This window comes from Intrasporangium flavum, assembly GCF_001956915.1.
Classification (GTDB): Bacteria; Actinomycetota; Actinomycetes; order Actinomycetales; family Dermatophilaceae; genus Monashia; species Monashia flava.
In genome coordinates this window covers 1-55,528 of the sequence record NZ_MLJO01000010.1, presented here as the reverse complement: position 1 = coordinate 55,528, position 55,528 = coordinate 1, and the positions used below count along the sequence as shown (strand labels likewise).

General features: G+C 73.3%; 54 protein-coding genes (1 of these 54 cut by a window edge). 17 read left to right on the top strand and 37 right to left on the bottom strand.

The genetic code is table 11. The features are described 5' to 3' along the window. Both BIV28_RS07755 and BIV28_RS07750 read right to left on the bottom strand, forming a co-directional pair. Positions 1-215, bottom strand: the beginning of a protein-coding gene (locus BIV28_RS07755) for an alpha/beta fold hydrolase (RefSeq protein ID WP_207555841.1). It extends 724 nt beyond the left edge of the window; the window shows 215 of its 939 coding nt (coding positions 1-215); its start codon is at positions 213-215; the stop codon falls past the left edge of the window. A gap of 156 nt (positions 216-371) precedes the next feature. After that, positions 372-1,025: an O-methyltransferase gene (locus BIV28_RS07750; protein WP_076260745.1), complete on the bottom strand. Its 654-nt coding sequence runs from the start codon at positions 1,023-1,025 to the stop codon at positions 372-374. 160 nt (positions 1,026-1,185) lie between these two features. Here BIV28_RS07750 and BIV28_RS07745 point away from each other — a divergent pair, with 160 nt between their 5' ends. Beyond that, entirely contained in the window at positions 1,186-2,010 is an 825-nt protein-coding gene (locus tag BIV28_RS07745) for a bestrophin-like domain (protein WP_076260743.1), read from the top strand. On the opposite strand, the gene BIV28_RS07740 is transcribed toward BIV28_RS07745, so the two are convergent. From BIV28_RS07740 to BIV28_RS07715, 5 genes are all read right to left on the bottom strand, one after another. After that, positions 2,003-2,668: a hypothetical protein gene (locus tag BIV28_RS07740; protein ID WP_076260742.1), complete on the bottom strand. Its 666-nt coding sequence runs from the start codon at positions 2,666-2,668 to the stop codon at positions 2,003-2,005. The genes BIV28_RS07745 and BIV28_RS07740 overlap by 8 nt on opposite strands. 101 nt (positions 2,669-2,769) lie before the next feature. After that, positions 2,770-3,024, bottom strand: a complete 255-nt coding sequence (locus BIV28_RS07735) for a hypothetical protein (protein ID WP_076260740.1) — start codon at positions 3,022-3,024, stop codon at positions 2,770-2,772. 273 nt (positions 3,025-3,297) lie between these two features. Next, a complete protein-coding gene (locus tag BIV28_RS07725) occupies positions 3,298-4,755 on the bottom strand; it encodes a DUF2252 domain-containing protein (protein WP_242652832.1) in 1,458 nt (485 codons plus the stop codon). A gap of 52 nt (positions 4,756-4,807) precedes the next feature. Next, positions 4,808-5,188, bottom strand: coding sequence for an SHOCT domain-containing protein (locus tag BIV28_RS07720; protein WP_076260738.1), 381 nt, complete (start codon positions 5,186-5,188; stop codon positions 4,808-4,810). A 205-nt stretch (positions 5,189-5,393) separates the two neighbouring features. After that, positions 5,394-6,359, bottom strand: a complete 966-nt coding sequence (locus tag BIV28_RS07715) for a universal stress protein (RefSeq protein WP_076260736.1) — start codon at positions 6,357-6,359, stop codon at positions 5,394-5,396. Positions 6,360-6,503: 144 nt separating this feature from the next. Between BIV28_RS07715 and BIV28_RS07710 the strand changes: the two genes are divergently transcribed. Continuing rightward, positions 6,504-7,175, top strand: a complete 672-nt coding sequence (locus tag BIV28_RS07710; protein ID WP_076260735.1) for a BON domain-containing protein — start codon at positions 6,504-6,506, stop codon at positions 7,173-7,175. On the opposite strand, the gene BIV28_RS07705 is transcribed toward BIV28_RS07710, so the two are convergent. From BIV28_RS07705 to BIV28_RS07685, 5 genes are all read right to left on the bottom strand, one after another. Further along, on the bottom strand, positions 7,138-9,906 hold the full coding sequence (locus BIV28_RS07705; protein WP_242652830.1) for a cation-translocating P-type ATPase: 2,769 nt from the start codon (positions 9,904-9,906) through the stop codon (positions 7,138-7,140). The two genes, BIV28_RS07710 and BIV28_RS07705, sit on opposite strands and share 38 nt — an antisense overlap. 40 nt (positions 9,907-9,946) lie before the next feature. Then, positions 9,947-10,507 (bottom strand): dsRBD fold-containing protein, encoded by a 561-nt coding sequence (locus tag BIV28_RS07700; RefSeq protein WP_076260733.1) that lies wholly within the window; start codon positions 10,505-10,507, stop codon positions 9,947-9,949. Between the two features lie 141 nt (positions 10,508-10,648). Then, a complete protein-coding gene (locus BIV28_RS07695) occupies positions 10,649-11,527 on the bottom strand; it encodes a universal stress protein (protein WP_076260731.1) in 879 nt (292 codons plus the stop codon). Beyond that, positions 11,524-11,997: a DUF6069 family protein gene (locus BIV28_RS07690; RefSeq protein WP_076260730.1), complete on the bottom strand. Its 474-nt coding sequence runs from the start codon at positions 11,995-11,997 to the stop codon at positions 11,524-11,526. The genes BIV28_RS07695 and BIV28_RS07690 overlap by 4 nt, the downstream gene beginning before the upstream one ends. 137 nt (positions 11,998-12,134) lie before the next feature. After that, positions 12,135-12,968, bottom strand: a complete 834-nt coding sequence (locus BIV28_RS07685; RefSeq protein WP_076260729.1) for an IclR family transcriptional regulator — start codon at positions 12,966-12,968, stop codon at positions 12,135-12,137. A 186-nt stretch (positions 12,969-13,154) separates the two neighbouring features. Here BIV28_RS07685 and aceB point away from each other — a divergent pair, with 186 nt between their 5' ends. Beyond that, positions 13,155-14,777: a malate synthase A gene (gene aceB / locus BIV28_RS07680; RefSeq protein ID WP_076260728.1), complete on the top strand. Its 1,623-nt coding sequence runs from the start codon at positions 13,155-13,157 to the stop codon at positions 14,775-14,777. A gap of 65 nt (positions 14,778-14,842) precedes the next feature. Here the strand turns inward: aceB and guaD are convergent, their stop codons facing one another. The 20 genes from guaD to BIV28_RS07580 all read right to left on the bottom strand — a co-directional run bounded on the left by guaD (position 14,843) and on the right by BIV28_RS07580 (position 39,548). Further along, positions 14,843-16,132, bottom strand: coding sequence for a guanine deaminase (gene guaD, locus BIV28_RS07675; protein ID WP_076260727.1), 1,290 nt, complete (start codon positions 16,130-16,132; stop codon positions 14,843-14,845). After that, complete coding sequence (xdhC, locus tag BIV28_RS07670) at positions 16,129-16,995, bottom strand: xanthine dehydrogenase accessory protein XdhC (RefSeq protein WP_076260725.1); 867 nt, start codon at positions 16,993-16,995, stop codon at positions 16,129-16,131. The genes guaD and xdhC overlap by 4 nt, the downstream gene beginning before the upstream one ends. Further along, positions 16,992-19,478: a xanthine dehydrogenase molybdopterin binding subunit gene (xdhB, locus tag BIV28_RS07665; RefSeq protein WP_076260724.1), complete on the bottom strand. Its 2,487-nt coding sequence runs from the start codon at positions 19,476-19,478 to the stop codon at positions 16,992-16,994. Before xdhB ends, xdhC begins: the two co-directional genes overlap by 4 nt. Beyond that, positions 19,475-21,034, bottom strand: a complete 1,560-nt coding sequence (locus BIV28_RS07660) for a xanthine dehydrogenase small subunit (protein ID WP_083707137.1) — start codon at positions 21,032-21,034, stop codon at positions 19,475-19,477. The genes xdhB and BIV28_RS07660 overlap by 4 nt, the downstream gene beginning before the upstream one ends. Before the next feature lie 194 nt (positions 21,035-21,228). After that, positions 21,229-22,068: a bifunctional allantoicase/(S)-ureidoglycine aminohydrolase gene (locus BIV28_RS07655; protein ID WP_076260722.1), complete on the bottom strand. Its 840-nt coding sequence runs from the start codon at positions 22,066-22,068 to the stop codon at positions 21,229-21,231. Then, a complete protein-coding gene (gene allB, locus BIV28_RS07650; protein ID WP_076260720.1) occupies positions 22,065-23,435 on the bottom strand; it encodes an allantoinase AllB in 1,371 nt (456 codons plus the stop codon). The genes BIV28_RS07655 and allB overlap by 4 nt, the downstream gene beginning before the upstream one ends. After that, positions 23,417-24,346, bottom strand: a complete 930-nt coding sequence (locus BIV28_RS07645; RefSeq protein ID WP_076260718.1) for a fumarylacetoacetate hydrolase family protein — start codon at positions 24,344-24,346, stop codon at positions 23,417-23,419. Before BIV28_RS07645 ends, allB begins: the two co-directional genes overlap by 19 nt. After that, positions 24,343-25,527 carry a glycerate kinase gene (locus BIV28_RS07640; protein WP_076260717.1) on the bottom strand — a complete coding sequence of 395 codons (1,185 nt, stop codon included), beginning with the start codon at positions 25,525-25,527 and terminating at the stop codon, positions 24,343-24,345. The genes BIV28_RS07645 and BIV28_RS07640 overlap by 4 nt, the downstream gene beginning before the upstream one ends. Positions 25,528-25,538: 11 nt before the next feature. Continuing rightward, positions 25,539-27,308 carry a glyoxylate carboligase gene (gene gcl, locus BIV28_RS07635; protein WP_479723840.1) on the bottom strand — a complete coding sequence of 590 codons (1,770 nt, stop codon included), beginning with the start codon at positions 27,306-27,308 and terminating at the stop codon, positions 25,539-25,541. 59 nt (positions 27,309-27,367) lie between these two features. Next, complete coding sequence (locus BIV28_RS07630) at positions 27,368-28,321, bottom strand: 2-hydroxy-3-oxopropionate reductase (RefSeq protein ID WP_341350211.1); 954 nt, start codon at positions 28,319-28,321, stop codon at positions 27,368-27,370. Further along, on the bottom strand, positions 28,318-29,157 hold the full coding sequence (locus tag BIV28_RS07625) for a hydroxypyruvate isomerase family protein (RefSeq protein ID WP_076260712.1): 840 nt from the start codon (positions 29,155-29,157) through the stop codon (positions 28,318-28,320). The genes BIV28_RS07630 and BIV28_RS07625 overlap by 4 nt, the downstream gene beginning before the upstream one ends. A 205-nt stretch (positions 29,158-29,362) precedes the next feature. Further along, positions 29,363-30,745, bottom strand: coding sequence for an 8-oxoguanine deaminase (locus tag BIV28_RS07620; RefSeq protein ID WP_207555840.1), 1,383 nt, complete (start codon positions 30,743-30,745; stop codon positions 29,363-29,365). A 2-nt stretch (positions 30,746-30,747) separates the two neighbouring features. Then, on the bottom strand, positions 30,748-31,074 hold the full coding sequence (uraH, locus tag BIV28_RS07615; RefSeq protein WP_076260710.1) for a hydroxyisourate hydrolase: 327 nt from the start codon (positions 31,072-31,074) through the stop codon (positions 30,748-30,750). After that, on the bottom strand, positions 31,074-31,604 hold the full coding sequence (gene uraD, locus BIV28_RS07610) for a 2-oxo-4-hydroxy-4-carboxy-5-ureidoimidazoline decarboxylase (RefSeq protein WP_076260708.1): 531 nt from the start codon (positions 31,602-31,604) through the stop codon (positions 31,074-31,076). Before uraD (BIV28_RS07610) ends, uraH begins: the two co-directional genes overlap by 1 nt. Further along, positions 31,601-33,538 carry a 2-oxo-4-hydroxy-4-carboxy-5-ureidoimidazoline decarboxylase gene (gene uraD, locus BIV28_RS07605; RefSeq protein WP_076260706.1) on the bottom strand — a complete coding sequence of 646 codons (1,938 nt, stop codon included), beginning with the start codon at positions 33,536-33,538 and terminating at the stop codon, positions 31,601-31,603. The genes uraD (BIV28_RS07610) and uraD (BIV28_RS07605) overlap by 4 nt, the downstream gene beginning before the upstream one ends. A 9-nt stretch (positions 33,539-33,547) precedes the next feature. Continuing rightward, positions 33,548-34,462 (bottom strand): factor-independent urate hydroxylase, encoded by a 915-nt coding sequence (gene pucL / locus BIV28_RS07600; protein WP_076260704.1) that lies wholly within the window; start codon positions 34,460-34,462, stop codon positions 33,548-33,550. Positions 34,463-34,697: 235 nt separating this feature from the next. Continuing rightward, a complete protein-coding gene (locus BIV28_RS07595) occupies positions 34,698-35,963 on the bottom strand; it encodes a DUF6986 family protein (protein WP_207555839.1) in 1,266 nt (421 codons plus the stop codon). Positions 35,964-36,277: 314 nt separating this feature from the next. Further along, positions 36,278-37,399 (bottom strand): alkaline phosphatase family protein, encoded by a 1,122-nt coding sequence (locus tag BIV28_RS07590; RefSeq protein WP_076260702.1) that lies wholly within the window; start codon positions 37,397-37,399, stop codon positions 36,278-36,280. Beyond that, a complete protein-coding gene (locus BIV28_RS07585) occupies positions 37,396-38,673 on the bottom strand; it encodes an alkaline phosphatase family protein (RefSeq protein WP_076260700.1) in 1,278 nt (425 codons plus the stop codon). The genes BIV28_RS07590 and BIV28_RS07585 overlap by 4 nt, the downstream gene beginning before the upstream one ends. An 89-nt stretch (positions 38,674-38,762) precedes the next feature. Further along, complete coding sequence (locus BIV28_RS07580) at positions 38,763-39,548, bottom strand: phosphotransferase family protein (protein ID WP_076260698.1); 786 nt, start codon at positions 39,546-39,548, stop codon at positions 38,763-38,765. Between the two features lie 474 nt (positions 39,549-40,022). Between BIV28_RS07580 and BIV28_RS07575 the strand changes: the two genes are divergently transcribed. From BIV28_RS07575 to BIV28_RS07565, 3 genes are read left to right on the top strand one after another with little or no spacing between them, the layout of a single operon-like run. Continuing rightward, the gene (locus BIV28_RS07575; RefSeq protein WP_076260696.1) at positions 40,023-40,280 is read left to right on the top strand and encodes a hypothetical protein; all 258 of its coding nucleotides are present in this window, start codon (positions 40,023-40,025) and stop codon (positions 40,278-40,280) included. Positions 40,281-40,286: 6 nt separating this feature from the next. Further along, a complete protein-coding gene (locus BIV28_RS07570; RefSeq protein WP_076260695.1) occupies positions 40,287-41,669 on the top strand; it encodes a DUF4331 domain-containing protein in 1,383 nt (460 codons plus the stop codon). Position 41,670: 1 nt separating this feature from the next. Further along, on the top strand, positions 41,671-42,051 hold the full coding sequence (locus BIV28_RS07565; protein WP_076260693.1) for a hypothetical protein: 381 nt from the start codon (positions 41,671-41,673) through the stop codon (positions 42,049-42,051). A gap of 41 nt (positions 42,052-42,092) precedes the next feature. Here the strand turns inward: BIV28_RS07565 and BIV28_RS07560 are convergent, their stop codons facing one another. The 3 genes from BIV28_RS07560 to map all read right to left on the bottom strand — a co-directional run bounded on the left by BIV28_RS07560 (position 42,093) and on the right by map (position 45,150). Continuing rightward, the gene (locus tag BIV28_RS07560; protein ID WP_076260691.1) at positions 42,093-42,674 is read right to left on the bottom strand and encodes a dihydrofolate reductase family protein; all 582 of its coding nucleotides are present in this window, start codon (positions 42,672-42,674) and stop codon (positions 42,093-42,095) included. Positions 42,675-42,709: 35 nt separating this feature from the next. Beyond that, positions 42,710-44,245 carry an FAD-dependent monooxygenase gene (locus BIV28_RS07555; RefSeq protein ID WP_076260690.1) on the bottom strand — a complete coding sequence of 512 codons (1,536 nt, stop codon included), beginning with the start codon at positions 44,243-44,245 and terminating at the stop codon, positions 42,710-42,712. A gap of 125 nt (positions 44,246-44,370) precedes the next feature. Beyond that, on the bottom strand, positions 44,371-45,150 hold the full coding sequence (map, locus tag BIV28_RS07550) for a type I methionyl aminopeptidase (protein ID WP_076260688.1): 780 nt from the start codon (positions 45,148-45,150) through the stop codon (positions 44,371-44,373). Positions 45,151-45,215: 65 nt separating this feature from the next. Here map and BIV28_RS07545 point away from each other — a divergent pair, with 65 nt between their 5' ends. The 6 genes from BIV28_RS07545 to BIV28_RS07525 all read left to right on the top strand — a co-directional run bounded on the left by BIV28_RS07545 (position 45,216) and on the right by BIV28_RS07525 (position 49,131). Beyond that, complete coding sequence (locus BIV28_RS07545; protein ID WP_076260686.1) at positions 45,216-45,506, top strand: helix-turn-helix transcriptional regulator; 291 nt, start codon at positions 45,216-45,218, stop codon at positions 45,504-45,506. A gap of 104 nt (positions 45,507-45,610) precedes the next feature. Further along, the gene (locus tag BIV28_RS07540) at positions 45,611-45,967 is read left to right on the top strand and encodes a cupin domain-containing protein (protein ID WP_076260685.1); all 357 of its coding nucleotides are present in this window, start codon (positions 45,611-45,613) and stop codon (positions 45,965-45,967) included. Between the two features lie 105 nt (positions 45,968-46,072). Continuing rightward, the gene (locus BIV28_RS07535; RefSeq protein ID WP_076260683.1) at positions 46,073-46,876 is read left to right on the top strand and encodes a LuxR C-terminal-related transcriptional regulator; all 804 of its coding nucleotides are present in this window, start codon (positions 46,073-46,075) and stop codon (positions 46,874-46,876) included. 502 nt (positions 46,877-47,378) lie between these two features. Beyond that, a complete protein-coding gene (locus tag BIV28_RS19940; RefSeq protein WP_207555838.1) occupies positions 47,379-47,561 on the top strand; it encodes a hypothetical protein in 183 nt (60 codons plus the stop codon). Between the two features lie 78 nt (positions 47,562-47,639). Continuing rightward, positions 47,640-48,026, top strand: coding sequence for a MerR family transcriptional regulator (locus tag BIV28_RS07530; RefSeq protein ID WP_242652828.1), 387 nt, complete (start codon positions 47,640-47,642; stop codon positions 48,024-48,026). Between the two features lie 61 nt (positions 48,027-48,087). Then, entirely contained in the window at positions 48,088-49,131 is a 1,044-nt protein-coding gene (locus BIV28_RS07525) for an aldo/keto reductase (RefSeq protein ID WP_076260680.1), read from the top strand. A gap of 46 nt (positions 49,132-49,177) precedes the next feature. Here BIV28_RS07525 and BIV28_RS07520 read toward each other — a convergent pair whose 3' ends face one another. Next, positions 49,178-49,957: a DUF5995 family protein gene (locus BIV28_RS07520; RefSeq protein WP_076260678.1), complete on the bottom strand. Its 780-nt coding sequence runs from the start codon at positions 49,955-49,957 to the stop codon at positions 49,178-49,180. Positions 49,958-50,067: 110 nt separating this feature from the next. Here BIV28_RS07520 and BIV28_RS07515 point away from each other — a divergent pair, with 110 nt between their 5' ends. Genes BIV28_RS07515 through BIV28_RS07495 form a run of 5 tightly spaced genes read left to right on the top strand, consistent with a single transcriptional unit; the run spans position 50,068 to position 54,599 of the window. After that, entirely contained in the window at positions 50,068-50,679 is a 612-nt protein-coding gene (locus BIV28_RS07515; RefSeq protein ID WP_076260676.1) for a hypothetical protein, read from the top strand. Then, entirely contained in the window at positions 50,676-51,521 is an 846-nt protein-coding gene (locus tag BIV28_RS07510) for a hypothetical protein (RefSeq protein WP_207555837.1), read from the top strand. The genes BIV28_RS07515 and BIV28_RS07510 overlap by 4 nt, the downstream gene beginning before the upstream one ends. Positions 51,522-51,530: 9 nt before the next feature. After that, positions 51,531-52,184 (top strand): MBL fold metallo-hydrolase, encoded by a 654-nt coding sequence (locus tag BIV28_RS07505; protein WP_076260675.1) that lies wholly within the window; start codon positions 51,531-51,533, stop codon positions 52,182-52,184. A 52-nt stretch (positions 52,185-52,236) separates the two neighbouring features. Beyond that, the gene (locus BIV28_RS07500; protein ID WP_076260673.1) at positions 52,237-53,049 is read left to right on the top strand and encodes an ABC transporter ATP-binding protein; all 813 of its coding nucleotides are present in this window, start codon (positions 52,237-52,239) and stop codon (positions 53,047-53,049) included. Next, on the top strand, positions 53,025-54,599 hold the full coding sequence (locus BIV28_RS07495) for a hypothetical protein (RefSeq protein ID WP_076260672.1): 1,575 nt from the start codon (positions 53,025-53,027) through the stop codon (positions 54,597-54,599). Before BIV28_RS07500 ends, BIV28_RS07495 begins: the two co-directional genes overlap by 25 nt. 75 nt (positions 54,600-54,674) lie before the next feature. Here BIV28_RS07495 and ppgK read toward each other — a convergent pair whose 3' ends face one another. Beyond that, a complete protein-coding gene (gene ppgK, locus BIV28_RS07490) occupies positions 54,675-55,439 on the bottom strand; it encodes a polyphosphate--glucose phosphotransferase (RefSeq protein WP_076260670.1) in 765 nt (254 codons plus the stop codon). Positions 55,440-55,528: the final 89 nt, after the last annotated feature.

Here is a 55,528-nt window from a genome sequence, read left to right as displayed (position 1 = left end):
ACGACGAGATCACGCTCTGGGCCGGGCGTCGAGGTGGCTCCTGGCGTCGTGGCCGTCGCCGTGCCCGCCGCCGAGCCCGAGGCGGCGGACGTCCTCGACGCGACCGGGACGGTGCCGGCGGTGCAGCCGGCGAGGCCGAGCCCGAGGGCCAGGCCGACGGCGGCGCTGATGCAGGGGTTGGGGTGAGGCCTGGGCCGGCCGGTCGTGGTCGTCATCGAGAGCTCCTTGCGGGTGCCGGACCACCTGCGGTGGTCCATCTCGACGATGCCGGCCCGTCACGCGTCCGTCTGTGCTCGCGCCGACACAGAGTGCCGACGCGTCACGCCGCGCGGCACCCGGCAGGACCGTAGGGTCCGGGCGCCGCGTGCGGGTCAGCGCCGGCGCGCGATGGTCAGGCCGTCGAAGGCCGTGAGGACCACGGCCTCCACGCGGTCGTCGGCGGCCACGACGTCGTTGAAGGCGCGCAGGGCGGTGGTGTCGGCGTCGGTGGCGTCCGGGTCGGTGATCCGACCGCTCCACAGCACGTTGTCCGCGAGCAGCAGGCCGCCGGGGCGCACCCGCGGCACCAGCTCCTCCCAGTACCCGGTGTACGAGGGCTTGTCCGCGTCGATGAACACGAGGTCGATGTCGGCGGTGGCCGGCAGGGCGTGCAGGGTGTCGAGCGCCGGAGCGATCCGCAGGTCGATCCGGTCGGCGAGTCCGGCTGCGGCCCAGGCCTGCCGGCCGATGTCGGTCCATTCGGCGCTGACGTCGCAGCACAGCAGCGAGCCGCCCTCGGCGAGCCCGCGGGCGATGCACAGGCTCGAGTAGCCGGTGAACGTTCCCACCTCGACCGCCCGGCGGGCGTCGACCAGCCGGGTGAGCATCGTGAGCAGCTGGCCCTGGTCGTCGCCGATCTGCATGCCTGCCGGGTCCCCGAGACCGGCAGTCTCCGACTGCAGGTCACGAACCACGGCGTCGGGGCGCCACGTCCCGTGCGCGACGGCGTAGGAGCGAACCTGGTCGGTCACCGGAAAGCTGCGCATCCTCGGACGCTACGCCTCGCGCCGGGCGCTGCGGGCCGATCCGGGGAACCCCCGGACATCCACCCCGCCCGGCCCTCAATCGACCGGTTGTGCTGACGGGGACCGGTACCACCCCACAGACTTCAAGCATGGGTCTCACGACCACACCCGAGAGCGACCTGTGAACGTCGTCTGGGGCCTGCTCATCGTCGTCGCCTTCACGGCGGTGACGGTGACCGTCATGCTGCTCGTGCGCCGCACGGCCCCGGTCGGCGGCTACTTCAGCGACGGCGACCGCGCGGCAGGCGTGTTCGGCGTCCTCGCGACCGGCTTCTCGGTGCTCCTCGGCTTCATCATCTTCCTCGCGTTCCAGTCCTACGACGGCTCGCGGGCGGGGGCGGCGACGGAGGCGACGATCGTCGCCGAGATGACCCAGACCGCCCAGTTCATGCCCGCCGACGTCTCCGGGCCGCTGACGGGCCAGCTCGTCTGCTACGCGCGGTCGGTCGCGGGCTCCGAGTGGGACGCGGTGGACGCCGGCACGCTCGGCGAGGCGGTCAACCCCTGGGGCGCTCGCATGTTCCTGACGATCAAGGGCGTCCAGCCGAAGACGGCGACCGAGCAGTCGGCCTACGACCGGTGGATGGACCAGACCACCCAGCGGCAGGAGGCGCGCGACGCCCGCCTGCACTCCGCGTCGGGGATCATCCCCGTACCGCTGTGGATCGGCCTCGGCCTGCTCAGCCTGGCCCTCTTCGGCTTCATGCTCTTCTTCGCCGACAGCGGCGAACGAGCCCTCACGCAGGGCGTGCTCATGGGCACCGTGACGATGGTCATCACGGTGCTCATGCTGCTCGTCGTGTTCTTCAACCACCCGTACGGCTCCGGGATCGGCACCCTGCGACCCACGTCGATGCAGCGCACCCTCACCCTCATGGACACCCAGCTGCACGTCGTCGGCATCACGGTGGACCCACCGTGCGACGCACGCGGCGTCGCTAGCTGACCACGGGGCGCTCGGGCGGGCTGGTCACGAGGATCACGACGCTCACCATGAGCACCCACGCCGGGAAGATGAGCTGCACCCACTTGTGCTCGCCGGCGGCCACCATGAGGCCCAGCGCGACGACGTAGCCGCTGTAGGCCACCCAGCGGGGCAGCGCTGCGGTACGGATGCCGACGGTGCTGACCGACAGGGTGAAGACCGCGGCCATCCGCAGCGCGTAGACCGAGATGAGGCCCTGCGTGGTGACGCGGCCGTAGTCGAACAGCTCGGTGTTCGGGGTCTGCACGGCGACGAGCGACATCACCGTGCTCGTCGTGACCGAGCCGACGAAGAGCATGGCGAGGAAGAGCAGGCCGCTGCCGAGGAAGACGGTCGAGAAGAGGCGGTCCTCGACGTCGCCGAGCTGGTCGCGGACGACGCCGATGAACCAGAGGAACGCGATGCCCGCGAACGGGACGAGGTTGAGGCTCAGCCCGATGAGGGCGCGCCTGGACGGGTCGGACTGCAGCGCGGCGATGGTCGTGTCCGCGAGGGCCAGGCGCACCATCGTGAGCGCCGCCAGCAGCAGGATGCCGAAGACGATCCCGGCCACGGCGGCGGACCGCCGGCCCCGCCAGAACCGCGCCGTCAACCTGCGAGGAGCCGTTGCCCGACTCATGATCCGAGGTTAGTTGACGACGGCCACGCTCCGAGGCCGATGCGCAGACACGCGCGCCCGGGCCGGATGCCGGCGGCGCGCCCGCGGCCCTCGGACGGTTGTCAGTGGCGTCGTGCGGGCAGGCGCAGGGCGGCACGGCGTCGGCGCAGGGCGCCGATGACACGGCGCTGCTGCTGCAGCAGCAGGCGTCGCTCCGGGTTGGCCACGAGGCGGCCGCGGAAGGTCACGAGGTTCGGCACGGATCGCAGGCGCTCCTCGGTGGTGGCCAGTGCGCCGATGAGCTCTCGGATGCTCATCTCGGCCACGCGCGAGGCGTGGTCGTCGACACGGGTGGGGAGGGCCATGGCGTGCGACATGCGGTGCTCCAATGCCGTTCGGTGCCGTGCGACGCATGACGGAGTCGACGTCGCCGGCGCGCGTCAGACCGCGATCTGGCGCCTTCGTGCAGGTCGTGCTCGGGACCGTACGGTCCCCGGACGCGGCGTGGCAGGGACCTTGGTCCCGGGCCACGCGCACCGCCGGGCCCACCGCCGGGCCCACCGCCGGGCCCACCGCCGGGCCCACCGCCGGGCCCACCGCCGGGCCCACCGCCGGGCCCACCGCCGGGCCCGGCGCCGCCGGTGCGGCCGTCAGCGCCCGAGCTCGGCCGCCACCGTTCCCGCGGCGACAGCGCTGGACAGCTCGCCGTGGTCGTGGGCGTTGCGTCGGGCGTAGGCACGGGCGAAACCGACGAGCGCCCGCTCGAACTCGTCGCCGTCGCCGAGGTAGGCGGAGATGGCGACGCGGTCGCCCGACCTGGCGTGGGCCCGGGCCAGCGTCCAGGCGCAGAGGATCCCGAGCATCTCGAGGCTCTTGGCGTCGATGGCCTCGAGGTCGAAGGAGCCCTTCCAGTCCCGGAACTGCCGCAGGTAGTAGTCGTGGGAGTCCCCGTCGACGCCGACGACGCGCTGCCAGCCGAGGAACATGTCGCTGCTGGCCTGCATGAGCCGCTGCCCCTCGACGACGCGCTGGCCCTGGTTGGCCGGCCCGGGCGCGGGGGAGTACGGCTCCAGCACGGAGGCGACCGCCTCCTTGGCCTGGAGCACGAGCGGTTGGGCGTCGCCGTCGAGCAGGAGCAGCACCCAGGCTCGGGTGCCGACGCTGCCGACGCCGACCGCTTTGCGCGCGATGTCGACGAGCCGGTAGCGGCTGACGAGCAGCCGCCGGTCCCGCTGCAGGGTGGACTGGTACTCGGTCAGCAGGTTGCCGGCCCACTGCGCGATGTCCGCCGCATCGACCGGCACGAGGTCGCGCAGCGGCACGAGCAGCGGTGGGTCGCTGATGAACCGCACCGCGTCACCGGCGCTGTCGGTGAGCTTGACGAGGGCCGAGCTGGCGTCGCGCCGCAGCGAGGCGCGCGCGACGCGGTCCGCCGCCCGCCACGCCGGCTTCGACACGTACTCGCGCAGCCGGGGCAGCCCGGGCTGGATCTCCATCCGCGAGTACCAGACGTCGAGCATCGGCAGCGCCGCGAAGGCGGCCATGCTCATCCGGTACGAGCGCACCATCGCAGTGACGAGCCGCTCGCGGCGCGCCCGCTTCCAGCCCCGGTGGCGTCCGGCGATCTCGAGGCTGGCCGCGAGTCGCTTGACGTCCCACTCGAACGGTCCCGGCCACGTCTCGTCGAAGTCGTTGAGGTCGAACAGGTGGCGCCGCTCGGCCGAGCCGAACATGCCGAAGTTCGACACGTGGGCGTCGCCGCACAGCTGCACTAGGAGCCCGCTCGAGGGCGTCGAGCCGAGGTCGGCCGCCATGAGGCCGGCAGCGCCGCGGTAGAAGGTGAACGGGTTGGCGAGCATGCGGCCGTACCGGATCGGCACGAGCTCGGGGATGCGCGTCGTGGCCTGCGCCTCGAGCAGGGCCACGGCGTCGCGGTCGTCGGGGCCCTCCGCCCCGCCCGGCACGTCGGCGTGGGAGGCGAGCGGTGCCCGTTCGCGAGCCTGCTCGGCGCGCGTCAGTGCCTCGTCGCGGTCGATCGGCCCGGTCGCGAGCGGGTCCGGGGCCAGGAGGTCAGGTGCCGGGCCCACCACGGGGCCACTCGCGGTCACGTCGGTGTCCTCACGTCGATGTCCTTTCGTCGGTGTCCTCTCGGGCCCGGGCTCAGGCCAGGGCCTTGGTCTTCAGGGCGTCGAACTCCGCGGCGCTGATGGTGCCGGCGTCGAGCAGCTCCTTGGCGCGGGCGATCTGGTCAGCGGGGGAGGGGCCGCCGGCGGCGACGCTCCGGATGTAGTCGTCCTGCGCGGAACGGACGGCGCGCGCGTCGCGCGATGCCCGCTCCGTCATCGACCGGCCACGCACGATGAGGTAGACGATCGCGGTGATGAAGGTGAAGAAGATGAGGCACGCCACCCAGACCGCCTTCATCCAGCCGGACACCTCGGGGTCGCGGAACAGGTCCACGACGATCGAGAAGAGGACCATGAGATAGGTCGCGAAGGCGAAGAACACGATGATGAACCAGATGATGTCCCAGAACGACATGGCGAGCCTTTCCTTCGGCCGCGCCGACCTTTCCGGGCTGTGCGACCGGTCCGGTCGACGCTGAGGGGTTGCTACCCAGCCCTTCGATCATCGCCCTCCGCGGGGCGCCCCACGCCGTTTCGGCCGATCACCCCGTTCGGTCACCCCGTTCGGTCACCCCGTTCGGTCACCCCGTTCGGTCACCCCGTTCGGTCACCCCGTTCGATCACCCCGTCCGGTCACCCCGTCCGGTCACCCGGCCGGCCGTGTGGGCGGCGCACGACGGGACGACCGTGACGGGGCACGACGCGTGGTCGAGCACCGTGGCGCCGACCGAGCCCGACGCGACGCGCTCGAGCGGCCCGAGCCGCCGCGAGCCGAGGACGAGCAGGCCCGAGCGCCGCGAGTCGTCCTCGAGCGCGGGCGCTGCCGGGGTGCCCGGGGTGAGCAGCTCCACCGCGAGGTCGGGGGCGACGCGCCGGGCCTGCCCCGCAGCCTCCAGCGTCGCCGCCCGGGCCAGGTCCTGCCGGGCGCGCGCGCCCTCGTGGACCGGGCGGACGCCGAGGTGGGACAGCCCCAGGGCTCCCTGGCCGGGCTGGGCCCAGGCCGAGACGATCCGCAGCGGGACCGCCCACCGGGCCGCGAGGTCGGCGGCCAGCCGTACGGCGGCCGGAGACGGTTCGAGGTAGTCGACCCCCACCGTGACGGGGCGCCGGTGGTCCGGGTCGTCCACGGTGCCTCGCACGACGGTCACGGGACAGTGCGCGTGCCGGGCCACCGTCGAGGACACCGAGCCGAGCAGCGCCGTGCCGAGCGCCCCGTGGCCGCGGTTGCCCACGACGACCATCTGCGCCCGCTCCGAGGCGCGGACGAACGCCGGCGCCGCCTCGCCGACCACCGAGGTGACCTCGACGGCGTCGTCGGCGAGGACCTTCGCGGCCATCAGTCTCGCCTCCTCGAGGACCGACTCGGGCACCGGGTGCCGTCGGCCCGGGACGACCGACGACGACAGGCCGATCGGCGCCGCCATGCCCTCGGGCACGGGCGGGAGCGCGGTCAGAACCTCCAGCCGGCACGAGCGGCTCGCCGCCGCCCGGGCCGCCCACTCGAGCGCGGTCCCGGCCGAGGTGGACCCGTCGTAGCCCACGATGATCGGCGGTGCTCCGGTCGGCGTCGACGCCTGCGCGTGCATGTGATCCTCCTCGGTGGCAGGGGGAGGGGCGCCGCGCTCGGGCGGGCGCCCACGCCCCCACTGTCGGGCCCGCGCGCCGCCTGGGACCGGGCCGTAGGTCCTTGGTCCCGGCCGGGTGTGACCGAGTCGGCGCAGGATCAGGACATGACCCAGGAACTGACCGACACCGACCACGCCCTCAAGCTGCGCGTCACCGAGCAGCTGCGGCTCGCGCCCGAGTTCGACGCCGACCACGTCGGGGTCGCGGTCACCCACGGGACGCTCGTGATCGCCGGCGAGGTCGAGTCCGAGCACGAGAAGGAGGCCGTCCTCCGGGCTGCCTTCCGCGTGGAGGGTTTGCGCGCGATCGCCGACGAGCTGGTCGTGCGGCGTCGACCGGGTGGCTACGAGGACGTCGACATCGTCAGGGCGGCGGGTCAGGCGCTGGCGGCCAACGCGACGATCCCCGAGGGTGCGGTGCGCTTCACCGTCCACGACGGCCGGGTGCTGCTGACCGGCTGCCTCAGCTCGACCGAGCAGCGCATCGCGGTGGACGGCGCGATCCGGGCCACCCCGGGCGTCACCGCCGTGCTCAACCTCCTCGACATCGAGCCGTACACGTCACCGACCGCCGACGAGGCCGCCGGGCAGATCCTCTCCGCCCTCGTCAGGGACGCTCAGGAGACGGCCGCGGGCATCCGGGTCGAGGCGGAGGGCACGGTCCTCGTGCTGACCGGCACGGTGCGCTGCGCCCACGACCTGCGCCGGGTGGCCCAGGTGGCCTCCGGCATCGCCGGCGTCACCGCGGTGCGCAACCGGCTGACCGTCGAGCCCTGACGCGACGCCTCCGGAGCCGCCACACCTCGTCGACGCCCCAGACCACGAAGGGCAGCGGGAGCAGGGCGGCCAGCTGCCACGGCTCGGGGACCGCCGTGCCGAAGACCCGCTGCAGCGGCGCCCAGGCCACGATCGCGGCGGCGAACGCGATCTCGAAGAGAAAACCCCACCAGAGCAGTCGGTTGGTGAACAGCCCCACCTCGCGCAGCGAGGCGTGCTGGGTCCGTGCGGCCGTGGCCGAGCCGACCTGGCAGGCGACGATCCCGAGGAAGGTCATGGTCGTGGCCTGCTGCCAGACGTGCTGGAGCGGACCGGTGCCGACGTCGTCCCCCGGCCGCCAGCCGCCCGACAGCAGGGTTGCGAGGTAGAGGGTCAGCACGAGGGCCGCGGAGACGCCGCCGAGCAGGCCCCACGCGCGTCCGAGCATGGGTGGGTCGATGACCCCGTGGCTGCGACGCCGGGGCGGGGCGTCCATGAGCCCGGGCTCGGGTGGCTCGCGTCCGAGCGCGAGGGCGGGCAGCGTCTCGGTCCCGAGGTCGATCGCGAGGATCTGCATCACGGTGAGGGGCAACGGGATCCGTCCGCCGGAGAGCGCGTACGCGAGGAACGGCACGACCTCCGGTGTCGCGTGGGCGAAGATGTAGACGATGAACTTGCGGACGTTGTCGTAGATCTGGCGACCGGCACGGACGGCGGCCACGATCGTGGCGAAGTTGTCGTCGGTGAGCACCATCGTCGCGGCCTCACGGGCCACGTCGGTGCCGGACCGGCCCATGGCCACGCCGATGTCCGCGCGCCTCAGCGCGGGAGCGTCGTTGACGCCGTCGCCCGTCATCGCGACCACGTGGCCCTGGGCGCGGAGGGCGTCGGCGATGCGCAGCTTCGCCTCGGGCGAGCTGCGGGCGAACACCAGCTCGCGGCTGCGGGCCAGCAGGTCCTCGAGCTCGCCGTCGGACAGCCGGTCGAGCTCGGCCCCCGTGACGATCGGCGTCGCGTCGTCGCCGATCCCGACGCGGCGTGCGACCCCACGCGCCGTGAGGCCGTGGTCGCCGGTGACGATGATGAGCCGCAGCCCCGCCCGGTGGCACGACGCCACGGCGTCGGGGACCTCGGGGCGTGCGGTGTCGCTCATGGCGACGAGGCCGAGCAGCACCAGGTCGCGTTCCACCTCCTCCCGGTCGAGGGGGCCGGAGGCCCTCTGCGGGAGCGGACGGGTCGCGACGGCCAGCACCCGCAGCCCCTCGGCCGCCCAGTCCTGCACGAGCGCCGCGACGTGGTGCGCGTCCGCGGCGCCCAGGGGAGCGTCCCGGTGGTCGCCGGTCGCGATGCGGGTGCATCGGGGGAGCACCTCCTCCGGAGCCCCCTTGGTGTGCACCACGGCCCGACCGTCGACGACGTCGATCGTCGACATCCGGCGCAGGAACGGGTCGAAGCGGTACACCGGCCGGTCGGCGTCGTGCACCGGCGGCCCGAGGGCGGCCCTCGGCCCCAGCCGCAGGAGCGCGACCTCGGTCGGGTCTCCCGACTCGTGGTCCGCGTCCTCGGGCGACCACTCCGCGAGCGTGCACGCCGTGGCGGCCGCCACCAGCCGGCGCCCGACGCCGTCGGACCGGGTGAGCCCGGGGTGCGCGTCCGTGGTCACGGGGTCCAGGCGGACCTCGCCGTCCAGGGTCCAGCAGCGCACCACGCGCATCCGGTTCAGGGTGAGTGTGCCGGTCTTGTCGGTGCAGATCACCGTGGTCGATCCCAGGGTCTCCACGGCGGAGATGCGCTTGACCAGGGCCCCCTGCCGGGCCAGCGACCGCACACCGAGGGCGAGTGCCAGGGTGATCGTCGGGAGCAGCCCCTCGGGGACGTTGGCCACGAGCAGGCCGATGGCGAACTGCGTCGTGTCCTGCAGCGAGAGGCCGGCCACGAGCGTGCCGAGCGGGATGAACGCGAGGCCCATGGCGAGGGCGACGACGCCGATGAGCCGGGCGACGTGCTTGACCTGCCGCTCCAGCGGGCTCTGCTCGCGCCGCACGTGCTGCGACAGGGCGGCGATGCGTCCCAGCTCGGTGTGCATCCCGGTGGCGAAGACCACGGCCGTGCCCTCGCCGGACAGGCACGACGTGCCGCTGAACAGCAGGTCCGGTGCCTCGAGGAGCGGGACGTCGTGTCGACCCTCAGGTGCGCGGAGCACCGGCAGGGACTCCCCGGTGAGCATCGACAGGTCGACCTCGACCGAGCCGGAGAGCACCCGCGCGTCGGCAGGGACCTGTTCTCCCTCACCGATCTGGATGACGTCCCCGGGCACGATGCCGGTCGCGTCCACGCGCTCGGCGCGACCGTCGCGCAGCACCCGCGACTGCAGCGGCAGGTAGGCGGTCAGGGCCTCGACGGCCCGGACCGCCTGCTGCTCCTGGGCGAACGCGAAACCCGCGTTCACGAGGATGACGACGACGATCGCCCCCGCGAGGGGCGCGCTGCCGTCGAGCCACGCCAGCGCCGCGGCGGCCCACAGCAGCAGGGCCAGCGGGTGCGTCAGCTGGCCGAGCAGCTCTCGCGCCCAAGACCGCTCGGAGTGCCCGCTCAGCGAGTTCGGCCCGACCACCTGGAGCCGTCGGGCGGCCTCCCGGCTGCGCAGGCCGAGCCGGGACGTCTTGAGGTCGCGCAGCGCCCGCTCGGCAGGCTCCCGGGGATCCAGGTCCGCGGGGCCGCCGGGCGCACCCTCCGTCCGGGGTGTGCTCACGCGCGGGGGGAGGCCGCCGGTGCCGGGGCGCCGGTGACGCTCAGGTCGCCCGCACCCTCACGTCGTGCTCCCCGGTGAGCGTCTCGATGTCCCCCTCGGCGACCGCGATCAGCTGGTCGGCCAGGTGGCGCAGGGCGCGGGCCACGGCGATCTCGTCGCCGATCTCGGGGACCGGTTGGTCGTGCGTGCCGCGCGTGCTCTCGCCCCGCGCGGTGAGGTGGGCCGGGGAGTCCGACAGGAGAACGACGTTCGCGTGGGTCTCGTCGTCGCTCTCGAAGATCGTGACGCGCACGTGCCAGTCGTGGACGCGTGGCCGACGCGTGGGCTCGGTCCGCTCCGCGGAGGCCCCGGCTGCCGTCGGGGCCGGTCCGGCGACGGGCTCGGGGCGCTCGGGCTGCTCGGGCTGCTCGGCGTGCTCGGCCCCGACGCTGAGGACGGCTCCGGGCCCCGGGTAGAACAACCCGGTGTGACCGTCGCTCCACCGGATGAGGAAGGGCGGCGTGCCGCCGGGTCCCCGGGTCTCGAGGACCTCTCCGTCACGCACGGGCGCATCCACCGTCACGGGTGCGAGCACGATGCGGTCGCCTTCGTTGGCCTTCATGGCAGCCTCCTGGCGCCCCGACTGCAGCGGGGCCGTGGACTCGGGGGTGGTGGTGCTGGTGGTGGTGCCAGCGTCGGTGCGGGTGCCTGCCGCGGGTAGAGGCGCAGGTCCCGTGTCGGCGTGAGCGGGTCGCCCGGGTGCTCACCCGTGCACGACGCGGATCGGGACCTTCGCGCGTCGCACGGCGGCGCGGCTGACCGACCCGAGCACCATCCGGCGGAAGCCGCCGAGGCTGCGGCTGCCGACCACGAGCAGACCCGCGCCTTCGCACGCGTCGATGAGGGCGGCCGCCGGCTGGGTCTCGACGACCTGCCGCCGGCCGGTGCGGCCAGGGTGCAGGGCGGCCAGCCGGGTGGCTGTCGCCTCGAGGGACAGGCGTCCCGCGCCCTCGAAGTAGGTCGGCTCCTGGACCGGGCCCTCGATGCCCTCCCGGGGGTCGAACCACTCGCTGCGCCGGCCGCCCCAGGCCTGCACGAGGATGAGCACGGCTCCTCGTTCGGCGGCGATCTGGGCGGCCCGGCGCGCGGCCCGGTCGGCGCCGTCGCTGCCGTCGACCCCGACGACGACCGGATGGTCCGGACCGACCAGCACCGGCTCTCCCGGCGGCACGACCACGACGTCGCACCGGGCGTGCATCGAGACGGCCAGCGCGACCGACCCGGTGGCGTACTCGCGCGCCCGGCCCTGCTGGCGGTGCCCGACGACGACCAGGCCGGCGTCCGCGGACTCGCGCACGAGCGCGACGGGGGCGTAGCCCGGGATGACGACGGACTCGAGGCGCGAGTCGTCGAGCACCGTCGCGGCGCGCCGGCGACCGTCGGCGACGACGTCGTCGGCCCGGTGGTTGCCGCGAGGGGGGACCGCGCCGGCCCCCGGTGCCCCGTAGGACAGGGGAACCCAGGGCTCGGCGGTCACGACCCTGAGCGCGACACCCCGGACGGCGGCCTCGTGGGCGGCCCAGTCGACCGCGGACCCGGCGCCCGTGCTGCCGTCGAACCCGACGACGATGTCGGTGCTCATGGCAGCCGCTCCCCGGTGAGGCGGACGGTGCGTGACATCACGGCCCCGATCAGCGAGCCGGTGCAGATGCCGAGCGCCAGGTTGATCGCGGCCGTCGCGACCTGGCTCGAGACCGCGGTGTCGAAGGCGAACGGGGCCGCCACCCCGCACACCGTCGCGAGGCCCACGATCCACGCGAAGAACGTCCGAGGTCTCGGCGTGGTCAGCAGGAGGCCGTGCGCCAGGCCCGTGGCGACGAGCGCCAGGACGAAGGCGGTGACGGCGTAGTCGACCGCGAACGAGTGGGCGAGGTCGAGCAGCAGGGCCGGCCGCACGAGCCGCACGTCGAGGACGTCCTGGCAGATGAGGACGCCGGCCACGGCCAGGAGCGCGGCCACGCACGCCGTGGCCACGCCGCCTCCCCAGAGTCGACCGGCGTCCACCGAGACCCGGGTCCCCGGTGGCGGGCTCGAGACGTTCGAACCGGTCATGGGGGTCACCCCCTCGCACGTCCCCCGACGGGTCCGGCTGACCCGTCGACCGGGCACCAGCGTGCGTCACCCGCCTCGGCGGCACATCCGTCGGGACGGATGATCTGGCCCGTCCCGACGCGTTCGGCCCGGTCGGGTCAGGAGCGGGTGTCGAGCTCGGCCGCGACGGCCGCGGCCGCCTCTCGCAGCGGGCCGACCGCCTTGTCGATGACGGCGTCGCCCATCCGGGGCTGCGGCCCCGAGATGGACAGGGCGAGACGGTGGTCGCCGGGCACGGCCACGGCCACGCACCGCACGCCGAGCTCCTGCTCCTCGTTGTCGAGCGCGTAGCCGCGCTGCCGGGTCAGGCCGAGCTCGTCGATGAAGGCGTCGGGGCTGGTGATGGTGTGTACGGTGCGCGTGCCCATGCCGGTGCGCGCGAGCAGGGCCCGCACCGAGGCGTCGTCGTCGTGGGCGAGGATCGCCTTGCCGACCGCGGTGGTGTGCGGGTCGACGCGCCGGCCGACCTCGGTGAACATCCGCATCGAGTTCTGCGAGGGCATGACCTGGCCGACGTAGACGATCTGGTCGCCGTCGAGCATCGCGAGGTTGACCGACTCGCCGACCTGGGCGACGACGTGCTCGAGGTGGGGCCGGGCCCACGACGCGAGACGCCGCGAGGTCAGCTCACCGAGGCGGATGAGCCGCGGACCGAGGGAGTACTGGCGAGAGGGCTCCTGGCGCACGTAGCCGAGGTCGACGAGGGTGCGCACCAGGCGGTGGATCGTCGGCAGGGGCAGCCGCGTGTCCGACGCCAGCTGCGAGAGGCTGATGACACCGCCGGCGTCGGCGATCGTCTCGAGGATCGTGAACGCGCGGTCGAGCGACTGCACGCCGCCGGACGCCTTGGCGCCGCGGACCCCGTCCGCGGACGACGACGCGCTGGACCGGGTGCTCGAGGAGGTCCCGGAGATCGACGTGCGTGCCGGCATGGAATGCCTCTCGGGTTGGTGTCTCACGAGGAGAGGTGCTGTTTGTGAGAAATGATTTCCGTATGATGAAATCATAGCGAGCGGATCGCCCGAGTCGGGGACCTCGCTCGGCCCAAGTCTTGCAGGACACCCGGCACCGTCGCCGACGCGGCCCGCTGCGTGTCCCCGTCCCACGGAGGAGCACGCATGCCAGCCACCACGTCGTTCACGATCTCCGGCCCTGACGTCGACCGGCAGGAGGAGGTCCTGACCGCCGAGGCGCTCGCATTCGTGGCGGACCTGCACCAGCGCTTCGCCGCCCGGCGCGACGAGCTGCTCGAGGCGCGCTCGCGCCGCCGCGCCGAGATCGCCGGGGGCGCCGCCCTCGACTTCCGGCCCGAGACGGCCGACGTGCGCGCGTCGGAGTGGACCGTGCCCCCGCCGGCGCCCGGCCTCGAGGACCGCCGGGTCGAGATCACCGGACCCACCGACCGCAAGATGTCGATCAACGCGCTCAACTCCGGTGCGAAGGTGTGGCTCGCCGACCTCGAGGACGCCAACACCCCCCACTGGGCCAACGTCGTCGGCGGCCAGGTCAACCTCCGCGACGCCGTGCGCGGCACCATCGCCTTCACCGACCCCGCCGGCAAGGAGTACGCCCTCCGCGACCCGGCCTCGACCCCGGTCATCGTCCCCCGCCCGAGGGGCTGGCACCTCGACGAGGCCCACCTGCTGCTCGACGGCCGCCCGGCTGTCGGCGGCCTCGTCGACTTCGGTCTCTTCGCGTTCCACAACGCCCGCGAGCTCGTCGACCGCGGGCGCGGGCCCTACTTCTACCTGCCCAAGACCGAGTCGCACCTCGAGGCGCGGCTCTGGAACGACGTCTTCACGCACGCCGAGCAGGTGCTCGGACTCGAGCCCGGCACGATCCGGGCCACCGTGCTCATCGAGACGATCACCGCCGCCTTCGAGATGGACGAGATCCTCTGGGAGCTGCGCGAGCACGCCGCGGGCCTCAACGCCGGCCGCTGGGACTACCTCTTCTCGGTCATCAAGAACTTCCGCGACGCCGGTCCGTCGTTCACGCTGCCCGACCGCAACGACGTGACGATGAACGCGCCGATGATGAAGGCCTACAGCGACCTCCTCGTCGCGACCTGCCACCGGCGCGGGGCGATGGCCATCGGCGGCATGGCGGCGTTCATCCCGAGCCGTCGCGACGCAGAGGCCAACGAGCGCGCCTTCGCCAAGGTCCGCGAGGACAAGTCGCGCGAGGCTGCGGCCGGGTTCGACGGGTCGTGGGTCGCCCACCCGGACCTCGTGCCGCTCTGCGCCGAGATCTTCACCGAGACGCTGGGGGAGCGGCCCAACCAGCTCGACCGGCAGCGTCCCGACGTGTCGGTCACGGCGGCCGACCTGCTCGACGTCGCCTCGACGCCCGGCTCGCGCACCCTCGACGGCCTCCGCGGCAACGTCGCGGTCGGCATCCAGTACGTGCACGCGTGGCTCTCGGGCAACGGTGCGGCGGGGATCAACAACCTCATGGAGGACGCCGCCACCGCCGAGATCTCCCGCTCCCAGGTGTGGCAGTGGGTGCACAACGACGTGACGCTCGGCTCGGGCGAGACGGTGACGCGCGCCCTCGTCGAGGACGTCGTCGAGCAGGAGTACGCGGGGCTGCGCGGACGCGTCGGGTCCGACGTGTTCGACGCGGACCCGTTGTGGGACAGAGCCCGTCGGCTCTTCGTCGAGTCGGCCCTGGCCGACGACTTCCCCGACTTCCTCACCCTGCCGGCCTACGAGGCGCTGCTCGCCGACGAGCGGTCCTGACGGGCGGTCCTGACGGGCGACGCGGCACGCACCGGGCCCGGTCCTGTCGGACCGGGCCCGTCGCGCTAGCCCTTGACGCGGTCGCCGCCGACCCACACCCCGGCCACGTGGCCCGGTGTCGCGAGGGCGAACGTCTTGGCCAGGGCGTCCTCGGCGCACGAGGCGTGCCGAAGCCCGACGTCGAGCGGGTCGCCCGCCGGGGGACGCACCCACACGGCGTCGAACTGGCGGCCGACCGACAGGTCGCCGACCTCGTGGTCGAGACCGAGGGCGAGGGCGCCGGCACGGGTTGCGAGGAAGAGCAGGTCGGGGGAGGCGAGCGGCAGCCCCGCCGCGCCGAGCAGCTGCTGCATGAAGTAGGCCTGCAGCCCCTCCTTGAAGAGGGAGAAGCCCGTGCCGGCGCCGACGTCGCACCCGAGGGCCACGCGCACGCCGTGCTCGGCGTGTGACCGCAGCGGGAACAGGCCGCTGCCGAGGGCGGAGTTGCTCGTCGGGCAGTGCGCCACCGAGGCGCCTTGTGCGGCAAGCAGGCCCAGCTCGCGGTCGGTGGCGTGGACGTTGTGCGCCAGCACCGTGCTCGGTCCGACGAGGCCGTGCCGGTCGTAGGTGTCGACGTAGTGCTCGGCCTCGGCGAACAGCCGCGCCACCTCGGCGATCTCGGCCTGGTTCTCGTTGACGTGCGAGGTGAACCACGTGCCGGGCACGTCCTTCATCACCGAGGCGCACGCATCGAGCAGGTCGTCGCTCGCGGAGTAGGAGAAGCGCGGGGTGACGGCGTAGCGGGTGCGCCCCCGGCCGTGCCAGCGTCGGGTCAGCGCCACCGACTCCTCGTAGGTGCGCTCGGGCGTCGAGAGCAACGGCTCGGGCAGGGAGCGGTCGCTGACGACGAGGCCGGCCGTGACGCGCAGGCCCACCCGGTCGACCTCCTCGAAGAGCACGTCGACCGCGCTCGCGAAGTGCGACCCGAAGACGAGCGCCGTCGTCGTGCCGGCGCCCACGAGCCCGCCCACGAACTCCGTGGCGACCTCGCGGGCGTAGCCGACGGACGCGAGACGCGTCTCCTCGGGCAGCGCGCAGCGGTCGAGCCACTCGAGGAGCGGCATGCCGAGAGCGCCGATGGCCCGGACCTGGGGGAAGTGGACGTGCGTGTCGACGAGCCCGGGGAGCACGAGCCCCTCGCGCAGGTCGACGACGTCGTCGTCCGGGTGCGCGGCCCGCAGGTCGGCGACCGGGCCCCGCGCGGTGATGACGCCGTCGACGACCCGGAGCGCGGCGTCCGTCTCGGTGCGCAGGCGCACGCCCGAGGGGCCGCTGGCATCGGGGGTGTCGAGGAACGTCCCGAGGTAGAGGGTCATGCCCGCACCTCCCCGGCCGCGCCGGTGGTGGCATCGGCGGTCGTGCCCGCGGGCCGCGCGGGGGCGGCCTCGGTACGGAAGACCTGGACGAGCCGCGCGGCGACGCTCACGGCGATCGTGGCCGGGTCCTTGCCGGCGATGTCGGGCAGTCCGATCGGCGTCGTGATGCGCGCGAGGGCGGCGGCGTCGTGACCCTCCCGGCGCAGGAGCACCTCGAACCGGCGCCACTTGGCGCTCGACCCGATGAGGCCGATCGACCCGAGGTGGGTGCAGCGCAGCGCCATGTCGCACAGCGCGGCGTCCTCGGCGTGGTCGTGGGTCATGACGAGCACGTGCGTGCCCGGCGGCACCTGGCCGAGCACGACCTCGGGCACGGGAGAGTGGTGCACGTGGACGCGTGCCACGGCGTCGGACAGGCACCTGAGCCGGGCGGGCTCGACGTGCTCGGCGCGGGAGTCGACGAGGTGCAGCTCGACGTCGTGGCGGGCGAGGATGCGGGCCAGCTCGAGGCCGACGTGGCCGACGCCGAAGATCGCGACGGCGGGCACGACGGGCAGCGGCTCGAGCAGGAGGGTCACCTCACCGCCGCAGCACTGCTGCCCGTGCTCGCTGGGCGCCTTGTCGCTGAGCGACATCGCCAGGGTCTCCGGCGCGGTGGCGCCGGTCGTGAGCAGCTCGCGCGCCCGGGCGACCGCGGTGGCCTCGAGGTTGCCGCCGCCGATGGTGTCCCACTCGGCGTCGGCCGTCACGACCATCTTGGCGCCGGCGTCGCGCGGCGCGTGGCCGCGGACCGTCGTCACGGTGACGAGGACGCCGGGCCGACGCTGCTCGCGGAGTGCCTCGACGGCGCGCACCCAGTTCACGGCCGTGCCCCGGCGGTGACGGCGCCGTCGAGGGCGCGCTCGGAATCGGGCTCGAGGGCAGGCGCGCCGGGGTCGGGCTGCTCCGGCTCGACGCCGGCCCCGCCCACGACGAGGTGGGCGTGCGCGGCACGGGCGGAGAGGGTCTCGTCGCCGGACTGGGCGCGGGCGGACTCGACGGCCCAGTAGACGGCCTCGGGGGTCGCGGGGGAGGCGAGGTCGACCGTGGCACCGGCCGGACCGAACGCCGCCGCGGCCTCGCGGAGCGCCTCGCGCACCGAGAAGGCGAGCATGAGCGGGGGCTCGCCGACGGCCTTGGAGCCGTAGACGACGCCGTCCTCGTGGGCGTGCTCGAGCAGCGAGACGTTGAACTCCTGCGGCATCTCGGAGAAGGACGGCAGCTTGTACGTGCTCGCCGCCTGGGTGGCGAGACGACCGCGCGAGGGGCGGTCGGACTCGTCCCAGCGGAGGTCCTCGAGCGTGAGCCAGCCTGCGCCCTGGACGAACCCACCCTCGATCTGCCCGATGTCGACGAGCGGCGAGAGGCTCTCGCCGACGTCGTGGACGATGTCGACCCGGCGCGTCGAGTAGGTGCCGGTGAACCCGTCGACCTCGACCTCGGTGGCGGCCACGCCGTAGGCGAAGTACTTGAAGGGCGAGCCCTGCATCCGCGCGGAGTCCCAGTGCAGCCCCTCGGTGCGGTAGAAGCCAGCGGCCCATAGCTGCACCCGCTGGAAGTACGCCTGCCCCACGAGCTCGTCCCACGGGACCGACTCGCCGGCGTCGCCGAGGCCACGCACGCGACCGTCGACGAAGCGCACGTCGTTGGGGTGCACGCCGAGGCGCCCGGCGGCGACGGCGGTGAGCCGCTCCTTGATCTGCTCGCACGCGTTCTTGACGGCGCCGCCGTTGAGGTCGGCGCCCGAGCTCGCCGCTGTCGCAGACGTGTTCGGCACCTTGTCGGTGCGGGTGGGGGCGAGGCGCACCCTGGCAAGCGGGATGCCGAGCGTCGTGGCCGCGACCTGGAGCATCTTGGTGTGCAGGCCCTGGCCCATCTCGGTGCCGCCGTGGTTGATGAGCACCGAGCCGTCCTTGTAGACGTGCACGAGGGCGCCGGCCTGGTTGAACGCCGTGAGGTTGAACGAGATGCCGAACTTGACCGGTGTCACCGCGAGCGCACGCTTGACGTCGGCGTGGCTCGCGTTGAAGGCGGCGATCTCGGCGCGGCGGCGCTCGACCTCGCCCCGGGTGAGGACGCCGTCCCAGGCGGCGACGATGCGCTCGGGGTGGCGCACCGGCTGGCCGTAGGGCGTCGACTGGCCCTCGACGTAGAAGTTGCGGCGGCGCAGCTCGACCGGGTCGAGACCGAGGAGCGGCGCGCAGCGGCCGAGGAGGTCCTCCATGACGAGCATGCCCTGCGGCCCGCCGAACCCGCGGAAGGCGGTCTGGGAGGTCTTGTTCGTCCTGGCGATGCGGCCGTTGACCCGCACGTCGGGCACCCAGTACGCGTTGTCGATGTGGCACAGGGCGCGCGCGAGGACCGGCTCGGACAGGTCGAGGCTCCAGCCGCCGTCGGCCGTCAGCGTCGCGTCGAGCGCCTGCAGGCGGCCGTCCTCGTCGAAGCCGACGCGCCACTGGGCGTGGAAGCCGTGGCGTTTGCCGGTCATCGTGAGGTCCTGGGTCCGGTTGAGCCGCAGGCGGACCGGGCGTCCGGTGAGGGTGGCGCCCAGCGCGGCGATGGCGGCGAGGCCGTGCGGCTGCATCTCCTTGCCGCCGAAGCCGCCACCCATGCGCAGGCACTGGACGGTCACGGCGTGGCTCGGCAGGCCGAGCACGTGGGCGATGATCTCCTGGGTCTCGCTCGGGTGCTGGGTGCTCGACTGGGCGAAGACCTGGCCGTTCTCGTCGACGAGCGCGAGGGCGCAGTGGGTCTCGAGGTAGAAGTGCTCCTGGCCGGCGAACTCGAACTCGCCGCTGAAGACGTGCGCCGACCGGGTGAGACCCGCCTCGACGTCGCCGCGCTCCATGTGCGGCTGCGCGCCCTGGAAGGCCTCGGCGGCGATCGCCTCGCGCACCGTGACGATCGCGGGGTGCTCCTCGTACTCGACCTCGACGGCCGCTGCACCGAGCCGGGCCGCCTCGAGCGTCTCGCCGAGCACCCAGGCCACCGCGTGGCCGACGAACATGACCTCGGTCGGGAACAGTGGCTCGTCGTGCTTGACGCCCGCGTCGTTGACGCCGGGCACGTCGGCGGCCGTGAGCACGCGCACGACCCCCGGGACGTCGTAGGCCGGCTCGACGCGCATCGCCGTGACCGTGGCGCGGGCGTGCGGCGCCTGGACGGGGTGGGCGTGAAGGCAGCCGGCGGTGCGCCCGACGAGGTCGTCGGTGTAGAGCGCCGCGCCCGTGACGTGCAGGGCGGCCGACTCGTGCGGCAGGGCCTCGCCGACGACGGCGTGCTCGGGGCGGTCGGACAGGGTGCTCATGCCCCCACCTCCTGTCGGGTCGTGGTGGCGGAATGGAGCTTGAGCAGCGCGCTGCCGAGCATGGCGCTGCGGTAGGCCGCGCTCGCGCGGTGGTCGTCCATGGGTGTGCCCTCGCGACGCATGACGGACGCGGCCTCGCGGACGACCTGCTTGGTCCACGGCCGGCCCTCGAGGGCGGCCTCGGTGCCGGTCGCCCGGATCGGCGTCGCGGCGACACCGCCGAGCCCGATGCGGGCCTTGGTCACGAGGCCGTCGTCGACCGTCAGGGCGAAGCCCACCGCGACGCTGCTGATGTCGTCGAAACGGCGCTTGGCGATCTTGTGGAACGCGGCGATCGGGCTGAGCGGCAGTGGGATCCGCACCGCGCGGATGATCTCCCCCGGGCCGCGGACGGTCTGCCGGTAGCCGGTGAAGTAGTCGGCGAGGGGCACCTCGCGCTCGCCGTCGGCGGAGGCGAGCACGACGGCGGCCTCGAGGGCGAGCAGGGCCGGCGGGGTGTCGCCGATGGGGGAGCCGGTGCCGAGGTTGCCGCCGATCGTCGCGCCGTTGCGGATGAGGCGCGAGGCGAACTGCGGGAAGAGCTGGTCGAGGAGCGGCACCCGCCCGGCGAGGCGCGACTCGGCCTCCGAGAGGGTCAGGGCGGCACCGATCTCGACCCACGCGTCGGTGACCTCGAAGGTGCGCAGCTCGGGCACCCGGTCGATGCCGACGACGAACGGGGCGCGTGCACCCTTGAGGTTGACGTCGACGCCCCAGTCGGTGGAGCCCGCGACGAGCACGGCGTCGGGGTGCTCGGCCATCAGCGCGAAGACGTCGGCGGCGTCGGCGGCCCGTGCGTACGACCCGCCGGCAGCCGCGACCCGGGTGGGCACCGGAGCGGGGGCCGGCCGGTCACGACGCTGCGCGAGCGCGTCGTCGCCGGCGGGCTCGCCGAGCGCGTACGCGGCGTCGCGGATCGGGCGGTAGCCGGTACAGCGGCACAGGTTGCCCGAGAGCGCGTGCAGGTCGAAGCCGTTGGGGCCGTGGTCGTGGGAGTCGGGCCCGTCCGTGGGCCCGTCCGTGGGACCGTCCGTGGGACCGTCTGCGCCATGGCCCTCGCACCGCCCGGGCCGGTAGTACTCGGCGGCCATGCTGCACACGAAGCCCGGCGTGCAGTAGCCGCACTGCGAGCCGCCGCGCACCGCCATCTCGTGCTGCACCGGGTGCAGGGAGTCGGGGCTGCCGAGTCCCTCGGCCGTGACGACCTCCTGGCCGTCGAGGGACGCCGCGGGCAGCAGGCACGCGTTGATCGCCGTCCACGTCGTGGTGCCCTCGGTGCCGTCGGTGGCCGGGCGGGCCACGAGGACCGAGCACGCGCCGCACTCGCCCTCGGCGCACCCCTCCTTGGCGCCCGTCAGCCCGGCGGACCGGAGCACGTCGAGCGCGCTCGTCCAGGCCGGGACGCCGGCGAGGTCGACCGGCCGGCCGTTCACCGTGACCGAGGGTGGGACCACCGTGGCGGCACTCGCCGAGCCGGGGGTCGGGGCCGCGGGTGCGGCGGGAGACAGGGACGCCATCGTCAACTCCTCGTGGTGCGTCGTGCACCGTTCGGACCGGCCCGGAGGGGTCGGCCGCATGGTTGGGAGTGAACCGACCCGCTGGTTATCCATGCCGAACAGCGGTCGGGCGCTGCATCGATGGTACGCGCGAGGGCGTGCCAGAGGAAGGGTTCGGACTCCAGTTTTTCCGCGATGTGGACTAAAGGTTCCGATCAGAGGAACTGGCGCGAGAGCTTCGCGTGCCGGTTCACGTCCTTGTAGAGCAGGTAGCGGAACCGGCCCGGACCACCGGCGTAGCAGGCCTGCGGGCAGAAGGCGCGCAGCCACATGAAGTCGCCCGCCTGCACCTCGACCCAGTCGTTGTTGAGCAGGTACATCGCCTTGCCCTCGAGCACGTAGAGCCCGTGCTCCATGACGTGCGTCTCCGGGAAGGGGATGACCCCGCCGGGCTCGAACGTCACGATCGTCACGTGCATGTCGTGACTGACGTCGAGCGGGTCGACGAAGCGCTTCGTCGTCCACGCGCCGTTCGTGTCGGGCATGGGGACCGCGTCGACCTCGCGCTCGTGGGTCACGAACGGCCAGGGCGCGACGATGCCCTCGACGGGCTCGTACGCCTTGCGGATCCAGTGGAAGGTGGCCGGCTCGCCGGCATCCTCCGCGACGTGCAGGCTCCAGCGCACACCGGCCGGCAGGTACGCGTAGCCGCCCGGCTCCATGACGTGCTCGTCGAGGTCGATGCGCAGCCGCAGCGACCCGCTGACGACGAAGAGCACGCCCTCGGCGCCCGGGTCGAGCTCCGGCTTGTCGCTGCCGCCACCGGGGGAGACCTCGACGATGTACTGCGAGAAGGTCTCGGCGAAGCCCGACAGCGGACGCGCGATGATCCACGTGCGGGTGCGTTCCCAGAAGGGCAGGGCGCTCGTGACGATGTCGCGCATCGTGCCGCGCGGCAGCACGGCATACGCCTCGGTGAAGACGGCGCGATCCGTCGTGAGGTCGGTCTGGGCGGGCAGGCCGCCCCTCGGGGCGTAGTAGCGGGGGGTGCTCATGCCTCTCCTCTGCTGATGAGCCGGCCGCGCGGGCCGGCGTCGAGGTCGACGGGGGCGCCGGCGAGCCACGTGCGGCGCACGACGCCGGTCAGGCTGCGGCCCGCGTACGCCGACACGGGGTTGCGGTGCTCCAGCGCGCCGGGGTCGACGACGAACGCCTCGTCGGGGGCGAGCACGGCGAGGTCGGCGTCGGCGCCGACGGCGATGCGTCCCTTGCGCTCCAGCCCGACCTGCCGGGCCGGCGCCTCGGCCATCCAGCGGACGACGACGGGCAGGCCGAGCCCGCGCTCGCGGGCGCCGGTCCACGTGGCGGCCAGGCCGAGCTGGAGGCCGGCGATGCCGCCCCAGGCGGTGCCGAAGTCGCCGCTGTCGAGGGCCTTCAGGTCGGCGGTGCACGGCGAGTGGTCGGTGACGACGAGGTCGATGTCGCCGTCGACGAGACCCTGCCAGAGCCGCTCGCGGTTGGCCGACTCGCGGATCGGCGGGCAGCACTTGAACTCCGTGGCGCCGTCGGGCACGTCCTCGGCCGTGAAGGTGAGGTAGTGCGGGCACGTCTCGACGGTGACGCGCACGCCGTCGGCGCGGGCCGCGTGCACGGCCGGGATCGCGTCGGAGCTCGACAGGTGCAGCACGTGCGCGCGGCCGCCGGTGCGTCGCGCCTCGTCGACCACTTGGGCGATCGCGAGGTTCTCGGCCTCGCGCGGGCGAGAGTGCAGGAAGCCCGCGTACGCGCGCCCGTCGGACGGCGGCGCGTGCTCGATGGTGTGGGCGTCCTCGGCGTGCACGATCATGAGGGCGCCGATGCGACCGGTCTCGGTCATGGCAGCCGCGAACGCGTCGGGCTCGAGCGCCGGGAACTCGTCGACGCCCGAGTGCAGCAGGAAGCACTTGAAGCCGAAGACGCCTGCGGCGTGGAGCGGTTCGAGGTCGGGCACGTTGCCGGGCACCGCCCCGCCCCAGAACCCCACGTCGACCCAGGCCTGGTCGCGGGCGACGTCCTGCTTGGTGCGCAGCGCCTCGACGGTCGTCGTCGGCGGCACCGAGTTGAGCGGCATGTCGATGATCGTCGTGACGCCGCCGCGGGCTGCCGCCCGGGTCGCGCTCGCGAAGCCCTCCCACTCGGTGCGGCCCGGCTCGTTGACGTGGACGTGGGTGTCGACGAGGCCGGGCAGGAGCACCTCGTCGTCGGCCAGCTCGACGACCGAGGTCGCGTCGAGGTCACGGGCCGCGGCGCCGGACGCAGCGGCGTCGAGGGTGGCACCCGTGCGGACGAGCGCGATGCGCCCGTCGCGCAGGCCGACGAGCGCCGCCGTCTCGGCGCCGTCGACGACGGCGCGGGGGGCGCGGATCAGCGTGTCGAGAGCCATGCGGCCGACTCCTTCGTCGTGGTCTCGTGTCCGACCGTATGCCGTGCGGCGGCGATCGGGGAGCGTTGCCGCCCCAGCGCGCCGCCGTCGGCCTCGACGACGTCGCCGTCGCGCAGGTACGGGCGCGGCTCGGCGGCAGCCATCGCGACGCCGGCGGGCGTGCCGGTGATGACGACGTCGCCGGGCTCGAGGGTCATCAGGGTGCTGACGTGGGCGAGGCAGGCCGCCACGTCGTGCACCATGTCGTCGGTCCACCCGTCCTGGCGGCGGACGCCGTTGACCTCGAGGCGGAGCCGGACGCCCGTGCCGTCGGGGGCGGGCATCGCGTCGGGCAGGACGAGCCAGGGCCCGAGCGGGCAGTAGGTGTCGGCGCACTTGCCGGGGGTCCACGTGGCCGCGCCGCCGAGCTGGAGGGTGCGGTCGGTCAGGTCGTCGGCGAGGGCGTACCCCGCGACGGCGTCGAGCGCCTCACCCGGCGACGCGCGTCGCAGCACGCGACCGACGACGACGGCGAGCTCGACCTCGTGGTCGGTGGTCGTGGACCCGTCGAGCAGGCGGACCGTGTCGTCGGGCCCGCACACCGACGTCGAGGCCTTGAGGAAGACGACCGGCTCGGCGGGCTCGACGGCGCCGATCGCGGCCGCGTGGCAGCGGTAGTTGAGGCCGATGCCGACGACCTTCCCCGGGCGCGCGACGGGCGGACCGAACCGGGCCGACGCGCCCTCCGGCACGGGGGAGAGGCGGCCGGCGCGGACGGCGTCGCGGACGACGGACCCGCCGGTGGCGGAGAGCCGCTCGAGGAAGGCGGCGTCGACGTCGTGGGTCAGGGGCGTGAGGTCGAGCAGGGTGCCATCGCGTGCCTCGACGACGGGCAGCTCGCGGCCCGGGGCACCGATGCGTGCGAGCCTCATCGTCCGGCTCCGCCCGCTGCGCCGGCTCCGCCCGCTCCGCCCGCGCCCGCCGTGGCGAGTCGCTCCGCCAGCCGGACGCCGAGGCGCCGCCCGATGCGCTCGAGGGCCGGGCCGGGGTCGGCGAGGGAAGCCTCCTCGGAGCCGGCCTCCTCCGTCGTGGTCAGCACCTCGGCGAATCCGGCGTCCTCGGCGTCGGCCGCGTCGACGAGGCACCGCCCCGCGACAGCGACGACCGGGACGCCGTGCTCGCGGGCCAGACGGGCCACCGCGGTGGGCGCCTTGCCCCGCAGCGACTGTGCGTCGAGCGAGCCCTCCCCGGTGACGACGAGGTCGGCGCCGGCCACGGCCTCGGCTAGGCCGGTCAGCTCGAAGACGAGGTCCGCACCCGGACGCGTGCGCGCGCCGGCCACGGCGAGCAGCCCGAACCCGACGCCACCGGCCGCGCCCGCCCCCGGCACGTCGCGCCGGTCGACGCCGGTGACGGAGGCGACGAGGTCGGCCCAGTGGGCGAGGGCGGCGTCGAGCCGGTCGACCTCACCGGGCGAGGCCCCCTTCTGCGGGCCGTAGACGTGGGCCGCGCCGGCGGGTCCGGTGAGGGGGTTGTCGACGTCGCACGCCACGACGAGGTCGACCTCGCGCAGGTGCGGGTCGAGGCCGCCGGTGACGACCCTCTCGACGCCGGCCAGGGCGGCCCCGCCCTCGGCGACGGGGTGCCCGTCGTGGTCGAGCGTGCGCAGGCCGAGCGCGCGCAGCAGGCCGGCCCCGCCGTCGGTGCAGGCGCTGCCGCCGATGCCGACGACGACGCGTGTGCACCCCGCGGCGAGAGCCGCGGCGACGAGCTCGCCCGTGCCCCGGCTCGTCGCCGTGAGCGGAGCGGGCGTCCCGCCCGGCAGCACGTCGAGGCCGCTGACCGCCGCGAGCTCGACGACCGCGTCACCGCCGCGTCGCGCCCACGCCGTCCCGACCGGCTCTCCCGTCGGGCCGGTGGCCACCGCCGGCACGCGCTCGAAGCCGGCGGCGACCGCGGCCTCGACCGTGCCCTCGCCCCCGTCGGCGACGGGGGCGAGGGTCACCTCGAGACCGGGCACCGCGGCGCGCAGGCCGGCCGCGAGGTGCGTGGCGACCTCGGTGGCGGTGAGCGACCCGCGGAACTTGTCCGGGGCGATGACGACGCGGGGCACGGCGGGTCTCCTCAGTCGAGGTTGGCGTAGAGGGCGGTCGGGGCGTCGAGGTCGCTCGTCGCGAGCTCCTCGAACTCGGTGACACCGGCGATGGAGGTGCCCATCGACACGTTGGTGACGCGCTCGAGGATGACCTCGACGACGACCGGCACCCGGTGCTCGACGAGCAGCTTCTTCGCCTGCTCGAGCGCGGGCAGGATGCCGTCCGGCTCGAAGACCCGGATCGCCTTGCAGCCCAAGCCTTCCGCGACCTTGACGTGGTCGACGCCGTAACCGTTGACCTCGGGCGCGTTGATGTTGTCGAAGGACAGCTGCACGCAGTAGTCCATGTCGAAGCCGCGCTGGGCCTGCCGGATCAGGCCGAGGTAGGCGTTGTTCACGAGCACGTGGATGTAGGGGATGTTGAACTGCGCCCCCACCGCCAGCTCCTCGATCATGAACTGGAAGTCGTAGTCGCCCGAGAGCGCGACGACGGTCGAGTCGGGGTCGGCCGTCGCGACGCCGAGCGCGGCGGGAACGGTCCAGCCGAGGGGCCCGGCCTGTCCGGCGTTGATCCAGTGCCGGGGGCCGTAGACGTGGAGCAGCTGGGCGGCCTGGATCTGCGAGAGCCCGATGGTGCTGACGTAGCGCACGTCCTTGCCGAACGCCGTGTTCATCTCCTGGTAGACCCGCTGCGGCTTGATCGGAACGGCGTCGAAGTTCGTCTTGCGCCACAGCGTGCGCTTGCGCTCGGCGCAGTCGGCCGCCCAGTCGGAGCGGTCGGCGAGGGTGCCGGCGTCGCGACGCTCCCTGACGGCCTGGACGAACAGCTCGAGCGCGGCCTTCGCGTCGGACACGATGCCGTAGTCGGGGGCGAAGACCCGCCCGATCTGCGTCGGCTCGATGTCGACGTGCACGAAGGTGCGTCCGTCGGTGTAGGTCTCGAGGTCGCCGGTGTGGCGGTTGGCCCAGCGGTTGCCGATGCCGAGGACGAAGTCGGACGCCAGGAGCGTCGCGTTGCCGTAGCGGTGGCTCGTCTGCAGGCCGACCATGCCGGCGTTGAGCTCGTGGTCGTCGGGGATGGTGCCCCAGCCCATCAGCGTCGGCACGACGGGGACGCCGGTCAGCTCGGCGAGCTCGACGAGCAGCTCGGACGCGTCGGCGTTGACGATGCCGCCGCCGGCGACGATGAGCGGCCGCTCCGACGCGGCGAGCAGGTCGAGCGCCTTGTCGACCTGGGCCCGGGTGGCGGCCGGCTTGTAGATCGGCAGCGGCTCGTAGGTCTCGACGTCGAACTCGATCTCGGCCATCTGGACGTCGATGGGCAGGTCGATGAGCACGGGGCCCGGACGGCCGGACCGCATGAGGTGGAAGGCCTGCTGGAACGTGCCCGGCACCTGGGCGGGCTCGAGCACCGTGACGGCCATCTTCGTCAGCGGCTTGGCGATCGAGGCGATGTCGACGGCCTGGAAGTCCTCCTTGTGCAGCTTGGCGACGGGCGCCTGGCCGGTGATGCAGAGGATCGGGATCGAGTCGGCGCTGGCCGAGTAGAGGCCGGTGATCATGTCGGTGCCGGCCGGGCCGCTCGTGCCGATGCAGACACCGATGTTGCCGGCCTTCGCGCGGGTCCAGCCCTCGGCCATGTGCGAGGCGCCCTCGACGTGCCGGGCGAGCGTGTGGTGCAGGCCCCCCTGGGTCTGCATCGCCTTGTAGAACGGGTTGATCGCGGCGCCGGGCAGGCCGAAGACGTGGGTGATGCCCTCCTTCTTGAGGATCTCCACCGCGGCCTGCGCTGCAGTCATGCGTGCCATGTTCGTGTCCTTGCGTCGGGCGCCCGTGGCGGGCGCGGAGGTCGGTGGGGTCAGGGGGTGGGCTGCCCGGACAGGCGCTGGACGCCGCGGAGCAGGCCGGAGTGGTCGAGGCCGCCGTCGCCGTTGGCGCGGGCCGCGGCCATGAGCGTCGCGACGAGGTTGCCGAGGGGGAGCACGACGCCGGCCTCGCGGGCGGCGGAGCCGACGATGCCCATGTCCTTGTGGTGCAGGTCGATCCGGAAGCCGGGGGCGAACGACTCGTCGAGCATGTTGCCGCGCTTCTGGTCGAGCACCTTGGAGCCGGCGAGCCCGCCTCCGAGCACGGTGAGAGCCGCGTCGAGGTCGACGCCGTAGGCCTTGAGGAAGACGACGGCCTCGGCCAGCGCCTCGATGTTCGCCGCGACGATGAGCTGGTTCGCAGCCTTGACGGTCTGGCCGGCCCCGTTGCCGCCGACGTGGACGACCGTGCCGCCGACGGTGTCCAGGATCGGCTGCGCCTCGGCGAAGTCCGCCGCCGCGCCACCGACCATGATCGAGAGCGTCGCGTTGACGGCGCCGGCCTCGCCGCCGGAGACGGGGGCGTCGAGGAGCCGGAAGCCCTTCGCCCCGGCCTCCTTCGCGAGCGCGGCCGTCACGTCGGGGCGGATCGAGGAGAAGTCGATGACGAGCGTGCCGGGCTGGGCGTTGGCGAAGACGCCGTCGTCGCCGAGGAGCACGGCCTCGACGTCGGGGGAGTCGGGGACCATGACGGCGACGACGTCGGCGGCCTTGACCGCCTCGGCGATCGAGCTGCCGGCGCGTCCGCCGGCGGCCTCGAGGGGGCCGTAGCGGTCGGGGGTGAGGTTGAAGCCGATGACCTCGTGACCCGCCTGGGCGAGGTGCACGGACATCGGGCTGCCCATGATGCCGAGGCCGATGAAGGCGATGGTGGACATGGCGGTCTCCTTCGAGGTGGGGGCGTGCGTCTGGGGTGGTGGTGCCGGCGGGTGTTCGGCGGGTGTCAGGCGGTGCGTGACGTGGCGGGGAGCCCGAGCCCGGCGAGGCTCTCGAGGGTCGTCGTCAGCGGCTTGTACTCGAGGCCGACGAACCCGTCGTAGCCGGTGGCCGCGACCCGGCCGAGGAGGCCCTCGAGGTCGAGCCGCCCCGAACCGGGCTCGCCCCGGCCGGGCCAGTCGGCCACCTGCACGTGGGCGACCCGGTCGCCGAACGCGGCGATGGCGCCCTCGGGGTCGTCGCCGTTGTTCGCGAGGTGGAAGAGGTCGAGGAGGAGCCCGACGTTCGCGTGGCCCGCGGCGCGGACGTCATCGACGACGGCCACGGCGTCGGACGCGGTGCGGAGCGGGTAGGGCTTGGGCCCGCTCACCGGCTCGACGAGCACGGTGGCGCCGATGCGACGCGCGGCGTCGGCGGCGAGGCCGATGTTCTCGCGGCCCCGGGCGTCCTGCTCCTCGGGGCGGGCCTCCTCGACGCGGTTGCCGAAGAGGGCGTTGAACGCGCGCGTGCCGAGCCGCTCGCCGATGCCGACGGTCAGGTCGACGTTGTCGCGGAACTGCTGCGAGCGCGAGGGGATCGAGAGCACGCCGCAGTCGGGCCCGGCGAGGTCGCCGGCGAAGAAGTTGAGCCCGGCCAGGTGCACCCCGGCGTCCTGGACCGCGGAGACGAACGCGTCGACGTCCCGGTCGGCAGGCACCGGCTGGTCGGGCCACGGCCACCAGAACTCGATCGTGTCGAAGCCCGCGGCGTGCGCGGCTGCAGGGCGCTCGAGCAGCGGCAGCTCGGTGAAGAGCATGGAGCAGTTCGCCAGGTAGCGGAGGCCGTGGTGGTGGGTCAGCGTCGACATCGTTCACTCTTCCGAATCGTGGAAAACATATTCCGTTCTGCAAAACTGTAGGCAGAGGGGGTGTCCGGGTCAAGGACCGACGGCGACCGTCTCGCCGATTGGTCCTCCCGGACGGTGGAGCTGCCGCGGGGCGAAGGACGCAGGGCCCCAACGGATTCCGTCGGGGCCCTGCGTCTCTTTCTGGGCGGGCCGTGCGGCCCCGGAGTCAGGCGAGGACGCCGGCGCGCTCGAGCAGCCCGGTGCTCGCCGACCGCAGCGCCCGGCCCAGCGACTCCTCGTCGACGGCGACGAGGCGGTCGTCGGAGACCACCGGTCGGCCGCCGACGAGCAGCAGCGCGAGGGGTGGCCGGTCGCCGAGCACGAGCCCCGCCACGGGGTCGACGATGTCGCCGTGGGCGAGGCCGTCGACCCTCCACAGTGCGACGTCGGCGAGCTTGCCCGGCTCGAGCGAGCCGATCTGGTCGTCCCAGCCGAGCACGCGCGCCCCGCCGATCGTCGCCACCTCGAGGGCGTCCCGGACGGTGAGCGCGGTCGGGCCGCCGACCGCGCGGGCGAGCAGCAGGGCGTGCCGTGCCTCCTCGAGCATCGAGGAGGCCTCGTTCGACGCCGGGCCGTCGACGCCGAGGCCGACGGGCACCCCGGCGTCGCGCAGCGCCCTGGCGCGGGCGATCCCCGCGCCGAGACGCGCGTTCGACGACGGGCAGTGGGCCACGCCGCTGCCGGTGCGGGCCAACGTCGCGATCGCCGGGTCGTCGAAGTGGATGCCGTGGGCGAACCAGACGTCGTCGCCGAGCCAGCCCACCGACGCCATGTACTCGACCGGGGTCATCCCGAATCGTTCACGGCAGTAGGCGGCCTCGTCGGTCGTCTCGGCCAGGTGCGTGTGCAGCCGCACGCCGCGGCCCCGGGCCAGGGCGGCCGACTCGCGGAGCAGGTCGCCCGTCACGGAGAAGGGCGAGCACGGCGCGAGGCCGACCCGCACCGTCGCATCGGGCGACGGGTCGTGGTGCCGGTCGATGGCCTCGACGCTCGCGGCGAGGATGTCGTCGATCTCCTCGACGACGTGGTCGGGTGGCAGGCCGCCCCGGGAGCGGCCGAGGTCCATCGACCCCCGGGTGGCGAGGAAGCGCACCCCGACCTCGCGGGCCGCCGCGACCTCGGCGCCCAGCAGGTCGCCGCCGCCGTGCGGGAAGACGTAGTGGTGGTCCATCGAGGTCGTGCAGCCGGTGCGGGCCAGCCAGCCCAGACCGGCAGCGGCCGCCGCGTGGGTCGTGTCCTCGTCGATGCCGCCCCACACCGGGTAGAGCGTCGTCAGCCACTCGAACAGCGTCGAGTCGCAGGCGAGCCCACGCGTCGCCCACTGGTAGAGGTGGTTGTGCGTGTCGACGAGCCCCGGCGTCGCGACGCAGGCGCGCGCGTCGACGACGCGCACGTCACGCCCCACGTCGTCGGGCCCGGGGACGTACCGCCCCGACCCCACCGCCGTGATCCGGGTGCCGTCGACGACGACGTGGCCCGTCGCGTGCTCGGAGCGTGCGGCATCCATCGTCACGACGGTGCAGCCGTCGAGGACGAGTCGCTCGCCCACGGTCAGCTGCCGCGGTAGGTGGAGTAGCCGAACGGGTTGAGCAGCAGGGGCACGTGGTAGTGCTGCCCCGCGTCGGCGACCGTGAAGGCGATCGTCACCTCGGGGTAGAAGCCCGTCGTGCCGGACGCCGCGAAGTACGTCGCCGTGTCGAAGCGGAGGGTGTAGTCGCCCGCGTCGAGCCGCTCCGGCCCGAGGCTGCCCACCCGACCGTCGGCATCGGTGCGGCCCTCGCCGACGAGCGAGCCGTCGGCAGAACGGAGCTCGACGGGCACGCCCTCGGCCGGCCGTCCCGCGCTGGTGTCGAGCACGTGCGTGCTGAGGGTGCCCATCACAGGAGTCCTTCCAGTCGCAGCAGCGCGATCTGGCGCAGCTGGTCGACGGTCTCGGCGCGCTCGGCGTCGTCGTCGTTGTCGAGCCGGCGCCGCAGCTCGGCGAGGATCTCGGCGGCCGAGCGCCCGGCGGCCCGGATGAGGAAGACGCGGTCGAAGCGCTCCTCGTAGGCCGCGTTCCCGGCCCGCAGCGCCCGGGCGACCTCCGCGTCGTTCGTGTCGACGCCCGACTGCTCCTTCGCCGACCGGGCGGCGTCGTGCTCGGGCGCGCTGGCCCGCTCACCGATGCGCGGGTGCCCGGCCAGGGCTGAGGCGAGCTCGGTGTCGTCGAGCTCGCGGGCCGCCAGGTCGGCTGCCCCGAGGAGGGCCTCGCGGTCGGCGTAGGGCCGGCCGCGAAGCACCTCCTCGACCCAGCGGTCGACGCCGAGGCACGCGTGCAGGCGCGGCCGCAGCTCGTCGGCGGGTGCGGCGTCGAACGCCGCCACCCCCTCCTCGGGGCGTGCGTGCCCCACGTCCGTCTGCCCGCTCATGCCATCTGGTCCACGTCGACGATGCGCTGCCGGGCGCTGTGCACCGGGTTCGCGTCGGCGACGAGGTCGTCGAAGCGGTAGGCGGCGATCTTGCTGATCTCGACGAGCGCGGAGGCGTGCTCCTGGCTGGGCGAGTTGTTGAGGCGCTCCCAGCCGTGGCGAAGCACCTGCGCGTACGAGTCGCGGTCGCGGACGCACGTCACGAGCGGGAAGCCGAAGCGGTCGCGGTACTGCGACGTGAGGTCGAACAGCTCGTCGTGGCTCTTCTCGTCGAGGCGGGTGAGCCCGAGGGCGGCCTGGTCCTTCAGCGACAGCTCGCCCTCGTCGCCGCCGGCCACGCTCTCGGCCCCGAGCTCGGGGTAGGAGTCGATGAGCCGGCGCTGCTCCTCGGGGGTCGCGGTGAAGAGCGCCTCCTGGAAGGCCTGCCGCAGGTCGTTGGTGTCGCTGAACGGCCGCTGGTCGTAGGCCCGCTCGACGACCCAGCTGGGTCCCTGGAAGAGGGTGTGGAAGGTCTCGACGAACTGCTCGCGCGACATCTCGTTGACCTCGGTGAGCCGGATGAGGTTGCCCGGCGTACCCGCCACGGCCGGGCCGCGGCGCCGGCCCACGTGGTGGAAGACGACGTTGAGCAGGATCGCGGTGATGCTGCCGAGGGTGATGCCGGACCCGAGGATGATCTGGGCCCACTCCGGCACGGCCTTGGAGACGTCGGGCTGGGCCGTGACGTACATGGCCAGGCCCACGCTCGTGCCGACGATGACGACGTTGCGGTGGTCGTGGAAGTCGACCCGGGTCAGCGTCTGGATGCCGACGACGGCGACGGTCGCGAACATCGCGAGGGCCGCACCGCCGAGGACCGGGTGCGGGATCCCGGCCACGATCGCGCCCGCCTTGGGGATGAGCCCGATGACGATCATGATGAGGCCGGCCATGGCGACGACGTAGCGGCTCTTGACCCGGGTGAGGCGCACGAGCCCGACGTTCTCGGCGAAGCACGTGTACGGGAACGAGTTGAGGATGCCGCCGAGGGTGGTGGCCACGCCGTCGGCTCGCAGGGCCCGCGCGATGTCCTCGCGCTCGATGCGCTTCTCGACGATCTCGCCGGTGGCGAAGACGTCGCCGGTGGTCTCGACCGCGGTGATGAGCATGACGACGACCATGGAGACGATGGCGGCGAACGAGAACTTGGGGATGCCGAAGAAGAACGGTGTGGTGACCCCGAACCAGCTCGACTGCCCGACCGCGTCGAAGTGGGCGTCGCCGAGCAGCCAGGCCGCGAGCGTGCCGGCGACGAGGCCGACGAGCACCGCGACCGTGGCCATGAAGCCCTTGAAGACGCGCTGGATCACGACGATGAGCGCGAGGGTGCCGAGCGCGTAGGCCATGTTGCGACCGCTCGTCGGGTCGCCGTCGGGGCCGGCTCCGCCCACCGCGTCGGCCGCCGCGACCGGCAGCAGCGCGATGCCGATGATGAGGATGACCGAGCCGGTGACGACCGGCGGGAAGAACCGGATGAGGCGGCTGAAGTACGGCGCGAGGAAGAAGGTGAACAGTCCTGCGACGATGACCGCCCCGTAGATGACGAGCAGGCCCTCGGTGCCGCCGCCCGCGGCGAGGCCGATGGCGATCATCGGCGAGACGGCGGTGAAGGTGACGCCCTGCAGCAGCGGCAGGCGCACGCCGACCTTCCAGAAGCCGATCGACTGGATGATCGAGGCGATGCCGCACGTGAAGAGGTCGGCGTTGATGAGGTGGATCAGCTCCTCGGTGCTCAGGTGGATGGCACCGGCGAGGAGGATCGGCACGATGACGGCGCCGGCGTAGAAGGCGAGCACGTGCTGGAAGCCGTAGACGAACAGGCGCGGTGCGGGCAGCACCTCGTCGACGGGGTGGCGGGACCTGCGGGGACGCTCGGTCGTGGTGGGGGCGCTCACGGCGGGTCCTCAGCAGAAGCCCGGCGTCGCGAGCCAGGCCTCCGGTGCGGCCGCCACGTCGTCGCGCAGGACCGAGGCCTCGATCAGGCCGTACGGGCGGTCGGCGGCGATGAAGACCTCGCCGTGGTTCTCGACGTCCGGGAAGCGGGAGAAGTCGACGAGGAAGTGGTGCTTGTTCGGCGCCGAGAAGCGGATCTCGGCGATGTCGGGGTGGCGTTCGAGGACGGCCTGGCCCATGGCGTGCAGGGTCTCCTGGAGGGCGCGGCTGTAGGTCGTCGCGAAGAGCTCGAGGAGGGTGTCGCGCACGCTGTCGTAGGTCTTGTTCCAGTCGACGTCGGTGCTCGTGTGCCGCCAGCGCGCGACGAGCGAGGTGGCGAGGATTCGGTCGTCGGCCTCGGCGAGCGTCGTGTACTCGTCCTTGAGGTAGCCCTTGAACTCCGAGCCGGTCGACTTGAGCACGACGAGGTCCTTGAGCCCCGAGATGACGTGGGGGGTGGCCTCCTGGCCCTCGGCCCCGCGCTCGAGCGTGACGACCGCCGTGCGGACGTCGCCGCCGCGCCGGACGAACGCGTGGTCGTGGCCGGCCCCACCGACCGGGATGCGGTCCCAGGCGTACTGCTCGACCTCGATGCGGGCGGCGGTGGCGGCGGGGGCGGCGTCGAGGAAGCGCTGGGCGAGGGCCAGGGCGTAGCCCTCGGGGGAGGCGACGCCGTGCTTCTTGGCCCAGGCGAACGCCGTGTTCTTCTGGGTGTCGGTCGGCAGGATCTTCGACTGGTCACCGGTGACGTGGGCGTCGTCGAAATCGCCGCGCAGCGACGTCGAGACGTTGAGGTCGGTGATCTCGTGGCGTGCCGTGTCGCGCGTGATGCGGACGACGCGGTTCTCTGCCTTGCCGTACTGGTTCGGGCCCAGAACGATGCTCATGGTTCAACTCCGTTGTCGAGGTGTGGCGGTTCTGTCGCGACGCTGCCTTCCCAACAGGGTGCCGTTGTCGTCGTCGCGATGGGGCGAAGATCGAGCCCAGTCTCAATTTCCGTTATGTGGAAGTGCGTTATCGAATAATGGAAGGCTAGGCATCGGTGCGACAGGCGTCAACCATGTCGGCGCATCCGTCTCGCGACCCGGTCACCGGGGCCCTGGCCTGGGCTCAGGTGTGGGCTCAGGCGCGCCGGGCCAGCCGCTCGAGGTCCTCCCGGGACGCGCTGCACCGCTCGACGGCGTCCGCGACGTCGACCGCGCCGCAGTCGACCCCGCGCAGCACGAAGTCGGCCAGCGCCCGGGCCGTGGCCGGCTCGTCCATGAAGGCGGAGTCGCGCTGGCCGAGGTAGTCGGCGAGACGGGTGGCCGCCCGGTCGAAACTGTCGCGGTAGAAGGCGAACGTCGCCGCGTAGCGTGACGGGAGCTGGGCCGGGTGCAGGTCCCAGCCCTGGTAGTAGCCGCGGGCCAGCGAGCGGCTGACGAGGCGGTGGTGCAGCGACCAGGCGGCGGCGACGGCCTCGGACGTGCCCACCGGCAGGACGTTCGTCGACCCGTCCGACAGGCGCACCCCGGTCTCGGCGGCGGCCACCTGCATCACGGCCTTCGCGTGGTCGGCGACCGGGTGGTCCATGGCCTGGTGCTCGGCGGCGATGCCGAGGGAGGCGGAGTAGTCGTACGTGCCGTAGTGCAGGCCGGTGCACCGGCCGCCCGACGCGTGCACCATCCGGGCCACGAGCGCGGTGCCGTCGGGGCCGAGCACGGCCTGCGGCGTCTCCACCTGGATCTCGAACCCGATGGGGCGCTCGAGCCCCAGGGAGTGCTCGATGCGCTCGCACGCGACCACCATCGCCTCGACCTGGGCGACGCTGGTCACCTTGGGCAGCGTGACGACGAAGCCGTCCGGGAGGGGGCCGCCCGCGCTCAGGCGGTGCAGGAACCGGACGAGGGTGCGCACGCCCCGGCCGCGGGTCGGCGCCTCGAAGGACTTGAACCGGATGCCGCTGAACGGTGGTGCCGAGCCGTCCGCGACGCTCTCGCGCAGCAGGTCGGCTGCCCGGTCGACGGCCTCGTCCTCCTCGGCGTCGGGGCGCGGTCCGAAGCCGTCCTCGAAGTCGATGCGGAGGTCCTCGACGGGTTCGGTGGCGAGCTTGCGGCGCACGGCGTCGACGATGGCGGGGTCGCCGGCCAACGCGTCGAAGGTGGCCCGCTCGGCGTCGACCGCCGCCAGCGCCGTCTCACCCCACGACGCCGTCAGCCCGGCCTCGAGGCGGTGGGCCGGGACGTAGACCGTGTGGACCGGCTGGCGGCCGGCGCGGGGGCCGGGGAAGTCGCGCGCCAGGGCGGCGTCGGCCTCGCGCAGCAGCCCGTCGAGCTCGGTCGTCAGCTGTGACGTGAGCTCGGTCGTCGGCGTGCTCGTCGGCTCGGTGGGGGCGTCGTGGACGGTCATGGCGGCTGCTCCTTCGCAGATTTCTGTCTGCTGGATACTAACTTCTGCGATGCGGAAGTCTGGTGGGCGTCCGAACCCCGAACACGAGCCAGCCTCCCAGCGATGCCGACGTGCTGCGCTCCGAGCAGGGTGCGCAGGTGCCGGACGACGGACTCACGCAGATCCGTGCCGGCGATGATGGCCGCGGGGGCCGGATCCGCGCCATCATGGTGTCGCGGCCAGGACACCCCCGCCCGCGGGGGCAGTGCAGCCGCAGTCAGGCCGCCGACCTGGGGGGTTGGGGAGGACGACGGCCTGACCCAAACTCTGCGCGCTCAGGTCCAGCGACCGGTCCACACGTCGAGGCCGAAGCGCGGCAGCCCCGGGTGCCCCGCGTAGCCGAGGTGCGGCAGCCGCCAGAGGTCCTCGATGCTCGCCAGCAACGAGTAGTGGTTGTAGGGCGTCGTGCTCGTGGACCCCGGGGTGACGTACGGGGACAGCACGAGCGCCCCGACGCGTCCGCCGCCGAGGCCGGTGATGCCCGGCAGCGGGCTGTTCGGGCCGGGGCCTTCGCCGCAGCAGGCGGTCGCGTCGGCCTGGGCGCCGTCGGACTCGTCGAAGGTGATGACGAGGGCGCCGTCCTGCTGGAAGGCCGGCGAGCCGGTGATGCGGGGCACCCACGTGCGCAGGAAGGCGTCGGCGCTCGCGAGGCCGCCGGGCTGACCGTCGACGCACGGTGCGTCGTGCCCGTCGTGGCACAGGTTCGGAGTGATGTAGCTGAGTGCTGGCGTCGTGGAGCTCGACGCCAGGTCGGTGGTCAGCGCGTCGAGGTCGACGACGCGCTGGGCGCACGTGGCGGCGTCGGTGACCGAGCGCAGGTACATGAACGGGTTGTGCCGCACGGCGTACTGGTCGCCGACGCGCGCCTTCTGCGTGTCGTCGACGGCCCCCAGCTGCGGGTGGCGGCACGGCGTGCCCATGTCCTCCATGTAGCCGCGCCACGAGCGTCCGGACGCGTCGAGCTGACCGGGCAGGCTCGGGACGTCGGCCGGCAGCACGCATCCGTTGCCGACGTACTGGCCGTCCTCGACCGGGGGTCCAGCCGTCACGAACGGTGAGTACAGCTGGCAGTCGGCCTGGGTCTGCGGGTTGGGGCCCTGACCCGTGACCTGGGCGATGTAGTTGGGCAGCGAGTTGTGGGCCGTGCCGAAGTACTGCGTGAGCAGCACGCCCTGGTCGCGCAGCGTCCGGGACAGGTACGGGGCCGCAGAGCCCGAGCCCCACGTCTCTTCGAAGCCCTTGTTCTCGAGGTTGATGACGAACACGTGGCCGACGGGCGGAGGCAGCTGTGCCGTCGGGGTGGCGGCCGGTGCGCTGCGCGCGAGGCCGACCAAGACGAGGGCGGCGAGAACCAGGGACGTCGCGGTGACGACGGTCGAGCGGCGTCGAGTGGTCATCGGGGAAGGCTCCATCCGTGGTCGAGGGCGAGCTGTTTCAGGGCGTTCCAGTCCTCGTAGTCGGCGAACCCTCCGGCAGGGCAGGCGAGTCCGACGAACGGTGGGACAGAGTACGTCGGTGAGCCGAGGTCGCGCAGGGTGAAGTCGAGCACCTCGGCGAGGTTGCGGGCGCCGGCGTCGCGCGGGGTCAAGGGCTCCAGCCCCCAGCGCCATTCGATCATCGCCAGCACCGACGCGTGGTCGTAGACGTCCTTGGCGACGTAGCCGCGTCTCGCCATGGGGGAGATGACGAGACAGGGCACCCGGAACCCGCGCAGACCCCACTCGGGGTGGGCGTCGGGCGCGTACGACGGCGCCACGTGGTCGAAGAAGCCGCCCCACTCGTCGTAGTTGACGACGAGCACGGTCTTGTCCCATCCGGGCCCGGTGCGGACGGCGTCGTAGACCTGGTCGAGGAAGGACTGTCCGGCGCGGATGTCTGCGTGCGGGTGGTCGTCGGCCGACGAGCCGGTGCCCTCGTCGAGGAACTTCGGGTCGACGAACGAGACGGCCGGCAGCGTGCCGGCCGCGGCGTCGGCGAGGAAGCGGGGAAAGGGGCTGGAGATGGCCTCGTAGGCGGTGCCCCAGAGTGCGGTGAAGGGGACATCGACGAAGTAGTAGCGAGCGGGCACGTCGGCGGCCGCGAGCCGGTCCCAGATCGTCGGCATCGTCGCGACCGCCGTCGAGTTGTGGATGCGGTCGGTCTGGGCGGCGTGCTGGTAGAAGCGGTTCGGGTAGGTCTCGGCCATGATCGCCGAGAAGTAGTGGTCGCAGACGGTCCAGTCGCGGGCCGCCCGACCGTAGAAGGCCAGGTCCGAGTCGGTGTAGTAGCCGATGGCGAACTCGTCGTTCTCGCCCGCCCGCAGCCATCCGTCGCAGGCGCCGCCGTTGAGCTCGATGCGCCCGCCCTCGAAGGAGTGGTCGGGGTCGGGGTGCGCACAGCCCTGGGTGTCCTGCAGGTGGTGCGTCGCGTGAGGGAGGCCGTAGCGGTCGGTGAAGGTCAGCCCGGCCTGCCGGCCGCGGGCCCCGGGCAGCCAGCCGAGGTAGTGGTCGAAGGAACGGTTCTCCATCATCACCACCACGACGTGCTCGATGCCGGACGCCCCGGGGGCGGGCAGGGTCGCCGCGGTCTGCGCGGCACGTGCGGACGGGGTCGCGGCCGACGTGGCGGCCAGCGCGCCGGCCCCCAGGACGCCGCCGGCGCCGGTCAGGACGGTTCGTCTCGTGATGCTCATGCACGGCCCAACCGGTGGCGGCCCGCGTCGGTCACGGCCTCCGCCCGGACGTCACGTCGAGTTCACCGACGCGTCACCCGGTGCTTCGCTCACACCTGCGACCTGAGCACGTCGATCTCGCAGCCCGGCGCCGCCGGGTCGAAACCGTGCTCGACGAGCCAGCGGATGGCCGTGAGGCTCCGCAGCGACCACCAGCCACGGACGGCGTCGAGGTCGACACCGGTGCCGTAGCCGGCGACGACGTCGTCGAGGTGCTCGCGGTGCCCCAGGGTCAGGCTCGCCAGGTCGAACATGGGATCGCCCTGCCCGGCCTCGGACCAGTCGAGCACGCCGGTGACCTCGTCGCCGTCGACGAGGACGTGGGCGACGTGCAGGTCGCCGTGCATGAACACCGGAGGTCGTTCGCGCAGAGCGCCTTCGGCGATCTGCCGGTTGCGCCTCACGACGTCGGCCGGCACGACGTCACCGGCCAGGAGCCACGCACACTCGCGGTCGAGGGTGGCGGTCCTCTCCTCGAGGTTGGCCCCGGGCCACGAGGGCAGGGGAGCGTCGTGGAGCCTGCGCACCGTCTCGCCGGCCGCGGCCCAGGCGTTGGACGACGCGGCCGAGGGCCGTCCGAGGCGAGCGAGCGGTTCGCCCGGGAGGGCGGCCAGCGCGAGGACCGGCGGCCGGTGCCAGAGGATGTCCGCGGTGGGGACCGGCGCCGCCGCCATGGCGCGTACCTCGACGTCGGTCCGCTCGCGGTCGGCGTCGACCTTGAGGAAGACGCGCCCGACGCGGAGCGTGGCGCGCTCCTGGTGGGCCACGACGACCTCGACCTCGTCCGCGTCGGCGCCCGGCCCGGCGTCCGGTCCGGTGTCGCTGCCAGTGTCCACGCCCGACAGTGTCGCGCACCGACCCCTGGCGACCCCACCCGATTTGACCCGGGGCGCCCGGCGCGGCTCAGACCCGAGGGCACCGCGGCCGGGGCGCGAGCTGCTCGAGCATCTGCGGCTCGTCCTCGGGCGCGAGCGCGGTCGACCCGTAGAGCCAGTCGACGAAGGAGTAGTCGTGCACGTCGCGAGCGCATGACCTCGTTGCGCCAGAGCCGCTCGTCGCCGGCGAGGTGCCAGAGCGCACCCCAGGGCATCAGCGCCTTCGCCCTCGTGGCGCGCGACATCGAGCGCCACATCGAGCGCGACAGGGAGCAGGCACTGCGCGCCGAGATCTGGCACGAATCGGACAGTTGGGCAATCGAACCCGCCCTCGCCGGGGTCGGCGTAGCGTCGACTGCTGGGTCACGACCACGTCGGTTGATCCGACGGCAGGCCTCCGCCCGTTGCCACAACGGTCCTGTCAAAGGAGTTCCCATGTCCCACACCACACGTCGCACGTTCCTGGTGGGGGCAGGCGCCGTCACCACGGCGGCGGCCATCGCCGATGCCCCTGCCGCGTTCGCGGCCTCCGCCACCCACGGCACCTCCCTCCGAGAGGGGGTCGACCTGCCTCTCGTCGCGCACGTCGCCGATCCCCGGTCGGACACCCTCGTCCTCTACGTCGGCACCGAGGCCGCCGTGGTGCGCGACCGCGACCTGGTTCGTCGCCTCACCCGAGCGGCCGGGAGGTGACCTGACATGTCATCGCACCGCGAGGCACCCGAGATCTCGAAGGACCCCGTCGCCGACAACACCGACGTCTACGCCTTCGTGAGCCCTGACAAGCCGGGCACCGTCACCCTCATCGCCAACTTCATCCCGTTCCAGAACCCCCAGGGCGGCCCGAACTTCTACGAGTTCGGCGACGACGTCCTCTACGAGATCCACGTCAGCAACCGGGGCGATGCCCGACGCGACGTGTCCTACCAGTTCCGCTTCCACACCGAGGTGCGCAGCGACGAGACCTTCCTCTACAACACCGGTCCCATTCACTCGATCACGGACAGTAGCTGGAACCGGCCCCAGTTCTACTCGGTCACCCGCAAGGCCCGGGGCCGGGAGCCGCGGGTCCTCGCACACCACCTCACCTGCCCGCCGGTCAACATCGGGCCGCGGAGCACGCCCAACTACGGAGGCACCTTCACCGACGCGGCCGTCCACCCGATCCGCGGCGGACGCACCGTGTTCGCCGGTCAGCGCGGAGACGCCTTCTTCGTCGACCTCGGCAGCGTGTTCGACCTCGGGACGCTGAGGCCGTTCCAGAACCTGCACCTCATCCCGCTGCCGGCGGCTCCCGGGGTCAACGGCCTCCAGTCGCTCAACGTGCACACCATCGCCATCCAGGTCCCCATCGGCGACCTGACGCGCGACGGCAGCGTGCCCACCGACCCGTCGTCCGCCACCGCCGTCATCGGGGTGTGGGCCACCGCGAGCCGGCAGACCGCCCGGATCTGGGACGAAGACCTCGGCCGCGCCGTGGGGCACGGCCCCTTCGCCCAGGTTTCACGCCTCGGGAACCCCCTCTTCAACGAGGTCATCACCCCCATGGCCGACAAGGATCGCTGGAACGCCGTGGCGCCGCGCGACGACGCCCAGTTCGCGAAGTACGTGGCCCACCCGGAGCTCGCGCGCCTGCTGCCGGTGCTCTACCCGGGCGTCTTCCCGCACCTCGCCGGTTACTCCAAGGAGCGTGCCGACCTGTTGGCGATCCTGCTCACCGGCATCCCTGCGGGCGTCGTGCCCGGCTTCCAGAACTACACCGGGAGCCGCCAGGCGGACCTGCTGCGGCTCAACCTGGCCGTCCCACCGTCGGCGACGCCGAACCCCATCGGGCTGGTCGGGGGTGACCCGGCGGGCTTCCCGAACGGTCGCCGCCTCGAGGACGACGTCGTGGCCATCGAGCTGCGCGCCGTGGCGGGTGCGACCATCCCGCTCGTCGACCCGACCTTCACGCCCGACGCCGCAGCGGGCGTGCTGCGCGACGGCACGTCGAACACGAACCTCCCACTCCTCAAGCACTTCCCGTACATGCCGAACCCGGCCGGAGGCTTCCAGAGCTCGCCGGGCGTGCCGGCCGCCTGACATGACCCTGCCGACCGCCGGCCGCGCCGCCGATGTCGAGAACCCCCATGCCGGAGAGGGGCCGGTGCTTCTCGACATCGGCGGCGACGTCGGTGCGCTCGTCGTGCGCATGCCGCCCGGGACCGTGGGTGACGAGGTCGAGATCCGCCCGGTCTCGTCGACGCCCGGCGCGGGCGCGCACCGGCACGTGGCCGTCGTCGCCCGGCCTGTGGCCTCGGGCGTCGCGCACACGCTGGTGTACGAGGGCCTCGAGGCAGGGCGCTACGAGCTGCATGCGCTGCCCGAGGGTCCGGTGACCCTGACCGTCGACGTCGCGGGAGGTGAGGTGACGCGGGCGAACTGGCCGACCGGCGCGCCGCCGGCGCCCGTGACACCTCCGTGAGGCCCCATGACGCCCCGTGACGCCCTGACGAGGGTGGCGCGTCAGCCGGTCGGCTCTGCGGGGCGGTAGACGAGCCAGAGGGCTCCGCTCGAGGTGGGGGTGGCGCTCTGCAGCGAGAGTCGCTGCAGGCCCGGCAGCCCCTCGAAGAGTCGCCGGCCCTCGGGGTCGAGGACCGGCGCGACGGCCAGGTGCAGCTCGTCGACGAGCCCCTCGGCGAGCAGGGACTGCACCAGCTCGATGCTGCCGTGGACCCCGATGTCGCCGCCGTCGGTGGCCCTGAGCCCACCGACGACCTCGGCGAGCGGGCCGGTGAGCGCCTCGGCGTCGCCCCACTGCGTCGCGAGCGGCGTCGAGGTGACGACGTACTTCTTGACGCCGTTGATGAAGTCGGCGAACGGCTGCTCGTCGGAGGTGGGCCAGTAGCGCGCCCACTCGTCGTACATGTGGCGACCGAGCAGCACGGCGTCCTGGCGGCCGATGAGCCGCGCCTCGAGCTCGACGAGGTCGTCGTCGAAGGTCGGCGGGTGCGGTCGCTCGGGGTCGACGTCGGGCGGGAAGGCGCGCGTCGGGTCGTCGACGGCGCCGTCGAGCGAGGTGATGGTGTAGGCGACGATCCGGCGCATGGGCGCTCCTGCTCTGCTGGTCGATGTGGACAGTGTCAACCAGTAAAGCGGTCCCCGCCGACAGCGCCACCGGAGCCCGGCGCGGAGGCGGCTGCGGACGCGGAGCCGAACCAGGTCGTGAGCGCGTCCTCGAGGCCCGCCGTCGTGCCCTCGCCGACCCAGGCCACGTGCCCGTCCGGTCGGACGAGGACGCCGGTCGGCGCGACGACGGGCCCGACGACGGGCAGGACCCACGGACCCTCGCAGCGCGCCCGGACGTGCCGGACGCGTCCTCCCCACGACGCGTCGCCGGTGCCGCCGGGCGCTGCAGGCGCGGCGCCCTCGGGGACCTCGAGGTCCAGCAGCAGCGGTCGGGCGTCGTGCAGCAGCTCGAAGACCCGGCGCGGGCCATCGGCCGTGGCGAGGTCGAGGTCAGGGACGCGGCGGCCGAGCAGTGGGTGCCCCTCGCCGAGGTCGAGCGCCACGTCGAGGCCGGTCAGGAGCCCGGCGAGCCGCTCCCGCGGACCGGCGTCGGTCAGCACCTCCGCGAAGGTGTCGCGGATGGCGTCGGTCCGCGCGTCGCCACGCTGGAGGAACGCCTGCGTCATGACGTTCTTGAGGACGCGCGCGGTGGCCGGGTGGCGCTCCGCCTCGTAGCTGTCGAGCAACGACGCGGGGGAGCGGCCCGTGACCACCAGCGCCAGCTTCCAGCCGAGGTTGACGGCGTCCTGCACGCCGAGGCCGATGCCCTGGCCGCCGGTCGGGGGATGCGTGTGCGCGGCGTCGCCCGCGAGGAGCACCCGACCGCTCCGGTACGTGGACGCCTGCCGCGCCGCGTCGGTGAAGCGCGAGATCCACGACGCGTCGTGCACCCCGAAGTCGGTGCCGTACACGAGCGTCAGCGCCGCGCTGAGGTCGGCGAGCGTGGGCTCCGTCGCCGGTCCGACGGCAGCCTCGGTCACGACGATGCCCACGGAGCCGCCGTCGCCGACCGGGTTGATGCCGTGGATGCCGATGGCATCCTGGCGCAGCCCGGTGGGTGCCTCGTCGGTGAGCACCGCCTCGGCGATGAGGTGGCTGCGGGTCGCCTCTGCGCCGACGAGCTCGATGCCGACGGACCGACGGACGGTGCTGCGCCCGCCGTCCGCACCGACGAGGTAGCCGACCCGCAGCGGGTCGCCGTGTGCGAGATCGACATCGACGCCCCTCGCGTCCTGCGTGACGCCCGTGACCTCTGCGCCGTGGCGCGTGGTCACGCCGAGCTCCTCGACCCATCCGCGCAGGACGTCCTCGACGCCGCTCTGCGACAGCGCGAGCGTGTACGGGTGCCGGGTGGGCAGGGCTGCTACGTCGAGCGGGGTGCCGGCGAAGCTCATCACCTGCGCCGTGCGACCCGCCGCCAGGAACCGGTCGGCGACGCCACGCTGGTCGAGGATCTCGATGGTGCGCGCGTGGAACCCACGGGCCCGCGTCCCGGCCAGCTCGGGCGTCGGGCGTCGTTCCAGGATCACGGCATCCACGCCGGCCAGGGCCAGCTCGGCGGCCAGCACCAGTCCCGTCGGCCCGCCGCCGACGACCGCCACCTCGTTCATGGGATCCCCCGTCCTCCTCGACACGAACGAGCAGTCTGGGCCAGGGGTGGGGCCTTGCCGCAAGCCCCCCTCGCCGCGGTACGTTGGCCATGGCGGGACGGTGTCGGGCCCGCCCTCTCCCTCGGTCAGGCCAGCGGTGCCGGCAGCGTCAGCACCTCGACACCGTCGTCGGTCACGGCCACGGTGTGCTCGCTGTGCGCCGTCAGGCAGCCGGTCGCGCTGCGCAGCGTCCAGCCGTCGGCGTCGGTGACGAGCTCGTCGGTGTCGGCCATGACCCACGGCTCGATGGCCAGCAGCAGGCCCGGTCGGAGCCGGTAGCCGCGCCCGGGACGACCGGTGTTGGCCACGTGCGGGTCCTGGTGCATCGTCGAGCCGACGCCGTGGCCGCCGAACTGGGTGTTGACGCGGTAGCCGGCCTCGGTGAGCACCGACCCGATGGCGTGGGACACGTCGCCGAGGTGGATCCCGGGACCGGCCGTGGCTATGGCGGCGGCGAGGGCCCGCTCGGTGGCCTCGATGAGCGCGACGCTCCCGGGCGGCCGCGCCTCGCCGACGACGAAGCTGACGGCCGAGTCGGCGACGAGCCCGTCGGTGGACACGGCGAGGTCGAGCGACACGAGGTCGCCGTCGGCCAGCGCGTAGTCGTGGGGCCGCCCATGGAGGACGGCGTCGTTGACCGACGTGCAGATGTGGTGGCCGAACGGGCCGCGGCCGAACGACGGGGCGTAGTCGACGTAGCAGGACTCGCCACCGGCCGCCGTGATCATCTCGCGCGTCCAGCGGTCGATCTCGAGCAGGTTGGTGCCCACCCCGGTGCGGTCCCTCAGCGTCCGAAGGGTGTCGGCGACGAACGCTCCGGCGGCCCTGGCGCGGGGCAGCTGGCTGGGGGTCAGGATCTCGATCATGCGGTGCCCCTCCCGGGCCTCCGATAACTATCCCGGTCATGTTATCCCGGTATTAGTATCGGGACATGGTCAGGTTGCCACTCACTCCCGCGGAGGTCGAGCGTGGACGGCGCCTCGGTGCGCTGCTGCGCCGGGAGCGGGGCGAGCGTCCGATGCTCGACACCGCGCTGGCCGCCGGTGTCTCGCCCGAGACCCTCCGCAAGATCGAGTCGGGCCGCGTCGCCACCCCGGCCTTTCCCACGATCGCCGCGATCGCGGACGTCCTCGGCCTCTCCCTCGACTCCGTCTGGGCCGAGATCTCGGCGGGCGCGCCGCGCACCCGAGGTGCCTCGACCACGCGCTCCAGCGTCGCCTAGTACGTCGGGCGGCTCGTCGGGCGGCTCGTCGGCGACGCGTCCGTAAACCCTGACGCGTGGCGCGACTCGCGCCACGATGGTCGGACCACGGAGAGGAGCGCTCGATGAGCGAGGCAGAGCAGGGGCCCGTGACGAGGGGCGTGGAGGTGGAGCTGCTCGCGAGCATCGACCTCGGGCCCGAGATCGCGGGCCTGGAGGGACGGTCCCTGCGGATGCGGAAGGTGACCATCGAACCGGGTGGCGTCCTCGGCCCGGTCCACGACCACCGGGACCGTCCGGGCACCGTCTTCGTGCTCCAGGGCGTCATCACCGACCACCGCGACGGCGTCGCCACCGAGTACGGCCCGGGCCCCGGGTGGCCCGAGGACCACGACACCCTGCACTGGCTGGAGAACCGCGGAAGCGTTGCGGCGGTGGAGATCTCGGTCGACATCGTCCGCGAGCCACCGGCGTCGGGCTGAGGCACACCCACCAGGTCCCGGCCACCGGGCCGCTCCGGCCGACACCCTCTCGTGCGGCTCGCCGTCCGGGCAGGCATGCTGGTCTGGCGACGACAGGGGGTCGGGATGACAGGACGGACGGAACGGCGAGCCGGGCAGGGCGACGGTCGCGCCGAGCTGCGGGCCGCGACGAACGACCTCGCGGTCGTGGCGACGCGCCTCGCGACCGACTGGTGGGAGGGCGCACCGACGCCGGGGTGGCGGCTCCTCGGCGAGGGCATGGTGCAGATCGAGGAGGGTCTGACGGCCATGGAGCCGACCGCGCGACGGACGGCGTGGTCGATGCAACCGACCCTGGCGTTCGACCCGGCGAACCACATGAACGTCGTGGACCGGCGCACCGTCGCCCGGGGCATCGACCTGCGCCTCATCACGAGCGAACGCACCCTGCACAGCCACCCGCTCGTCACCTCGGAGCTGCCGCACGTGCGCTTCGGCCCGGCACCGTCGCGCTTCATGCTCATCGACGACGTCACCGCCGTGGTCGGCGGACCGCTGAGCGAGGCCGGCTACTCGACGGCCTGGCTGGCGACTCGCGACGACATCGTCACCCTCGTGCGCTCGGTGTGGGGGTTGGCCTGGCCCCTGTCGCGGCCGGGCAACGCCGACGGGGCGGAGCCCCCGTTCACCCCGCGCCAGTGCGTCGTGGCCCGTCGGGTCGTCGTCGGGGTCAAGGACGCCAGCATCGCCCGCGAGCTGGGGGTGTCCCTGCGGACCGTGGCCGGCGACATCGCGCACCTGATGGACGTGCTGGGGGCACGGACGCGTGCTGAGGTGGGGCTGGTCCTGCGGGGCGGCAGCGAACGACGCATCGAGACGCAGCACGGGCCGGCGCGCCCACGCGTCGAGGGTCGGCCCCCGGGTACGTGACGGAGCCCCGGTCCGACGGGTCGGACCGGGGCTCCGCACGGCGTCCGCAGCACGTGAGACGTGGAGGGGTGGCGGACGCAGGGTCGGGGCGACCGTTCGGTCAGGGGTTGTCGAACGGGTGCTCCGACGCCTCCATCGTCCCGCATGCCGTGGGCGTTACGGGAAATTTGAGCCTTGTGAAAAAACTTTGAAAAAACGTGTCATAAACCCGTCAGGGCCTCGTCTACCTCAATGACGGGGCCAGGCCGGTTCGTGGAGGGGCCGGCCCGGCCCCGTCGATGGGGCTCCACCAGCAGGACGGACGCAGTCCGTGACCGAGGCGGTGCCCACGTCGTTGTACTGACATCGGGCGCGAGCCCGGGCTGGCGCGAGTGGTTCACGGGCCGGTGAGCGTCAGGGGGAACCTCACAGGGTCCGCGGCCACCGCAGGAGTGTGGAAGGAGCGGGTCAGCGTGTCGATCATCAGCGTCACCCGGTTCGGCCGGTTCGCCGAGGCGAGGCCATGACGGAGGACAACGTCTGCGCGCACCGCCGCCTGGACCACCACTCGTGCTGGGCGTGGCCCGATGCGGAGGAGCGCCGGTTGCACGCCCTCGGCGAGGCCTCGGCCGTGGGTGGGCGCGCTCGCGTCCGCCGTCTGCGCCGCGCGAGGCTCGCCTGCCGCAAGGCGGCGCGCGAGGCCTGACGGTCGCTGCCCGACCTCCCACCCCGGGTCTGCCGGGTCGCTTGACCTCGAGTGCACTCCAAGGGTGACCATGGACCGGTGACCGCCATCGACACGGGAATGACCATCGCCGAGGCCGCCGAGCGCACCGGCCTGACCGCGCACACCCTGCGCTACTACGAGCGCGACGGGCTCATGGTGCACGGCGTCGGCCGCTCGAGCGCCGGCCACCGCGTCTACACCGAGCTCGACCTCGGGTGGATCAAGATGCTCACCTGCCTGCGGGCCACCGGCATGCCGATCCGCGAGATCAAGGCCTACGCTCAGCTCTGCCGCGCCGGGGAGAACGAGGTCGAGCGGCTCGCCCTGCTCCAGGCCCATCGCACCCGCGTGCTGGCCCAGCTCGCCGAGGTCACCGAGCACCTCGGCGCCATCGACAACAAGATCGGCATGTACCGGGCCCGTGTCGAGGGCGACCGCGCCTGAACGACGGGACGCCCCGGGTGGGCTTGACCTCGAGCGCGCTCGAAGGTCTTGACTCGACGTCATGACTGCGAACACCCCCGAGAACATCCCCGAGAACAACCCCGCGACGACGCTGCCCACCCGCACGCTCGGCAGCGGCGCCGCGTCGCTCCCCGTGTCGACCCTCGGCCTCGGCTGCATGGGCATGTCCGAGTTCTACGGGACCGGCGACGAGCAGGAGGGCATCGCCACGATCCGACGTGCCCTCGACCTCGGCGTGACGTTCCTCGACACGGCCGACATGTACGGCCCCTTCACGAACGAGCGGCTCGTCGGTGCCGCGATCGCCGGCCGACGCGACGAGGTGCAGCTCGCGACGAAGTTCGGCAATGAGCGCGCCGAGGACGGCACACGCCTCGGCATCAACGGGCGGCCAGAGTACGTGCACCGCGCGGCCGACGCGTCGCTCCAGCGCCTCGGCGTCGACCACATCGACCTCTACTACCAGCACCGCGTCGACAAGGACGTGCCGATCGAGGAGACGGTCGGGGCGATGGCCGAGCTCGTCGCGGCCGGCAAGGTGCGCCACCTCGGCCTGTCCGAGGCCTCGGCCGACACGATCCGCCGCGCCCACGCCGTGCACCCGATCACCGCGCTGCAGACCGAGTACTCGCTGTTCACCCGGGACGTCGAGGACGAGATCCTGCCGCTGCTGCGCGAGCTCGGCATCGCCCTGGTGCCCTACTCGCCCCTCGGCCGCGGCATCCTCACCGGCGCCATCACGGCAGAGGCCGACCTCGAGTCCGGCGACTCGCGCCGCACCGCCTACTTCCCGCGGTTCCAGGGCGAGGCCCTCGAGGCGAACCTGACCCTCGTCGACCGGGTGCGGGCCCTGGCCGCCGCGAAGGACGTCACGCCGGGCCAGCTCGCCCTCGCGTGGGTGCTCGCCCAGGGCGATGACGTCGTGCCGATCCCGGGCACGAAGCGCGTCCGCTACCTCGAGGAGAACGTCGGTGCCGCGGCGGTGTCGCTGACGCCCGGCGACCTGGCGGCGCTCGAGGCCGCGGTGCCGCGCGACGCCGTCGTCGGGGCCCGCTACGGCGACATGTCCTCGATCGACGCCTGACGCGCGTCGGCTCGAACGCGGTGCGGCGTGGCGTCGCCGCCGGCGCTCAGGCGGCCGGCGGCAGCGTCACGCCGAAGCCCGCGACGGCGAGTCGCAGCAGCACCTGGCCCGGGGCCAGCAGGTCGGCGACACGCGCGGCGCTCAGCACCTCGAGCTCGGCCAGGCGGGTCGCGTACGTGTCCGGCCCGGCGAGGCGGGCCCGCTGCAGCTCGACCGTGTTGTGCCAGACCTTCTGCCGGGCCTCGCGCAGGAACCGCCGCGACGCCCCCCGGTTGGCCGGCACGAGGACGCGGTCGAGCAGCGTCCGGCCGGACGTCGAGGCCAGCTCACCGTCCTCGGCGGCGACGCGCCCGGCGAGCACGGCGTCGATGCGTTCGTGGTCGCGGCGGCGGCGGGCCAGCAGGTGGGGGTCCTCGAAGTCTGCGTCGTCGATGACGGCGAGGAGGGCCTGCGGCAGGTCGTAGTTGACGTGGGCGTTGATGCCCGCGAGGACGTTGCGCAGCGCGGGCAGTCCGGCGGGAACGTCGAAGGCGAGACGCCACGGACGCGACACGATCCCGGTGCCGTCCAGGTCGGCGTCGAGCGCGTCGAGGTAGAGGTCGGCGAAGACGACGTCCCATCGCTCGACCCACTCCGGGTCCTCGAACCGGGCGTCCTCGACGGCGCGACCGACGGCGAGGGTCGTGCGCCGGTAGGTGGCGAGGAAGTCACGTTGCGCCGAGCGGTCTGCGCCGCTGGGCGATTCGAGCCGTTCGAGTCGTACGAGCCGTTCGTCCATCGTCGCGACGACGTCGGCGACGGTGCGTCCGTCCACGGGTCCGCTCATGTCCAGAACTCCCTCACGGGGCGACTCCTCGTCCCTATTCTGGGGGGACGAGCGCACGGCGTCAGCGGGTTCCGCGCAGCCGCCGCGCGTCCCTCGTGCGAGGAGGGCTCATGCGTCACGCGTCCGGCCGTGGGCCGCGTTCGTTCGACCCGGTCGCCGTCGGGCACCACGAGACCGACGCCTGGGCGGCCTACTACCTGCACGAGTGGCCGGCCTTCCTGCGTGGGGCGTACGGGATGGTCGCCACCGGCTTCGGCCTCGGTCGCATCGACACCGCTCGCGCCGCGTGGTGCGTCCTGCGGGCCAACCAGCTGTGGGCACCCTTCCCGGACAACGACGCCGACGGTGCGCGCGAGCAGATGCGCCGCTTCTACGCGCTCGTCGCCGACCGTGGCGACCTGTCGATCGACCCGGTGCGGGCCAGCATCCTCGAGGTCGAGTGGTGGCGGGTCCACCGGGCGCACCAGCACCATGAGGACGTGACGCGCGACCGGCTCGTGGCGGCGCTCGTCGACCTCTACGCCTACGTCTACGGGGCGGACCGGGTGCGGGTCGAGCCGGCCGCGTCCTACCGGGTCGATGCCATGGACCTGTCGGACCGTTGGGTCGTCGGCGGGTGCGACCGGTCGGACCCGGTCCTCGCCGCCGAGCGGCGGGCGCTCGTGGCCAGCCACAGCGCGCTCCTCGACGCGGTCTCCCGGGTGGGGGACCCGACGCCGTGACGGCCCAGGCGCTGCCGGCCCTGGTGCGCCCCGACCGCGACGACCGGGTGCTCCTGCCGACGCGGGTGCTCGCCTGGGGGATCGTGCCCTTCCTCGCGGTCGCGGTCGTGCTGCTCCTCGGGTTCCCGTCCGACACCCGCCGGCTCTTCGCGTGGCCGATCTCCCCACCCCTGACGGCGATGGTGCTCGCGTCGGCCTACCTCGGCGGGGTGTGGTTCTTCGTGCGGACCGCCCGAGCGCACCGGTGGGCGCTGGTGTCGGCGGGACTGCCGGCCGTCACGCTGTTCGCGGCGCTGCTCGGCATCGCGACGGTCGTGCACTGGGACCGCTTCACCCACGGGAGCCCGGCCTTCTGGGTGTGGGCCGCGCTGTACTTCGTGGCGCCACCCGTGGTCGCGGTCGTGTGGGTCCTCAACACGCGCGTCGCCCGACCGCCTCGCGACGACGAGCGATGCGTCGGGGCGGTGGCGCGGGGTGTCATCGGGTGCGGGGGAGCGGCATCGCTGCTGCTCGGCGTGCTGCTCTGGGTCGCCCCGGGCTCGCTGTCGCGGGTGTGGCCCTGGGCCCTGACGCCGCTGACCGCCCGGGTGGTGGGCGCGGTCTTCTGCCTCGGCTGCGCCGGGCTCGTGGCCTTCGGCGACCCCCGGTGGCTGCGTCTGCGACTGCTCGTCGAGGCCGAGACCGTCATGGTCGTCTCGATGCTCCTGGCCCTGCTGCGCGACCGAATGTCGCTGCACCCGGACCGGCCCCTGACCTGGCTCCTCGTCGGCGGCATGGTGCTGGCCCTCGCCGGCTCGGCGCGCCTGCTCCACTCCATGTCCCGGCCCGAGGCGCTGGGTTAGGTTGAGGACATGCGTGTGACTCACCTCGGACATGCCTGCCTCCTCGTCGAGACGGCCGACCGGCGGGTCCTCATCGACCCTGGCTCGTTCTCCCGCGGCTTCGAGCAGCTCGAGGGCCTCGACGCGATCCTCGTGACGCACAACCACGCCGACCACTTCGACCCCGAGCGGGTCGCGGCGCTCCTGCGGGCCAACCCCTCGACGCCGGTGCACACCGACCCCCTCACCGCGCAGAAGCTGCGGGAGGAGGGCCTCGACGCGGTGCCGACCCGCCAGGGCGAGCCGTTCGAGGTCGGCGACGTCACGGTCACGCCGGTCGGCGAGCTGCACGCCTTCAACCACGAGGCCATGCCGCGCATCCCCAACGTCGGGCTCGTGCTGCGGGCCGACGGCGAGCCCTCGCTCTTCCACCCCGGCGACGCCTACGACGGCGAGCCCGGCCACGTCGACGTGCTGGCCCACCCGCTCAACGCCCCGTGGGCCGCCAGCCGCGACTCCATCGCGTTCGTCGGCCGCATCGCGCCGAGGGTCTTCATCCCGATCCACGACGCCCTCCTGTCCGACGTCGGTCGCGACATGTACGCGACGCACGTGCGCAACCTCTCCGGCGTCGAGGGCCTCGAGTACACCGACCTGCGCGACGACGAGTCCGCGACCTTCTGACCCACGAGCCCACCGACCTGCCGAACGCCTGACCGCACTCCGGGGGGAGAGCATGAGCGAGTCACCACCGCCGGACCTGCCTGCGCCGCAAGGGTCCCCGGCCGACGGACCGGCCTTCGCCGTGCGCGGTCTCGGCAAGCGCTTCGGCGACCTCGTGGCCGTGCGCGGCATCGACCTCGACGTGCCGCGAGGGTCCTTCTTCGGACTCGTCGGGCCCAACGGCGCCGGCAAGACGACGACGCTGTCGATGGTCACCGGCCTGCTGCGCCCGGACGCCGGCCGCGCGTTCGTCCTGGGCCACGACGTCTGGGCTGACCCCACGGCGGCCAAGCGGCTGCTCGGCGTCCTGCCCGACGGGCTGCGCACGTTCGACCGCCTCACCGGGCTGCAGCTCATCACCTACGCGGGCCTGCTCCGCGGCATGCCCCGCGAGCTCGCGGCCGAGCGGGCCGCCGAGCTCGTCGCCGCGCTCGGGCTGACCGGTGCGCAGGGCACCCTCGTCGTCGACTACTCGGCCGGCATGACCAAGAAGGTCACCCTGGCCGCGGCTCTCGTGCACGCACCCCGCGTCCTCGTGCTCGACGAGCCCTTCGAGGCCGTCGACCCGCTGTCCGCCGCGACGATCCGCCGCATCCTCGCCGACTACGTCGACGCGGGCGGCACGGTCGTCCTCTCCAGCCACGTCATGGACCTCGTCGAGCGCATCTGCAGCCACGTCGCCGTCATCGCCGAGGGGGCGGTGCTCACCGCGGGGGAGCTCGACGCGGTACGCGACGGCCGCTCCCTCGAGGAGCGGTTCGTCGACCTCGTCGGGGGCACCACCGAGGTGGTGGGGCTGTCGTGGTTGCGCACCTCGTCCGACTGAAGCTGGCACTGCTGCGCAACGTCTTCCGCCGCAGCCGCGCCCAGACCATCGGTGCCGTCGTCGGCATCCTCTACTTCTCGGTGCTCGTCGTGGGGCTGACGCTCATCGTCGCCACGCTGCGCACCTCGCTGGAGGTCGCCACCGTCGCCCTGCCGCTCGCCGGAGCGGTCGGGATCGTGCTGTGGACCGTCGTCCCGCTCTTCTCCTTCGGCTCCGACCCGACCCTCGACCCGGGCCGGTTCGCGCTCTACGCCGTCCCGCCGCGGTCACTGGCCGTGGGCCTCATCGCGGCCGCGCTCGTCGGGCTGCCGGCCGTCGCCAGCGCGGTGCTCGGCCTCGGGGTCGTCGTCGCGTGGTCGATGACACCGGCCTCCACGGTCGTCGCCGTCGTCGGCACCGGCGTCGGGCTGCTCACCGCGGTCACCCTGTCGCGCTGGGTGTCGGCACTGGCGGCCGCCGCGACGTCGAGCCGGCGCGGCCGGGACATGCTCGTCGTCGTCGGTCTTGTCGTCCTCGTCCTCGTCGGGCCGGTGGTGTGGATCGCCGCCAACGTCCACGACATCCAGCGGCTCGCGGTCGCCGTGTCGAAGGTCGTCTCCTGGACGCCGCTCGGATGGGCTTGGGCGGCACCCGGCGACGTCGCGGCCGGGCAACCGCTCGTGGGGGCACTCCGCCTCGCCCTGGCCATCGCCTTCCTCCTCGCGGTCGGGGCCCTGTGGTCAGGTGCGGTGAGGCGGCAGGTCGAGAACCCGCGGGCCGTCTCGCGCGGCGGTTCGACGCCCGGCGAGCCCGACGACCTCGGCCTCTTCGGGCGGGTGCCCGACCATCCGGCCGGCGCGGTCGCAGCCCGCGTGCTGACCTACTGGCGCCGCGACCCGCGCTACCAGATCAGCCTGCTGGTGACGCCGGTCTTCCCGCTCGCGCTGCTCATCCCGTGGGCGAGCGCCGACGTCGCGTGGCCGCCGCTGCTGATGGGACCGATGCTCGCGTTCATGCTCGGCTGGAGCGAGCACAACGCCATCGCGTACGAGTCGCAGGCCTTCTCCCTGCACGTGGCCGCCGGCACGCGGGGGCTCGACGACCGCCTCGGGCGCGTCGTGCCGGGCCTGCTGCTCGCGGGCGTGCTCGTGCCGGTCTACGTGCTCGTCGGGGTGGGGCTCGGTGCCCGCTGGGACCTGCTGCCCCTCGTCCTCGGTGTCTCCGTCACGGTGCTCGGGGCCGGTGTCGCGGTCTCGAGCGTCATGAACATCGTGCTGCCCTACCCGGTCGCGGAGCCGGGGGAGAGCCCGTTCAGCGCGCCGCCCGGTGCCGCCGGCATCACGATCCTGGCCCAGACCCTCGCGAGCGCGGCCACCTTCGCGCTGTCGGCGCCGCTGCTCCTGCTCGCCTGGCTGGCGTACGCGTCGGACTCGGCGACGTGGCTCGTGTGGGTCACCGGGGTGGTCGGTGTGGTGCTCGGGCCCGTCGTCGCCGGCATCGGCGTCCGTTACGGGGCGCGCCTCTACGACCGGCGGGCGCCCGACCTGCTCGCCGACCTCCAGCGGGTCTGAGCGCGCCGCGCCCCGCGTCTTTCGACGCGGGGCGCGGGGAGTGCTGCGGGTGCGGACGCGTGGCCCGGGGCCGTCTCAGGCCTTGGCGAGGTCGACCGCCAGGTGCGCCGCGCCGATGATGCCCGCCTGGTTGCGCAGCTGGGCCGGCACGATCGGGCACCGGAGCTTCAGGCGCGGCAGGAAGTCGTCGCTGTCCTTGGAGATGCCGCCGCCGACGACGATGAGGTCGGGGGAGAAGAGCTTCTCGATGACCTCGTAGTAGCGCTGGAGCCGCTCGACGTACTCGTCCCAGGACAGCCCCTCGGCGTCCTTGACCGACGACGCGGCCCGGTCCTCGGCGTCGAAGCCGTCGATCTCGAGGTGGCCGAGCTCGGAGTTGGGCACGAGGCGGCCGTCGTGGATGAGGGCCGAGCCGATGCCGGTGCCGAGCGTGGTGAGGATGACCAGGCCCTGCACGCCCTTGGCCGCGCCGTAGTACATCTCGGCCAGGCCCGCGGCGTCGGCGTCGTTGAGGACGGTGACGGCGCGGCCGGTGTGCTCCTTGATGAGAGCCTCGGCGTCGGTGTCGATCCACGAGGGGTCGATGTTGGCGGCCGACAGGACCGTGCCCCGGATGACGACGGCCGGCACGGTCACCCCGATGGGGGAGTCGCCCGTGACGTCGGCGAAGTGGTCGACGATCTCGTCGACGACCTCGGCCACGGCGTCGGGCGTCGCGGGCTTCGGGGTGAGGATCTTGAGGCGCTTGCCGGCGAGGTCGCCCTCCTTGAGGTCGACCGGTGCGCCCTTGATGCCGCTGCCGCCGATGTCGATGCCGAGGGGCTTGCCCTTCTTGCCCATGTCCCTGCTTCCTTGTCGAGGACGTGTCGTGGTGCTGGACCGGTCGGCCGCCAGCCGGCCGTCGTGCGAGGTTCGTGCGGGGTTCGTGC

Coding starts and splice junctions, on each gene's coding strand:
- BIV28_RS07750 (WP_076260745.1), bottom strand. CDS start 1,025: ATGCGCAGCTTTCCGGTGACCGACCAGGTTCGCTCCTACGCCGTCGCG.
- BIV28_RS07740 (WP_076260742.1), bottom strand. CDS start 2,668: ATGAGTCGGGCAACGGCTCCTCGCAGGTTGACGGCGCGGTTCTGGCGG.
- BIV28_RS07735 (WP_076260740.1), bottom strand. CDS start 3,024: ATGTCGCACGCCATGGCCCTCCCCACCCGTGTCGACGACCACGCCTCG.
- BIV28_RS07720 (WP_076260738.1), bottom strand. CDS start 5,188: ATGTCGTTCTGGGACATCATCTGGTTCATCATCGTGTTCTTCGCCTTC.
- BIV28_RS07715 (WP_076260736.1), bottom strand. CDS start 6,359: ATGCACGCGCAGGCGTCGACGCCGACCGGAGCACCGCCGATCATCGTG.
- BIV28_RS07710 (WP_076260735.1), top strand. CDS start 6,504: ATGACCCAGGAACTGACCGACACCGACCACGCCCTCAAGCTGCGCGTC.
- BIV28_RS07700 (WP_076260733.1), bottom strand. CDS start 10,507: ATGAAGGCCAACGAAGGCGACCGCATCGTGCTCGCACCCGTGACGGTG.
- BIV28_RS07695 (WP_076260731.1), bottom strand. CDS start 11,527: ATGAGCACCGACATCGTCGTCGGGTTCGACGGCAGCACGGGCGCCGGG.
- BIV28_RS07690 (WP_076260730.1), bottom strand. CDS start 11,997: ATGACCGGTTCGAACGTCTCGAGCCCGCCACCGGGGACCCGGGTCTCG.
- BIV28_RS07685 (WP_076260729.1), bottom strand. CDS start 12,968: ATGCCGGCACGCACGTCGATCTCCGGGACCTCCTCGAGCACCCGGTCC.
- aceB (WP_076260728.1), top strand. CDS start 13,155: ATGCCAGCCACCACGTCGTTCACGATCTCCGGCCCTGACGTCGACCGG.
- guaD (WP_076260727.1), bottom strand. CDS start 16,132: ATGACCCTCTACCTCGGGACGTTCCTCGACACCCCCGATGCCAGCGGC.
- xdhB (WP_076260724.1), bottom strand. CDS start 19,478: ATGAGCACCCTGTCCGACCGCCCCGAGCACGCCGTCGTCGGCGAGGCC.
- BIV28_RS07660 (WP_083707137.1), bottom strand. CDS start 21,034: ATGGCGTCCCTGTCTCCCGCCGCACCCGCGGCCCCGACCCCCGGCTCG.
- BIV28_RS07655 (WP_076260722.1), bottom strand. CDS start 22,068: ATGAGCACCCCCCGCTACTACGCCCCGAGGGGCGGCCTGCCCGCCCAG.
- allB (WP_076260720.1), bottom strand. CDS start 23,435: ATGGCTCTCGACACGCTGATCCGCGCCCCCCGCGCCGTCGTCGACGGC.
- BIV28_RS07645 (WP_076260718.1), bottom strand. CDS start 24,346: ATGAGGCTCGCACGCATCGGTGCCCCGGGCCGCGAGCTGCCCGTCGTC.
- gcl (WP_479723840.1), bottom strand. CDS start 27,308: ATGACTGCAGCGCAGGCCGCGGTGGAGATCCTCAAGAAGGAGGGCATC.
- BIV28_RS07625 (WP_076260712.1), bottom strand. CDS start 29,157: ATGTCGACGCTGACCCACCACCACGGCCTCCGCTACCTGGCGAACTGC.
- uraH (WP_076260710.1), bottom strand. CDS start 31,074: ATGGGCACCCTCAGCACGCACGTGCTCGACACCAGCGCGGGACGGCCG.
- uraD (WP_076260708.1), bottom strand. CDS start 31,604: ATGAGCGGGCAGACGGACGTGGGGCACGCACGCCCCGAGGAGGGGGTG.
- pucL (WP_076260704.1), bottom strand. CDS start 34,462: ATGAGCATCGTTCTGGGCCCGAACCAGTACGGCAAGGCAGAGAACCGC.
- BIV28_RS07595 (WP_207555839.1), bottom strand. CDS start 35,963: ATGACCGTCCACGACGCCCCCACCGAGCCGACGAGCACGCCGACGACC.
- BIV28_RS07590 (WP_076260702.1), bottom strand. CDS start 37,399: ATGACCACTCGACGCCGCTCGACCGTCGTCACCGCGACGTCCCTGGTT.
- BIV28_RS07585 (WP_076260700.1), bottom strand. CDS start 38,673: ATGAGCATCACGAGACGAACCGTCCTGACCGGCGCCGGCGGCGTCCTG.
- BIV28_RS07575 (WP_076260696.1), top strand. CDS start 40,023: ATGTCCCACACCACACGTCGCACGTTCCTGGTGGGGGCAGGCGCCGTC.
- BIV28_RS07570 (WP_076260695.1), top strand. CDS start 40,287: ATGTCATCGCACCGCGAGGCACCCGAGATCTCGAAGGACCCCGTCGCC.
- BIV28_RS07565 (WP_076260693.1), top strand. CDS start 41,671: ATGACCCTGCCGACCGCCGGCCGCGCCGCCGATGTCGAGAACCCCCAT.
- BIV28_RS07560 (WP_076260691.1), bottom strand. CDS start 42,674: ATGCGCCGGATCGTCGCCTACACCATCACCTCGCTCGACGGCGCCGTC.
- BIV28_RS07555 (WP_076260690.1), bottom strand. CDS start 44,245: ATGAACGAGGTGGCGGTCGTCGGCGGCGGGCCGACGGGACTGGTGCTG.
- map (WP_076260688.1), bottom strand. CDS start 45,150: ATGATCGAGATCCTGACCCCCAGCCAGCTGCCCCGCGCCAGGGCCGCC.
- BIV28_RS07545 (WP_076260686.1), top strand. CDS start 45,216: ATGGTCAGGTTGCCACTCACTCCCGCGGAGGTCGAGCGTGGACGGCGC.
- BIV28_RS07540 (WP_076260685.1), top strand. CDS start 45,611: ATGAGCGAGGCAGAGCAGGGGCCCGTGACGAGGGGCGTGGAGGTGGAG.
- BIV28_RS07535 (WP_076260683.1), top strand. CDS start 46,073: ATGACAGGACGGACGGAACGGCGAGCCGGGCAGGGCGACGGTCGCGCC.
- BIV28_RS19940 (WP_207555838.1), top strand. CDS start 47,379: ATGACGGAGGACAACGTCTGCGCGCACCGCCGCCTGGACCACCACTCG.
- BIV28_RS07525 (WP_076260680.1), top strand. CDS start 48,088: ATGACTGCGAACACCCCCGAGAACATCCCCGAGAACAACCCCGCGACG.
- BIV28_RS07520 (WP_076260678.1), bottom strand. CDS start 49,957: ATGAGCGGACCCGTGGACGGACGCACCGTCGCCGACGTCGTCGCGACG.
- BIV28_RS07515 (WP_076260676.1), top strand. CDS start 50,068: ATGCGTCACGCGTCCGGCCGTGGGCCGCGTTCGTTCGACCCGGTCGCC.
- BIV28_RS07505 (WP_076260675.1), top strand. CDS start 51,531: ATGCGTGTGACTCACCTCGGACATGCCTGCCTCCTCGTCGAGACGGCC.
- BIV28_RS07500 (WP_076260673.1), top strand. CDS start 52,237: ATGAGCGAGTCACCACCGCCGGACCTGCCTGCGCCGCAAGGGTCCCCG.
- ppgK (WP_076260670.1), bottom strand. CDS start 55,439: ATGGGCAAGAAGGGCAAGCCCCTCGGCATCGACATCGGCGGCAGCGGC.